32 protein-coding genes, 4 tRNA genes, 1 other RNA gene, 15 pseudogenes and 1 other annotated feature are annotated in these 48,400 nt (G+C 38.2%); of the genes and pseudogenes, 29 read left to right on the forward strand and 23 right to left on the reverse strand.

The genetic code is table 11. From position 1 onward, the window contains the following. Positions 1–146 precede the first annotated feature (146 nt). The 13 genes and pseudogenes from JCM19034_RS17930 to guaB all read right to left on the reverse strand — a co-directional run bounded on the left by JCM19034_RS17930 (position 147) and on the right by guaB (position 10,991). Positions 147–410: a pro-sigmaK processing inhibitor BofA family protein gene (locus JCM19034_RS17930; RefSeq protein WP_062051994.1), complete on the reverse strand. Its 264-nt coding sequence runs from the start codon at positions 408–410 to the stop codon at positions 147–149. A 71-nt stretch (positions 411–481) separates the two neighbouring features. Further along, positions 482–702: pseudogene (locus tag JCM19034_RS25330) on the reverse strand (DUF2508 family protein). A 12-nt stretch (positions 703–714) separates the two neighbouring features. Then, complete coding sequence (gene recR / locus JCM19034_RS17935) at positions 715–1,311, reverse strand: recombination mediator RecR (protein WP_062051944.1); 597 nt, start codon at positions 1,309–1,311, stop codon at positions 715–717. Positions 1,312–1,402: 91 nt separating this feature from the next. Then, the gene (locus tag JCM19034_RS17940) at positions 1,403–1,714 is read right to left on the reverse strand and encodes a YbaB/EbfC family nucleoid-associated protein (protein ID WP_062051946.1); all 312 of its coding nucleotides are present in this window, start codon (positions 1,712–1,714) and stop codon (positions 1,403–1,405) included. Between the two features lie 18 nt (positions 1,715–1,732). After that, positions 1,733–3,422, reverse strand: a pseudogene (dnaX, locus tag JCM19034_RS25335) (DNA polymerase III subunit gamma/tau). A 139-nt stretch (positions 3,423–3,561) separates the two neighbouring features. Beyond that, positions 3,562–3,828, reverse strand: an RNA gene (ffs, locus tag JCM19034_RS17950) — signal recognition particle sRNA large type. 179 nt (positions 3,829–4,007) lie between these two features. Beyond that, on the reverse strand, positions 4,008–4,424 hold the full coding sequence (gene tadA, locus JCM19034_RS17955) for a tRNA adenosine(34) deaminase TadA (protein WP_370622198.1): 417 nt from the start codon (positions 4,422–4,424) through the stop codon (positions 4,008–4,010). A 94-nt stretch (positions 4,425–4,518) separates the two neighbouring features. Continuing rightward, positions 4,519–4,611, reverse strand: a tRNA-Ser gene (locus tag JCM19034_RS17960). Between the two features lie 192 nt (positions 4,612–4,803). Next, positions 4,804–6,081 (reverse strand): serine--tRNA ligase, encoded by a 1,278-nt coding sequence (gene serS / locus JCM19034_RS17965; RefSeq protein WP_062051948.1) that lies wholly within the window; start codon positions 6,079–6,081, stop codon positions 4,804–4,806. Between the two features lie 80 nt (positions 6,082–6,161). After that, positions 6,162–6,364, reverse strand: a binding site (T-box leader). Continuing rightward, a complete protein-coding gene (pdxT, locus tag JCM19034_RS17970; protein ID WP_062051996.1) occupies positions 6,360–6,947 on the reverse strand; it encodes a pyridoxal 5'-phosphate synthase glutaminase subunit PdxT in 588 nt (195 codons plus the stop codon). (Overlaps the previous feature by 5 nt.) A gap of 19 nt (positions 6,948–6,966) precedes the next feature. Continuing rightward, the gene (pdxS, locus tag JCM19034_RS17975; RefSeq protein WP_062051950.1) at positions 6,967–7,851 is read right to left on the reverse strand and encodes a pyridoxal 5'-phosphate synthase lyase subunit PdxS; all 885 of its coding nucleotides are present in this window, start codon (positions 7,849–7,851) and stop codon (positions 6,967–6,969) included. 185 nt (positions 7,852–8,036) lie between these two features. Then, positions 8,037–9,383: a D-alanyl-D-alanine carboxypeptidase family protein gene (locus tag JCM19034_RS17980; protein WP_062051952.1), complete on the reverse strand. Its 1,347-nt coding sequence runs from the start codon at positions 9,381–9,383 to the stop codon at positions 8,037–8,039. A gap of 151 nt (positions 9,384–9,534) precedes the next feature. Continuing rightward, positions 9,535–10,991, reverse strand: a pseudogene (guaB, locus tag JCM19034_RS17985) (IMP dehydrogenase). 144 nt (positions 10,992–11,135) lie between these two features. Between guaB and JCM19034_RS17990 the strand changes: the two are divergent. Continuing rightward, positions 11,136–12,101 (forward strand): YaaC family protein, encoded by a 966-nt coding sequence (locus JCM19034_RS17990; RefSeq protein WP_062051954.1) that lies wholly within the window; start codon positions 11,136–11,138, stop codon positions 12,099–12,101. Between the two features lie 55 nt (positions 12,102–12,156). Here the strand turns inward: JCM19034_RS17990 and JCM19034_RS17995 are convergent, their stop codons facing one another. Beyond that, positions 12,157–13,467, reverse strand: a complete 1,311-nt coding sequence (locus JCM19034_RS17995) for an ATP-binding protein (protein WP_062051956.1) — start codon at positions 13,465–13,467, stop codon at positions 12,157–12,159. Between the two features lie 228 nt (positions 13,468–13,695). On the opposite strand from JCM19034_RS17995, the gene JCM19034_RS18000 reads away from it, so the two are divergent. Beyond that, positions 13,696–14,436: an MBL fold metallo-hydrolase gene (locus tag JCM19034_RS18000; protein ID WP_062051959.1), complete on the forward strand. Its 741-nt coding sequence runs from the start codon at positions 13,696–13,698 to the stop codon at positions 14,434–14,436. Positions 14,437–14,499: 63 nt separating this feature from the next. Here JCM19034_RS18000 and JCM19034_RS18005 read toward each other — a convergent pair whose 3' ends face one another. The 8 genes and pseudogenes from JCM19034_RS18005 to dnaA form a co-directional block, all read right to left on the reverse strand. Then, positions 14,500–15,567, reverse strand: coding sequence for an HD-GYP domain-containing protein (locus tag JCM19034_RS18005; RefSeq protein ID WP_062051961.1), 1,068 nt, complete (start codon positions 15,565–15,567; stop codon positions 14,500–14,502). A gap of 100 nt (positions 15,568–15,667) precedes the next feature. After that, a pseudogene (gyrA, locus tag JCM19034_RS18010) lies at positions 15,668–18,166 on the reverse strand (DNA gyrase subunit A). A 24-nt stretch (positions 18,167–18,190) separates the two neighbouring features. Further along, positions 18,191–20,113 (reverse strand): annotated as a pseudogene (gene gyrB / locus JCM19034_RS18015) (DNA topoisomerase (ATP-hydrolyzing) subunit B). A gap of 25 nt (positions 20,114–20,138) precedes the next feature. Further along, a complete protein-coding gene (remB, locus tag JCM19034_RS18020; RefSeq protein WP_062051963.1) occupies positions 20,139–20,411 on the reverse strand; it encodes an extracellular matrix regulator RemB in 273 nt (90 codons plus the stop codon). A gap of 4 nt (positions 20,412–20,415) precedes the next feature. Further along, positions 20,416–21,530, reverse strand: a pseudogene (recF, locus tag JCM19034_RS18025) (DNA replication/repair protein RecF). An 11-nt stretch (positions 21,531–21,541) separates the two neighbouring features. Then, positions 21,542–21,757 carry a S4 domain-containing protein YaaA gene (gene yaaA, locus JCM19034_RS18030; protein WP_062051965.1) on the reverse strand — a complete coding sequence of 72 codons (216 nt, stop codon included), beginning with the start codon at positions 21,755–21,757 and terminating at the stop codon, positions 21,542–21,544. Between the two features lie 411 nt (positions 21,758–22,168). Then, a complete protein-coding gene (gene dnaN, locus JCM19034_RS18035; protein ID WP_062051967.1) occupies positions 22,169–23,311 on the reverse strand; it encodes a DNA polymerase III subunit beta in 1,143 nt (380 codons plus the stop codon). 167 nt (positions 23,312–23,478) lie between these two features. Continuing rightward, a pseudogene (gene dnaA, locus JCM19034_RS18040) lies at positions 23,479–24,830 on the reverse strand (chromosomal replication initiator protein DnaA). Positions 24,831–25,443: 613 nt separating this feature from the next. On the opposite strand from dnaA, the gene rpmH reads away from it, so the two are divergent. From rpmH to JCM19034_RS18100, 12 genes and pseudogenes are all read left to right on the forward strand, one after another. Then, positions 25,444–25,581, forward strand: a complete 138-nt coding sequence (gene rpmH, locus JCM19034_RS18045) for a 50S ribosomal protein L34 (protein WP_003323480.1) — start codon at positions 25,444–25,446, stop codon at positions 25,579–25,581. Positions 25,582–25,641: 60 nt separating this feature from the next. After that, positions 25,642–25,992: a ribonuclease P protein component gene (rnpA, locus tag JCM19034_RS18050; protein ID WP_062051969.1), complete on the forward strand. Its 351-nt coding sequence runs from the start codon at positions 25,642–25,644 to the stop codon at positions 25,990–25,992. Between the two features lie 62 nt (positions 25,993–26,054). Next, positions 26,055–26,830: pseudogene (gene spoIIIJ / locus JCM19034_RS18055) on the forward strand (YidC family membrane integrase SpoIIIJ). Then, a complete protein-coding gene (gene jag / locus JCM19034_RS18060; protein ID WP_062051971.1) occupies positions 26,827–27,459 on the forward strand; it encodes an RNA-binding cell elongation regulator Jag/EloR in 633 nt (210 codons plus the stop codon). The pseudogene spoIIIJ and the gene jag overlap by 4 nt, the downstream one beginning before the upstream one ends. A gap of 171 nt (positions 27,460–27,630) precedes the next feature. Next, a complete protein-coding gene (gene mnmE / locus JCM19034_RS18065) occupies positions 27,631–29,001 on the forward strand; it encodes a tRNA uridine-5-carboxymethylaminomethyl(34) synthesis GTPase MnmE (RefSeq protein ID WP_370622203.1) in 1,371 nt (456 codons plus the stop codon). Between the two features lie 24 nt (positions 29,002–29,025). Beyond that, positions 29,026–30,911 (forward strand): annotated as a pseudogene (gene mnmG, locus JCM19034_RS18070) (tRNA uridine-5-carboxymethylaminomethyl(34) synthesis enzyme MnmG). 29 nt (positions 30,912–30,940) lie between these two features. Then, a complete protein-coding gene (gene rsmG, locus JCM19034_RS18075; RefSeq protein WP_062051976.1) occupies positions 30,941–31,654 on the forward strand; it encodes a 16S rRNA (guanine(527)-N(7))-methyltransferase RsmG in 714 nt (237 codons plus the stop codon). Positions 31,655–31,908: 254 nt separating this feature from the next. After that, on the forward strand, positions 31,909–32,811 hold the full coding sequence (noc, locus tag JCM19034_RS18080) for a nucleoid occlusion protein (RefSeq protein WP_062051998.1): 903 nt from the start codon (positions 31,909–31,911) through the stop codon (positions 32,809–32,811). Positions 32,812–32,952: 141 nt separating this feature from the next. Next, a complete protein-coding gene (locus tag JCM19034_RS18085) occupies positions 32,953–33,726 on the forward strand; it encodes a ParA family protein (protein WP_062051978.1) in 774 nt (257 codons plus the stop codon). Beyond that, a complete protein-coding gene (locus JCM19034_RS18090) occupies positions 33,707–34,558 on the forward strand; it encodes a ParB/RepB/Spo0J family partition protein (RefSeq protein ID WP_062051980.1) in 852 nt (283 codons plus the stop codon). The genes JCM19034_RS18085 and JCM19034_RS18090 overlap by 20 nt, the downstream gene beginning before the upstream one ends. 148 nt (positions 34,559–34,706) lie before the next feature. After that, positions 34,707–35,706: pseudogene (locus tag JCM19034_RS18095) on the forward strand (aminotransferase class V-fold PLP-dependent enzyme). Positions 35,707–35,811: 105 nt separating this feature from the next. After that, entirely contained in the window at positions 35,812–36,513 is a 702-nt protein-coding gene (locus JCM19034_RS18100; RefSeq protein ID WP_062051982.1) for a DUF554 domain-containing protein, read from the forward strand. Between the two features lie 176 nt (positions 36,514–36,689). Here JCM19034_RS18100 and yyaC read toward each other — a convergent pair. Further along, positions 36,690–37,219: pseudogene (gene yyaC, locus JCM19034_RS18105) on the reverse strand (spore protease YyaC). A 201-nt stretch (positions 37,220–37,420) separates the two neighbouring features. Between yyaC and JCM19034_RS18110 the strand changes: the two are divergent. The 15 genes and pseudogenes from JCM19034_RS18110 (at position 37,421) to JCM19034_RS18175 (ending at position 48,395) form a co-directional block, all read left to right on the forward strand. After that, positions 37,421–38,443 (forward strand): hypothetical protein, encoded by a 1,023-nt coding sequence (locus JCM19034_RS18110; protein WP_062052000.1) that lies wholly within the window; start codon positions 37,421–37,423, stop codon positions 38,441–38,443. A 69-nt stretch (positions 38,444–38,512) separates the two neighbouring features. Further along, positions 38,513–38,713: a DUF951 domain-containing protein gene (locus JCM19034_RS18115; RefSeq protein ID WP_062051984.1), complete on the forward strand. Its 201-nt coding sequence runs from the start codon at positions 38,513–38,515 to the stop codon at positions 38,711–38,713. Positions 38,714–38,877: 164 nt separating this feature from the next. Next, positions 38,878–39,977: pseudogene (gene ychF / locus JCM19034_RS18120) on the forward strand (redox-regulated ATPase YchF). 186 nt (positions 39,978–40,163) lie between these two features. Then, complete coding sequence (gene rpsF, locus JCM19034_RS18125; protein ID WP_062051986.1) at positions 40,164–40,451, forward strand: 30S ribosomal protein S6; 288 nt, start codon at positions 40,164–40,166, stop codon at positions 40,449–40,451. 25 nt (positions 40,452–40,476) lie between these two features. Further along, positions 40,477–40,959 (forward strand): single-stranded DNA-binding protein, encoded by a 483-nt coding sequence (gene ssb / locus JCM19034_RS18130; RefSeq protein ID WP_062051987.1) that lies wholly within the window; start codon positions 40,477–40,479, stop codon positions 40,957–40,959. Positions 40,960–41,027: 68 nt separating this feature from the next. Continuing rightward, positions 41,028–41,261, forward strand: a complete 234-nt coding sequence (gene rpsR / locus JCM19034_RS18135) for a 30S ribosomal protein S18 (RefSeq protein ID WP_034745548.1) — start codon at positions 41,028–41,030, stop codon at positions 41,259–41,261. Positions 41,262–41,690: 429 nt separating this feature from the next. Further along, positions 41,691–41,843 carry a hypothetical protein gene (locus tag JCM19034_RS22465; RefSeq protein ID WP_197276449.1) on the forward strand — a complete coding sequence of 51 codons (153 nt, stop codon included), beginning with the start codon at positions 41,691–41,693 and terminating at the stop codon, positions 41,841–41,843. Further along, the gene (locus tag JCM19034_RS18140; protein WP_197276450.1) at positions 41,795–42,625 is read left to right on the forward strand and encodes a YybS family protein; all 831 of its coding nucleotides are present in this window, start codon (positions 41,795–41,797) and stop codon (positions 42,623–42,625) included. The genes JCM19034_RS22465 and JCM19034_RS18140 overlap by 49 nt, the downstream gene beginning before the upstream one ends. 4 nt (positions 42,626–42,629) lie before the next feature. Beyond that, positions 42,630–44,590: pseudogene (locus JCM19034_RS18145) on the forward strand (DHH family phosphoesterase). Continuing rightward, on the forward strand, positions 44,590–45,036 hold the full coding sequence (gene rplI, locus JCM19034_RS18150; RefSeq protein WP_062051992.1) for a 50S ribosomal protein L9: 447 nt from the start codon (positions 44,590–44,592) through the stop codon (positions 45,034–45,036). Before JCM19034_RS18145 ends, rplI begins: the two are co-directional and overlap by 1 nt. A 99-nt stretch (positions 45,037–45,135) precedes the next feature. Then, positions 45,136–46,500 (forward strand): annotated as a pseudogene (gene dnaB, locus JCM19034_RS18155) (replicative DNA helicase). Positions 46,501–46,702: 202 nt separating this feature from the next. Beyond that, a pseudogene (locus tag JCM19034_RS18160) lies at positions 46,703–47,988 on the forward strand (adenylosuccinate synthase). A 159-nt stretch (positions 47,989–48,147) separates the two neighbouring features. Further along, a tRNA-Lys gene (locus tag JCM19034_RS18165) sits at positions 48,148–48,223 on the forward strand. Between the two features lie 13 nt (positions 48,224–48,236). Continuing rightward, positions 48,237–48,311: transfer RNA gene (locus JCM19034_RS18170), tRNA-Glu, on the forward strand. 7 nt (positions 48,312–48,318) lie between these two features. Then, positions 48,319–48,395, forward strand: a tRNA-Asp gene (locus JCM19034_RS18175). Positions 48,396–48,400: the final 5 nt, after the last annotated feature.

Below are 48,400 nucleotides of genomic sequence, written 5' to 3' on the forward strand. Positions count from 1 at the left end.
GTGCCGTTGTCGTTTTAGCGACTTTACTAATATATCATGTCTCAAAAATAAAGTCAACATTTTTTTATTTCGTTAAAATGTCCTTTAATTGCGACAAGAAATAATATAACATGGTAACATTATTTAATGCAAGTGTTTTTTTAAAATTATATAATGAAAATTGCAATTCCCACTAACAATGCTACTCCAGGGATACCTAATAAACCTGTTACTATCGTTGTAATGCCGTTAATCGGAACATACAATCCAATCGTTGCACCGAGTACATTTACGAAAAAAAGCATTAACACTCCGATTAAACATTGTATAGCAAATCTACCTACATATCGTAACGGTTTAACAGGTGCACCCACCAATAATAAAATGAAAACTAAAGCTACTAATAGGACAATAACTAAAGTAGGTTCCATCGGATCACCTCTTTCATCGAGCTTGTCTAACCCATTTATATGTTTCAAGAAATAAAAAAAGAACAAACCTTTTATTGTTTGCTCCTTTTTACATTATTCGCTCTTGCTTCCCTTAATAAGAGTGAATATAGTGCTTCTGTTATTTTCGCTCGATTCAAGACCTCTTCAGAAGGTCGATACTACGATCAATAATCTGCTTTTGCTCATCAACCTTTTTCTTCAGCATTTCTAATTGATTCAACAAAAGAAGGTGCTGCCCTTCACGGATTTTTCCTTTTTTCTTAAGAAACATCTATTTTGCCTCCTATAATTCTCGACGACCTTCAATTGCACGAGATAATGTCACTTCGTCTGCGTACTCTAAATCGCCTCCTACAGGTAGACCATGAGCGATCCTTGTGACCTTTATTCCTGTTGGTTTAATTAGTCTCGACATATACATGGCTGTTGCCTCACCCTCTATCGTTGGGTTCGTAGCAATAATAACCTCCTGAATCGTATCATCCTGCAATCTCTTTAGTAATTCGGGAATTTTAATATCTTCAGGTCCAATTCCATCCATCGGAGAGATTGCACCATGTAATACGTGATATAACCCACGGTATTCTTTCATTTTTTCCATTGCAATGACATCCTTTGCCTCCTGAATGACGCAAACAACCGATTGATCACGACTTCGATCCTCACAAATTCTGCATGGGTCAATATCAGTTATATGATGGCAAACTGAGCAATACGTCAAGTTTCTCTTTGCATTCACGAGAGCTTTAGCAAAGTCTAACACATCATCTTCCTTCATATCTAAAACAAAAAAAGCCAGGCGACTAGCCGTTTTAGGTCCTATACCTGGGAGCTTCATAAAACCTTCTATTAATTTCGCTATTGGTTCAGGATACTGCAAACCAACAACCTCCTTCCTCCAAAAACGATTCTTTCGATAAAATCCACCTACCGAGATAGGTAGGTGGATTCATCCTTGCAGCGATTATCGTTTAAAATAATCCTGGTACATTCATCCCTTTTGTAAACTTGCCCAAATCCTTTTCAACTAATTCATCTACTAGCTTCAACGCCTCATTTGTTGCAGCTAAAATTAAGTCCTGTAGCATTTCTGGATCATCTGGATCAATAACATCCTCGGCAATTTTCACATCTAAAATGCGCTTATCTCCACTTGCAACAACCGTTACCATTCCGCCACCAGCTGTCGCTTCTACTGTTTTCTCTTTAAGTTCTTCCTGTGCTTTCGCCATTTGTTTTTGCATTTTTTGCATTTGCTTCATCATATTACCCATATTTTTCATCTTTTGTTTCCTCCCTTATTAGTCACGATCAACCATTTCGATTAGTTCTTCACCGACAAGCTTAACAGCTTCCTCAACTAATTGGTCTCGTTCAGGTTCATCTTCTGTTTTCCCTTTTTCAGTTACAAAGTCAGCCTTTACCTGCTCCCATTGCTCACTAAGCAAAGTGACAAACGAATGCTGTGTTTGGAAGCTTGATTGTAAAATCGGCACAAGGTAATCTCGAAACTTTGTATCCATCATATCACGATGCATCTCATTTTGAAACGCCAAAACAATTGATGTAGAAGATGCAGCAACTGGCTTACTATCACTTAACCAAGCATGACCTGGGACAGTTGTCGTTCGCATCTTCTCCATTACGTCTCCCCAACGTGAAGTAACAAGCTGCAAGCTTTGCTTATTAGCATTTTTGAGTATCTCCATTACTTTTGCCGTTGAAGCTTTCGATTGGGTTGCTTGAGAACGTCTCGTCCGTTTTGGTTTCGCTGTGACTTGATTTGTATTTTCTTGAATCGTAACTGGTTTTCGGCTGTTTAGCTGTTCTACTTGCTGCTGCAATGTATGTATTTGCTTTTTCAGTTCTTGAATTTCTCCGATTGAACTAACATCTATTTCATTTGATGAGCCTTGTTGCAAGAGCTTCATCAATGCTAGCTCTAAAAAAATCTTCGGGTGAGCAGACATTCTCATTTCTTGATGGCTAACCGTTAACGACTCAATCGTCTCATGAAGCCAACGAGGTGATACACGCTCTGCTAGTGCTTGAAACGCTTCATCTGGTTTTGCCTCTCCAGTAAGTCCTCTGCATTCGGGGCATGCTTAAAGAGCAATAAATCACGATGAAAATAGATTAAATCCTCAATTAAACGCATTGGATCTTTCCCTTCAGCAATCATCCGGTCAATCTCCTGTAAGGCATTAAGCGTCTTATGTTCTAAAAGATTTTCAACAATCTTTAGTAACGCTTGTTGCGAAACGGCACCTGTAATCGCTAAAACATCCTCTAAAGTGACCTGTCCCTCCGCAAACGAAATTGCTTGGTCTAGTAGACTTAAAGCATCACGCATTCCACCGTCAGCAGCTCGTGCGACTTGTAATAATGCTTCTGGCTCAGCTTCTATTCCATCAGCTTCTAAAATTTGCTCAATCCTAGCTACAATCGAATGACTTGAAATTCTTTTAAAGTCAAAACGTTGACAACGTGAGATAATCGTTAATGGGATCTTATGAGGCTCAGTCGTTGCTAATATGAAAATGACGTGACTTGGTGGTTCTTCTAATGTCTTTAGCAAAGCATTAAAGGCCCCAGTCGATAGCATGTGTACTTCATCAATAATATACACCTTATAACGCACTTCATTCGGTGCAAATTTCACTTTATCACGAATATCACGGATTTCGTCTACTCCGTTATTAGAAGCCGCATCAATTTCCATCACATCAACAATTGCTCCCGATGTAATACCTTTGCATGCATGGCATTGATTGCAAGGTTCTGCGACTGGAGCATGCTCACAATTAATAGCCTTTGCAATAACTTTCGCAGCACTCGTCTTTCCAGTACCACGAGGTCCAGTGAAAGATAGGCGTGAGAGAGCTTCTCTTGCATTAAGGCATTTTGTAACGTTTTCGTAATATGCTCTTGACCAACAACATCTTGCAAGAGCTGCGGTCGCCATACACGATATAAAGCTTGATAACTCATCGCACTTCCTCCCCCCACTTCCTTTATTCATTATAACTTTTCACAAAGTTGAGAACAATCATCTAATCAGATGTTTTTATGAATCATTAAAAAAACAACTACGCAATGAACGTAGTTGCTTTTTTATATAAAAAGGATACCGTGCACCTTCCTTCGATTAAGATGCCACGAGCGTTACCTAAGCAGTTAGCTCGGCCCAGGCGACTCCACGGCACACGAAAGAATCCACTTACTGCTGCTTCCTTCCGGACCTGACAGGGTTCATGGGTTTCCGTTGCGTGGAACCCAAGCGTCAACACCACTTACTTAGGGCAGACCTCGCAGCACCAAAACCTCTAGAAGGGATTCAGCCCCGCTATAGCGGATTGCGAGTTACAAGGCACCGCTACCTCCCCACCTAGCACGGTAAAGCGTAATAATGTTGTTAACGTCTCAATGACGTATTATTAAGTATAGTGGTTTTTTCATTTAAATGCAAGAGCTATAAGCTGTGAATTATTGGAAGCCTTAACTATAACATTTTCTAGATAACTACTAATTACTTTTTCTTATTAGCCCTTAATTTTCTAAAGAAATTCGTTAAAATCATCCACACTCTTCAGCCAGGCAGCCCTCGACTACTTCTGTCTGGTGATTAAAACGTGAATCATTTAATAAATTCATCAATGAACCTACACAACCAGCCTTCGGATCTCTAGCACCAAAAACAACAGTTGGAATTCGAGCTTGTAATATCGCTCCTGCACACATCGGACATGGCTCTAATGTGACATAAAGAGTACAGTCTAACAAACGCCAGCTACCTAATTTCTGACACGCTTGTTCAATAACCGCTAGTTCTGCATGAGCTAACGCTTGCTGGTCACTTTCCCTACGATTGTATGCTACAGCAACAATTTGATCATGCTTTACAAGGACCGCCCCAATCGGAACTTCGCCAATCTTTTGGGCTTCCTCAGCTTGTTGTAAAGCTACCCTCATCCACTTTTCATGGTTGTCCATAAATGCCTACACCTTCATTTTAGATTGTTTCCCCATTATTATTAATTAAATGAAAAAACACTACCAATTACGGCAGTGTTGACTGTATGATCAATGGCGGAGGAAGAGGGATTCGAACCCCCGCGCGGTTTAACCCGCCTGTCGGTTTTCAAGACCGATCCCTTCAGCCGGACTTGGGTATTCCTCCGTAATTCGTACTGACAAGGAATATAATAACAAACATAATCATCAGAAGCAAGTCTTTTTATGATATTTTGAATTTATAAAAATACTTGTATAGCTTATCCCGCTTGTAACAGCTTCACACAGTGATTTCTAGAAAGACAATAGAGGTAACGCTCACCTTGAAAAATGTCCATTTCATAGTGAGCGTTACGTATTATTTAGGACGTATCACGTCAACACGCATATATGGGCGTAACACTTCAGGTACAACAATAGAACCGTCCTCTTGTTGATAATTTTCCAAAATCGCGGCCACTGTTCGTCCAATCGCTAATCCAGAACCATTTAATGTATGAACAAACTCTGGTTTTGCTTTTTGTTCACGACGAAATTTTATATTGGCACGTCTTGCTTGAAAATCTTCAAAATTACTACAAGACGAAATTTCACGGTACGTATTATAGCTTGGTATCCATACTTCAATATCGTATTTTTTCGCAGCTGTAAAACCTAGATCGCCCGTACACATACTCATGACACGATAAGGAAGCTTTAATAGTTGTAACACTTTTTCAGCATGAGAAGTTAATTGTTCTAATGTCTCATAAGAATCTTCTGGTTTGACAAAACGGACGAGCTCAACTTTATTAAATTGATGCTGTCGAATTAAACCTCGCGTATCTCTTCCAGCCGATCCTGCTTCAGAACGGAAATTAGCACTATATGCGGCATACGCAATTGGTAATTGCTCAGATGAAAGAATTTCATCGCGATGCAAATTAGTAACAGGTACTTCAGCTGTCGGAATAAGGAAATAATCATCTTCTTTAATTTGAAAAGAATCTTGCTCAAACTTTGGAAGCTGCCCTGTTCCAGTCATGCTTTGGCGATTAACCATAAAAGGTGGGATTACTTCTTCATAGCCATGCTCATCTTGATGGAGATCCATCATAAAATTAATGAGTGCACGTTCTAAACGAGCCCCTAATCCTTTATAGAAAACAAAACGACTTCCCGTTACTTTTGAGGCACGCTCAAAATCAAGAATATCCAAATCGGTTGCTGCATCCCAATGCGGCTTTACATCAAAAGAAAATGACGGTATTTCTCCCCATGTCCGAACCTCAACATTATCATCCTCAGTCTCGCCAACAGGTGTACTATCGTGAGGAATGTTCGGTATCGTTAATAAAATATCTTCAAGCTCTAGCTCAAAATTTCTTAGTTCTTCATCAAGCTCTTTAATTTTATTTGATACTTCCTTTGTTTCTGTAATTAAATGATCCGCATCCTTTTTCTCTCGTTTCAGCTGTGCAACTTCTTGAGATACTTGGTTACGGCGGTTTTTAAGCTCTTCAACTTCAACAATAACGGCTCTTCTCTTTTCATCTAATTCTTGAAAACGGTCTAAGCCGGAAATATCCTCTCCACGAGTAGTTAATTTCTCCTTGATCCCAGACAAATCTTTGCGTAATCGTTTAATGTCTAACATAAGTCACCATCCTTTTTAAATAAAATTATCCAAATTATCATTTCCCATCATAAACAAAAACCGCCCCTTCTACAATAAATAGAAGGGACGGTTTCCCGCGTTGCCACCCTTGTTGCATGGATTTAACAAATCCATACCACTTTAGCCGATAACAGTGGCCACTGAAAGAGGTTTATTCTCTTTACTCAAAGGGAGATTCTAACTAGCGTTTGACCAGTTCACACCACCCACCGGCTCTCTTAACAAACAAACTAGCTATACTAATCCTTATCAACGCTTTATTTATTTGCTTCTTTTGCTTCCTTAACCATTTCAACAAAAAACTGATGAATTCGATGGTCATCGGTTAATTCTGGATGAAAGGAACAAGCAAGAAATTGACCTTGTCTCGCCGCTACAATTTCATCCTTATACGTAGATAATACCTCAACATCATCACCGACTTCAACAATTAATGGAGCCCGAATGAATACAGCACGAACATCATCGCCTACACCCGTTACTTGTAAATCAGTTTCAAAGCTTTCGCGTTGACGTCCGAACGCATTTCGCTGTACTTTCATATCCATTACAGCTAGGTGACCTTGATCGTATCCAACAATGTCATCAGCCATTAAAATTAACCCTGCACATGTTCCAAATACCGGTTTTCCTTGCTTCGCAAATTGCTTTAATGGCTCAAAGAATCCGTAAAGGTCAATCAAACGTCTCATCGTTGTACTTTCTCCACCAGGTAAAACAATTCCGTCCAACTCATTAAGCTGTTCCACTTTTTTAACAACAATCACTTCAGTCTCAGATGATTGCAAGCACTGGACATGCTCTCTTACAGCACCTTGTAATGCTAATACTCCAATTTTAACCATGGTTGAATCCTTTCCCAACTTACCAACCACGTTCTTGCATACGTTCTGATGGTTCTAAAGTTGAAATTTCAATTCCTTTCATTGCTGTACCTAGTCCTTTAGAAAGCTCTGCAATTAATGCATAATCTTCATAATGAGTAGTCGCTTCGACAATTGCACGAGCAAACTTTTCTGGATTTTCTGACTTAAAGATTCCTGATCCAACGAACACACCATCAGCACCAAGTTGCATCATAAGTGCTGCATCAGCCGGAGTTGCTACTCCACCTGCAGCAAAATTAACAACTGGAAGCTTCCCTGTCTCTTTAATTTGTAATAACAGCTCATAAGAAGCACCTAGATTTTTAGCTTCTGTCATTAGTTCATCTCTAGACATATTTTGTACTTTATGAATTTGCTGTTGGACTAAACGCATGTGACGAACTGCTTCGACAATATTGCCTGTGCCTGGTTCACCTTTCGTACGAAGCATAGATGCTCCTTCTTCAATACGTCGTGATGCTTCACCAAGGTCACGTGCTCCACAAACGAATGGAACAGTAAAATCACGCTTATATAAGTGATACTCTTCATCAGCAGGTGTTAATACTTCACTCTCATCTATATAATCAACACCCATTGCTTCAAGTACACGTGCTTCAACAATATGCCCAATACGTGCTTTGGCCATAACTGGAATTGAAACAGCATTTAATACTTCTTCAACGATGGTAGGATCTGCCATTCTTGCTACTCCGCCTGCAGCACGGATATCAGCTGGAACACGCTCCAAGGCCATTACGGCAACAGCCCCTGCTTGTTCAGCAATTTTCGCTTGTTCGGCATTAATAACGTCCATAATGACGCCACCTTTTTGCATTTCAGCCATACCACGTTTTACTCTATCTGTACCCGTTTGACTCATTAAAATTCCTCCTATAGCTATACGTTCTATCTAGTAAATTTGACATATTCTTTATTAGTATACATCAAATAAGGGTAATTCTCCTGTTTTTTAGAGAAAAAACGTTACGCACCTTTTCTTTAAATAGACACTGAACCGTTACAACGTTTTGTTTTACGTGATGGGAACTTAGAACGTGTCCTTTCTTAAGAACCGAACCAACCACTCACTGTGTCGGCTACACTTGTCCAAATTCCAGAGAAGAATTCCCCAATCCCTCTCATTGTCATTGCAAACCAACCAGCTTTTTCTACTGCTTGATCCGTTACAATAGGTGCTTCTACAGTCCAATTTGAATAAATGAATTCTTCTTCATCTTCTCCATTGTACGTTAATACAAGCTTACCTACTTTTTGTCCTGCTTCAATTGGAGCTTCCAATTTCCCATTTTCATTGAACTTACTTTCATCTAACACTAATTCAACATTATAAAGCTCTTCCTCACCGTTCTTTATCAGTGTAGAAAGAGAATCCGCACTTGATATCGATACTTCTTTTTCTTTTCCACCTACAACTTCAACAAGCTCTTCTCCTTCTGGAATGAACCCTTCAGGAAATAATTCAACATACGAAAATCGATCAAAACCGTAATCTAGTAATTTAGCTGTTTCTGTAAAACGGGCCTCGCGATCGTTCGTTCTCATAACAACAGAGATTAATTGAACATCTCCACGCTCTGCTACTCCTGTAAAAGCAGCTCCAGCAGTACTTGTTGATCCTGTTTTCAAACCTTGAATACCCTCATAAGAAAACTGATCAAAATCCTCACGAATCCCTGGAACCATCCAGTTCCAATTATGCATAACCTCTACTTCACCCGGACCTGCATCAAATTCCATTACTGGGATTTGTGCTGTTTCAAGAATTTCTGGATAATCATTAATTAAATGATATGCTAATTGAGCTGTTGCTCTTGCTGATAAAAGATTTTCAGCGTCAGCAGCTGTACCTTCCGGATGGTTACCGTTCATTGAACTATTATTGAGACCAGTAGAATTAATAAATTCAAAATCTTCTAAGCCTAATTCCTCTGCTTTCTCATTCATTCTTTCTACAAAAGCCGTTTCAGAACCTGAGATTAAATCAGCAATCGCAATCATCGATGCATTGGCAGAGTAGATTGTTACGGATTCATATAGCTCTTTCACTGTATATGAATAATCCTGTCTCAATGATACATTCGATAGAGTCTTATTAAGAGATAGCTGCCTTACAAATTCACTGATTGGCACCTCATCATCCCAACTAATTTCCCCATTCTCAACAGCTTCAAAAATTAAGTATTGACTCATCATTTTTGTCATACTGGCAATCGGCAAAAGACTATCTATCTTTTTCTGATATAAAATCTTTCCTGTCTTTGCGTCAATTAATATTGCAGCTTCAGCTTCTAAATCAATAGATGCCTCTGCTGGATTAGGTTGAATCCAACCTACCATTAATATCGCCACTAACATCATAAAAATAAATGGCTTCTTTATAATTTTACTCACTCCAGCACCTCCATACCTACTTCGATAGACGTTATTTTAACATAATCGACTATAAAAAATAGATAGAGAAGTCTCTATCTATTTCTAAATAATTTGACACCATTTCCGATTATTTCCTAACGAACGGTTCATTTGATTGATATCATGAAAATTATAATGAGTAATTTGGGGCTTCTTTCGTAATTTGGACATCATGCGGATGACTTTCACGCAAGCCAGCTCCTGTAATACGAATAAACTTACCGTTTTCACGAAGATCCTCTAATGTTGGCGTTCCGCAATATCCCATTCCAGCCCGTATACCACCAATGAGTTGATGAATCGTATCACTCAAAGGCCCTTTATAAGGAATTCTTCCTTCAATACCTTCTGGAACAAGCTTTTGTGCATTTTCCTGGAAATAACGGTCCTTGCTACCTTTTTCCATTGCTCCTAATGACCCCATACCACGATAAACTTTAAACTGACGACCTTGGTATATCTCCCTTTCACCAGGGCTTTCTGTGACACCAGCAAGTAAGCTACCTAACATCACTGCATGTCCACCAGCTGCTAAAGCTTTCACAATATCACCAGAGTATTTAATACCACCATCAGCAATAATTGGTACTCCGTGCTTTCTAGCTTCTGTTGCACAGTCATAAACAGCCGTCATTTGTGGTACACCAATTCCTGCTACAATACGCGTTGTACAGATCGAGCCTGGTCCTATTCCAACCTTCACAACGCTAGCTCCTGCTTCAATTAAGTCACGTGTAGCCTCCGCAGTTGCGACGTTACCTGCAATGATCGTCAAATCAGGATAATTTGTTCGAACTTCACGTACTTTATCTAATACTCCCTTTGAATGGCCGTGTGCTGTATCAATAACAATCGCATCAACACCTGCTTCAACCAGGGCTTCAATTCGCTTATCAGCATCTGCAGAAACACCGATAGCACCACCAACGATTAAGCGACCTTGGGCATCTTTTGCTGAATTAGGGAATTCAATTACTTTTTCTATATCTTTAATCGTTATTAAACCTTTTAATACACCTTCATCATCAACTAGCGGGAGCTTCTCAATTTTATACTTCTGCAAAGTTTTCTCCGCTTCTTGTAAAGTTGTTCCTACAGGTGCTGTTACAAGGTTTTCCTTCGTCATGACTTCATCGATTTCAATCGAATAATCTTCGATAAAACGTAAATCACGGTTTGTAATAATACCGACTAGCTTTTGCTTATCATCAACAATCGGGACACCTGAGATCCGGTATTTACCCATCAAGTGCTCCGCATCAAATACTTGATGCTTACGTGTTAAAGAAAATGGATTTGTAATTACACCACTCTCGGAGCGTTTCACACGATCGACGTGTTCTGCTTGCTCTTCAATTGACATGTTCTTATGGATAATACCTAATCCACCTTCCCTGCAATCGCGATCGCCATCTTAGCTTCTGTGACAGTATCCATTCCGGCACTAACAATTGGGATGTTTAATTCTAGATTTTCACTTAGCTTTGTTTTTACTGAAACATCACGTGGCAAGACTTCTGAGCGTGCTGGTACGAGCAATACATCATCAAAGGTTAACCCTTCTTTTTCGAATTTATTTTCCCACATCTTCACGTATCCTCCCCAAATCCATTTTTTATGAACGTAAAAAGATTATTAGTAGCTTATCAAGTGGGTAAACTACTGTCAAGACAGTGATTAATATAAGATTTTTCTAAATAAACTGATTATTACAAAGGGGGAATCTTAGCCATGAATACTTTGGATTCATTTCTTCCTTATTATTCTGTATCATACACAAGAAATTATTTAACTAAAACGTATGAGCGATTTCATATCACACAAGCTAAAACAAAAAGCTATCATGCTTGTTACTCATTTATTTATCACCTAAAGCATGGACAGCTTTACTTTAAACAAGCTTCTCAGTCACCAACAGAGCTAAAACCGATCCTATTATTTTATGGTTTCATTCAATTACTAAAAGCATGTGTCTTAGCTGTGGACCCCTCTTATCCAGCGAACAGTCAAGTATTAGCACATGGAGTAACAACAAGAAAAAGAAAGAAAAGCGGCTATCAATTTTTAGATGATGAAGTTAAAATCCAAAAAAATGGCCTTTTTTCACACTTTTTAGACAAAATGTTTCATGTGAAACAGTTAGAAGCAGAGAAGTTTCAAATGCGAGTTCTTCTTGAGCAATTAGGTGATATGCATGATCTGTTTTTGCAAATTAATAGCACAGCCATTTCATTTCAAGCACGTAAAACGACGAATTATTTACAACTTCCATCAGAACTATTAGATTCATACCATATGACCATATCACGCTTCGAGCTTTTTTTAGAAAGCTTTAAGACGAGTGGTTACTCTACAATCAACACGATCGAGGAAGAAAACAATCAATTACAAATAACATTAACTAGAGAGCCTTCCATACAATATGCTGCCCCTTGGTTATACGATCAAAGAGGAAATATGTATTTATTGAAAAAGCACCGACGGGATGGATATCGTTATTTACCTGAGCTAGCGATACACTATTTACTTCTATATAACTTAAGTATGATCTGTCGTTATGAGGCTGAATGGTGGGGTGATGTGATTCACACGTTCGATGGGGTGGATCTTCCATTTATCCTAAAATATTTAACACTAGCCGAAAGAAAAATCCCTTTTCTCATTGCTCATTACCTTCAGAACATTCAAAATGGCTAGTTTAAACATGCGCTGACTTTGTCTATTCAAAATCAGCGCGAAAATAAAATATGTATTATAAGGAAAAGGTAACTTCCATTTTTGTCCCTTTTTTTTCTTCACTTTCAACTTGAATCTCTCCATTAAAATGGTGAACTAATTGATAAACCATAAACAAACCAACACCTTGTCCAGGTACATCTTGATTCATCTTCTGATATTTTTTAAATAGCTTCTCTACTTCCTCTTGACTCATTCCTATCCCCTGATCTATCACTTGAATAGTAAGGTGTTCATTTTTTATGAAGCTATTTAAAATGACGCGACCGCCTTCTTGACTATATTTAATTGCATTGCTTAGCAGATTGGAAATGACAAGCCTTAAACCCATTGCATTAGCTTGAACATTTACAGAGTTAGAAAGGTTGATGTTCGTATCCAATTGAATGTTTTGCGTTCTGGCTTTTACTCTCATACTTTCAATGACTTCGTTAATAACTGGTAAAATATCAATCGATGTTATTTCCCATAAAGAATCAACTGTTAGCATTTGCTCCGTTTGAATCATATGATTAATTTCATGATCAATAGCTGTTGCATAATCCTCAATTAATGCTAACTTTGCTATAGAATCTTCCTTTTCTACTTCTGTCTTTAAAATAGCTGCAAACGATTTGATAACGGTTAACGGATTTCGAACTTCATGAGCTATCACGTGAATAAAATCCAGTTTTTGACGATATAACTCCAAATCAGATTCAATTTTCTTTTGACTTGCAATGGATGGAAAAACGCTTTCCTCTGTTTCGTGATATAAAGGAGATTTCACTAATTCTGTATCTGTCATAAAATACGGATGATTTCTCATCATCTCTGTTTGAACGAATGCCGGCGTAATCTTTCCATCATAAGAACAGACAGTTAAGATATTAAAATCGTTAACAGCCTGATCACACTGACTTTCATATGTACGAAGCTTATCCATGTTATCTAAATAATTATGTAAATAAACATGCCCCCATACACGTACTGAAATCTTTTTCTCCGTATAAGAGGTAAATAAATCATGTAAATAATTTATCGCATTATTAAAGTGGAAATTCCCATTTACTAGATAAAAGTCAACACTATTAATATAATGAATTTTATTTAAGTAATCTTCACTATTTGTTCCTAGCTCTTTTTTAACTTTTTCAATTGCTTTTTTGTAAACCTCTTCTTCCTCAATAACAATAACATGTTGGTTGACTGATCTAGCTACCACTATGGCTGAAACCAAGTTTTCTAAATACAACTCATCAGACCGATAGACATATAAAATGTGTGAACCCTCTTTAATGTCTATTCGTTCCGTTAAAGGGATCGTCCGTTTATTTCTCTTTTTCATAAATAACCTCCTACTATTCTATTATTATCTTATAAATGTAAAGTTAGCAAGTATGAATACTTGGTTTGTTTCAGCTGTATACACTCTCTATTTGGCTAATACTGAGAACCATATCTTCCAATCTAATAAACCTATTTATGTTTTGATTAATTAAAATAATATTATATAAGTAGGAAATAATTAAAATTGAGGATCGTTCATATAAGAACTGGAAAAGGAGCGTTTGATATGATATTAACGATTATCGGTTTTTGGGGGGCTTACCCTAATAAAAATGAAGCAACTTCAGCATATTTATTAGAACAAAGTGGATTTCGCTTACTCATTGATTGTGGTAGCGGAGCCCTATCCCTGCTACAGAATTATATACCTCTACATCAATTAGATGCTCTCATCCTCTCCCATTATCACCATGACCATATCGCGGATGTAGGTAGTTTACAATATAGTATGTTAGTGAACCACCAGCTACAAAAAAGGTCAAAAATATTACCGATATACGCAAATGACAAGGATGATGAGAAGTTCCAATCACTCCATTTTCATGATTTTACTGAAGGTCGTAGCATTAATGAGAATGATCAACTTCAAATTGGTCCGTGGCAAGTTACCTTTTGTCAAACAAATCATCCCGCCTATTGCCTAGCTATGAAATTCAAAGACATAACCTCCGGAAAAACAATTGTCTATTCCGCTGATACGAGTTGGTGCGATAATCTCGTTCCTTTTTCTAAAAATGCAAACATCCTTATTTACGAAACGTCATTATACGATGAACAGCTCGCCAAAATAACAGGGCACTCCACCCCTTCAGACGCCGCTTTGCTTGCCGGATTAGCAAACGTGGAAACATTAGTCCTCACCCATCTCCCACATTTTGGTGACCATAGTGAACTCATTAGGATAGCAAAGGAGCAATTTGATGGTCACGTTATGCTCGCAAAAACGGGATTAACCTTTGAGCTATAAAACAAAATCCCATCTACTCATGTAGTAAATGGGATCTTTTATGATGTGAATCGGATCACGTTCTTATTCAAGTAATTCCTCGATAAAGATAGAATGGTTGTGGGCAAGATTAATCATTTCGCCTTTATCTAATTTCACAAGCGGCCGAGTAGGATGTTGTTCATCAAAAAAGACAATGTTAGCCTCTTCTCCATTAGAAAGTCGTACACGATTACCATTAGATATGTAATTGATGCTTTGCATTAACGCTTGGATGACTTGGTATTCAAACTTCCCAAATTGTCCTGTTGAGATCTCCTCTAAAACTTGAAAAGTTGAGCGTTTTTTTCGATGATGACGTTCCGTTGTCATCGCATGGTATACGTCTGCAACAGCAATGATTTGTCCATAACGATGGATTTTATCCTCTTTAATTCCTAGTGGATAGCCACTTCCATCATTCCGCTCATGATGCTGTAAGATGGCTAACGTCATTAGTTCTGTTACATCTGGGCTGCCTTTTATCATATTATAGCTGAATACAGGATGCTTCTTTATTTCCTCAAAATCATGATCCGTTAACGTCGATTTCTCATTAGTTAATAATCTCGGTGTTACTTTTGCCATTCCGACATCTGCTAGTGCACCTGCTAAGCCTATTTGAATACATTCCCCAGGAGAATAATGTAATTTATATGCCAAGTAATAGGAGAGAATTCCAACGTATATACTATGATGATATAAATAATCGTCTACAGTACTGTAATGGTGTAAGTAGATTAGTTTTTGATGTTCTTTGTTTAAATGCTTAAACAACGGTAATAATACTGCTCTTACCTCATTGACTTCTACTTTTTTTCCAGATTGCCAAACTTTAAAAAGCGATTCATATTTTTTCACCGCTTGCAAATACAATGAAACAAAATCAATCGGCTTATGTTCCATTGCTGGACGGATTACTGACGGTGTAAATGATTCTCCATTAGACTTTATTGGCTTAACATCGATTGTTTCAACCATAAAAGCCTTTAAAACGGAAAGTAATTCTTCAGTAAGTGTTGTATTTCTTTTAACTAGTGGTAATTTCGTCAAGCCTGGTACTTCTTTATTCGTTATGCAGCCTGGCTCAACTTGATATAATTTGACTTCCATTCTCTCTCCCACCCTTACTAATCATTACACATATGTAAAGAAAAAGGGTCGTCCCATTATACATTGGCACAACCCTTTTTCCCCGACAGAACTTGTCTCGTTATTCCTCGGATTCAACATCATCTGAATCTAGCTCATCTTCCAAAGGAATGTCTTGGTCTTCGCCTTCATCTTCTTCGTCATCAATATTGACACGAGCAACTGTAGCGACTTCTTCTCCCTCATTGACACGAATTAATGTTACACCTTGAGTGTTTCGACCTGTAACAGAAATTCCTTCTACATTGGTTCGAATGACAACACCACTGACTGTAATAATCATTACATCATGATGGTCAGATACTACCTTTAAAGCAACAACTGGCCCATTTTTTCAGTGATGTTACAAGTTTTAATCCCTTTTCCACCACGGTTTTGGATGCGGTACTCTTCGATAGGCGTTCGTTTACCAAAGCCTTTTTCCGTTACAATTAGAACATCATGATCTTCTTCAACAATGTCCATACCAACAACACAGTCATCATCGCCTAACGAAATTCCTCTCACACCAGCGGCTGTCCGCCCCATTAAACGAACGTCTGATTCTAGGAAGCGAATTGACATTCCTTGTTTTGTTCCTATAATCAATTCCCGTTTCCCGTTCGTTAATCTAACTCCGTGAAGCTCATCATGCTCCCGTAAAGTAATCGCAAAAAGCCCACCCTTACGAATATTAGCAAAATGAGATAGCTCTGTTCGCTTCGTTACACCATGTTTTGTAGCAAAGAACAAATACGCATCTTCGGTAAATTCAGCAATCGGAATGACCGTGCTAATTGATTCGCCTTGTTCAATTTGAAGCAAATTAATAATTGGAAGACCCTTTGCCGTTCTTCCTAACTCTGGAATTTCATAGCCTTTTAGGCGATACACTTTTCCTTTATTTGTAAAGAACAAAATCGTATGATGGGAGTTTGTCGTAAAGAGATGCTGAACAAAATCATTATCATTTGTTCCCATTCCTTGAATCCCTTTCCCACCTCGCTTTTGGTTACGATACGTTGAAACTGGCATACGCTTAATGTAACCGTGATGCGAAATCGTAATAACGACATTTTGACGTGGAATTAAATCTTCATCTTCAAGATGATCCTCACTCAATGAAATAACCGTACGTCTACTATCGTTATACTTTTCTTTAATCTCTGTTAATTCTTCACGAATAATTTCAAGAACTTTTTCCTCATCAGCTAAAATCGCTTTTAATTCAGCAATTCGAGCAATTAATTCTTTATATTCATTTTCAATCTTGTCACGTTCTAAGCCAGTCAGACGTTGTAGCCTCATATCCAAAATCGCTTGTGCTTGCTCATAGCTTAAGTTAAAGCGCTCTATAAGCCATTACGTGCAGCCTCTGCCGTTTGAGAACCACGAATTAATTCAATAACCTCATCGAGATGATCTAAAGCGATACGGAGCCCTTCTAGAATGTGTGCCCGTGCTTCCGCCTTTTTCAACTCAAACGCCGTTCTTCTTCTAATGACGACAATTTGATGATCTAAATAATGCTCTAAACATTCTTTTAAGTTAAGAACTTTCGGCTGACCTTGGACGAGTGCTAATAAATTGATACCAAAGCTTGTTTGCAACGCTGTTTGCTTAAACAAATTATTGAGCAATACGTTCGCATTAACGTCCCGACGCATTTCAATCACTATTCGCATCCCGGTACGATCGGATTCATCACGTAGATCTGTAATCCCATCAATTTTCTTGTCACGAACAAGCTCAGCAATTTTCTCAATTAAACGTGCTTTATTCACTTGGTACGGAATTTCTGTCACTATAATTCGTTGCTTTCCGTTATGCTCCTCAATCGATGTTTGTGCACGAAGCGTAATGGAGCCTTTCCCCGTTTGGTACGCTTTACGAATGCCAGAACGACCTAATATTTCTGCACCTGTTGGGAAATCTGGTCCAGGAATATACTCCATTAATTCTTGAATCGTAACTTCACGGTTATGTGAAAGTGCCAATACTCCATCAATCACCTCTCCTAATTGATGAGGTGGAATGTTTGTTGCCATCCCAACAGCAATACCAGAAGCCCCGTTTACAAGTAAATTAGGAAAACGAGAAGGCATAACAATAGGTTCACGTTCAGAACCATCATAGTTATCTTGATAATCAATTGTATCTTTATTAATATCACGAACGAGTTCCATTGAAATTTTAGCCATCTTTGCTTCAGTGTAACGCATCGCTGCTGCAGAATCTCCATCAACTGAACCGAAGTTCCATGACCATCGACTAACATATAGCGATAGCTAAAATCTTGTGCCATTCGTACCATTGTTTCATATACAGCCGAATCACCATGTGGATGGTATTTACCAATAACTTCGCCGACAATACGTGCAGATTTTTTATATGCTTTATCTGGTGTCATTCCAAGCTCATTCATTGCATATAAAATCCGGCGGTGTACAGGCTTTAAACCATCTCTCGCATCAGGTAATGCCCGGCTTACAATAACACTCATCGCATAATCCATAAACGATGATTTCATTTCCTGACTAATATTACGTTCTTTTACTCTAGATTGATCTTGCTCAGCCATTAATTATAAACCTCCATCTTAAGCCTATATATCAAGATTTTCTACATATTGAGCGTTTTCTTGAATGAAGTCACGACGAGGCTCAACTCGATCTCCCATAAGCACTTCAAAAATTTCATCGGCTTTCATCGCATCTTCTAACGTCACTTGTAAAACAGTTCGATGTTCAGGGTCCATTGTCGTTTCCCATAATTGTGTTGGATTCATTTCACCTAAACCCTTATATCGCTGGATCCCTATTTTACTACGATCAGAAACATCCTTTAACGCTGTTTCTAGTTCTTTATCACTGTACACATAAGAAACTTCACGACCCTTTGAAAGCTTGTATAAAGGAGGTTGTGCAATGTACACATATCCTTTTTCAATTAATGGCCTCATATATCGATAGAAGAATGTCAAAATTAATGTACGAATATGAGCACCGTCAACATCGGCATCTGTCATAATAATGATTTTATGATAACGAGCCTTTTCAATATCGAAATCATCACCAATCCCTGTACCGAAAGCAGTGATCATTGCTCGTATTTCATTATTCGCTAAAATTTTGTCCAATCTAGCTTTTTCAACATTTATAATTTTCCCTCTTAGAGGTAAAATCGCTTGAAAATGACGATCTCGCCTTGCTTCGCTGAGCCACCTGCCGAATCACCCTCAACGATGTAAATTTCACTTATTGACGCATCCTTTGATGAACAGTCAGCTAATTTACCCGGTAAAGAACTTACCTCAAGTGCACTCTTCCTACGAGTAAGCTCACGAGCTTTTTTCGCTGCCTCACGTGCCCTTGATGCCATAACTCCCTTTTCAATGATTCGTTTGGCAACTTGAGGATTCTCAACTAAAAAGCGTGAAAATCGTTCACTAAACAATGAATCTGTAATCGTTCTAGCTTCACTATTTCCTAGCTTCGTTTTCGTTTGTCCTTCAAATTGCGGATCAGGAATTTTCACGGAAATAATCGCTGTTAAGCCTTCACGAACATCTTCACCAGTTAAATTTGCATCGGATTCTTTAAATAAGCCATTCTTTCTACCATAATCGTTAATAACACGTGTTAGACCTGTTTTAAAGCCTGATTCGTGCGTGCCACCTTCATGTGTATTTATGTTATTGGCAAACGAATAAATGTTACTAGCAAAACTATCATTGTATTGAACAGCAACCTCAACTGTAATCCCATCACGTTCGCCTTCAATATGAATCGGCTCATCATGCAACACTTCACGCTTACGGTTTAAATGTTCGACAAATGATGCAATTCCACCTCGTAGTGATAAGTTGATTTTTATTCTCTTCTCGTAAATCTTCTATATGAATCGTTAATCCTTTATTAAGAAAAGCTAACTCTCTTAAACGAGATGATAATACTTCATATTCGTAAACGATTGTTTCTTGGAAAATCTCTTGATCAGGTTTAAAATGAATAATCGTACCAGTTTTATCTGTTTCACCGATCACCTGCAAATCAGCAGACGGAACACCACGCTCAAATTTTTGATAATAGATTTGACCGTCACGATGGACGTACACTTCTAGTGACGTGGATAAAGCATTAACGACAGACGCCCCTACACCATGTAATCCACCAGAGACTTTATAGCCCCCACCGCCAAATTTACCGCCGGCATGAAGCACAGTCATTATTACTTCTACAGCGGGACGACCCATCTTCTCATGAATTCCAACAGGGATTCCACGTCCATTATCTTCGACACGTATACTATTATCTTCTTCAATCGTTACGTTAATCGTATCGCAATAGCCCGCCATCGCTTCATCAATACTATTATCAACTATTTCCCATACTAAATGGTGCAAGCCTCGTGAGCTTGTTGAACCGATATACATACCTGGTCGTTTCCTTACTGCTTCAAGACCCTCTAGTACTTGAATTTGACTTTCATCATATGATTGTTGTCCTGTCAATTCATTCACCCTCATTCTCAATAATCACATTGACTATTTGTTACGAATCTATTTCATCTTTATCCATTTGAATGTCCATTTGGCCTTGAGCTCTTCGATTAAGAGTTAGCGAAGAAACAGGCGAATAATAGATTTCTTTATTTGTTAAGACAATAGATTTTATATAATCAGCCGAAATGACCGTCATCGGTTTGTTTTTTTCTTCTTCCTTTAGAAATTCAGCTGTTATCGCTTGATCTTTTGCATCATGATTCAAAATCGCAATAATTTCCTTTGATCGAATCATGATGTCCCCTCCTAAATGGATAAACATTCTATCACCGCCTTTGATCGATCGTTCCCTCTTCTACGTCATAAATAATGGAATTAGTTAAAATCGCTTCATCAATTCCATCAATATTTGTTGTTGTTACAAACGTTTGTACCTTTTTTTGAATCGTCTTTAATAAATGCGATTGTCTAAAATCGTCCAGCTCTGATAAGACATCATCCAGTAGAAGAATTGGATATTCTCCAATTTCCTCATAAATCAATTCAATTTCAGCTAATTTAACTGCTAGTGCCGTCGTTCGTTGTTGACCTTGTGAACCGAATGTTTGAATATTACGTTCATTGACAAAGAAACCAAGGTCGTCTCGATGCGGGCCAAACAACGTAACCCCTCTACGTATTTCATTTTCTTTTTTTCGTGCGTACGTCTCATAGAATCCTTCTTTTAGTTTCGACAAATCTATTTCATCTAATACACTAGATGATGGAAGGTATTGTATATTTAAACGTTCCTTTCCACGACTAATATCGTAATGAATCGATTCAGCCCACTTTTGCAATTTGCTCACAAATTCTACTCGTCGCTTCGTCACCTCTACAGCTAACATAATCAATTGATCTGTTAATACATCAAGCATATCCTTAGAACCGTTCTGACCTTGCATTGATTTTAACAAATGATTTCGCTGATTTAATACTTTATGGTATAAAGCTAAATGATGAAGATAAACGGGGCTTATTTGCCCTAATTCCATATCTAGAAATTTTCTTCTAATTTGCGGACTGCCTTTCACTAAATTTAAATCCTCAGGGCAAACATCACAACATTAGCAGCGCCAATATATTCGCTCAATTTCTTCTGTTCTAGCCCGTTCACTTTTCCTTTTTTGCCTTTATGAGAAAGGATTAATTCAAGCGTTAACGTACCAGTTCTTCTCGTAAATTGGCCTTCAATCTTAGCAAACTCTTCATCCCAAGCAATTAGCTCTTTATCTTTAGAAGTACGATGGGACTTTGCTAAAGCTAACACATAAATAGCTTCTAAAATATTTGTTTTCCCTTGGGCGTTTTCACCGATGAAAATTGTTATGGATGGTTCAAAGGAAAGGGCTACTTGTTGATAATTTCGGTATTGTTTCACTTTAAGGTTTGTGATCTTCACCAGGCTTCCCCCTAATCAGTAGCAATTTCAATTTGTGTTCCATCCTCTAACAGAATTTGATCACCTCGAACGAGCTTTTTCCCACGGCGTTGTTCTTTTTCACCGTTCACATATACGGAATGCTCCGCTAAATACCATTTAGCCATACCACCTGTATCAATAGCTCCTATTTCTTTTAATACTTGTCCTAATGTTATGTGAGCTGTTGAAATGACGATTTTTTCCATTTTGATCACAACTTTCTTTTCGTTAGATGTAAAAGGAACTCTTTTGAATTTGAGCAAAGGAAGACAGCAAATCATGTTGAGTGAAATGCTGTCTAAAATAAACGTCACATTGTCTTTCTTATATTGTACTAAACCAAACAGATATAGCCAAGTCCTTTTATTTGTCAGTTAATTAAATTCTACCTGAAATCAAGTAAGTTGGTAACGAGGAGCGATTTAGTAATAAAAAAGGGGATTGTTCGCATATAAGGAGATAAGGAATGCTAATCGTTTCACCTTTGTCTAATTTAGATGAAACCATAACTTAACTCCTTACATTCATTAATCGTCAGGAGGGAGTGATCTCTTTCATGTGATGCGTTCCATATGCGATATCCTTCCATATGGAACGCCAACCTCTATTACTCCGTGTTAATACGTGCGAACTGGAGAGAACAAATGTAAGTAATGATCTTCATCAACTGGACGTATAACGAACGGACTCATTGCACCAGTAAACGTAATAAGAATGTCTTCCCCGTCTATTACTTTTAATGCATCAATAATATTCTTCCCATTGAAGGAAATTCTCATTTCTTCCCCTTCAAGTTCGTTAGCAGCAAAACGTTCAACAACTTTACCGATTTCTGGTGAAATTGAGGTTATTTCAATTTGACTCGTTTCAATTGTTTTTAATGTAACAACATTATTTTTTCCCTCTCTTGAAAGTAATAGGGCACGTTCAAGTGCTTGAAGGAAAGGTTTTGTTTTCAGTTTAATTGCTGTTTTTGATTGGGTTGGGATCATCCCTTTCGTTACAGGATATTTCCCTTCTAGCAATCGTGAAAAGAAGAGCATATGCTTCATTTTAAATAATATTTGACTCTCTGTTACGACAAATTCAATTGTTTCATTTGTATCTTCAATGATTTTATTTAACTCATTTAAGCTTCTTCCAGGTATAACAACGTTCGTCAATTCTAATGATTCATCATTTAATTCAATCGTGGCCTTTCTTTGAGCTAAACGATGACTATCTGTTGCAGTACAGAGCAACGTCCCTTTTTCCAGCTCTAAGTTTACACCTGTCAACACTGGACGTGTTTCCTGAGTGGACACCGCGAACACTGTTTGTCGAATAATATTTTTAAACATATTTTGTGGTAGCTTAAAAACATGATCCTCTTGAATTTGTGGAAGACGAGGATATTCCTCAGGATCTAAACCATTCAAGTGAAAGACTGAAGAAGCTGAACGAATCGTAGCTGTAAGGTGATCTTGGATATGGATTTCAATTTCTTCACCAGGTAGCTTTTTTACTATTTCAACAAAATATTTTGCTTGGAGGACAATACTACCTTGTTCTTCAATACGAACATATTCAGTTCCATCTTCTTCTAATGGGATGAATGTTTCAATAGTAATGTCTGAGTCACTTCCAGTTAATGTAATACCATCATGTTTTGCGACAATTTTAATCCCTGTTAGGATCGGCATCGTTGTTCGTGAGGAAATCGCTTTTGCTACATGTTGTACATCGTGAACAAATCGATCATGATCAATAAAAAAACGCATAATAAATAGACTCCTTATATTATATTATTTATAAAAAAAGATAGCAGTAATAGTAATAGGCACTGTTAGTATGTGGATAATCGACAAAATCGTACGGAAAACGAGCCTATCCACATGTGGGTAAAATGTTGATAGGCCGATTTGATTATGCACACTGTTAACAATCATTATTTCCGCAATAACTCTATCAGTTCTTCAACCTTTTGTTGCAGTTCTTGATCTGTTTGCAGCATTTTTGATATTTTTTCATGAGCGTGAATAACAGTTGTGTGGTCACGACCACCAAATTCGTTTCCGATTTTCGGTAATGACGAATCCGTTAATTCTCGAGATAAATACATAGCGATTTGACGAGGGAAGGCAACTGATTTTGTCCTCTTTTTCGCTTTGAAATCTTCTAATTTCACATGGTAATGCTCCCCAACTAATTGTTGAATATCCGTTATAGTAAGGATCTTTGGCTTTGAATTCGGAATAATGTCTTTTAATGCTTCAGCCGCTAAATCTGCATTCATATCTTGATTAATTAAGGATGAATAAGCGACAACTCGAATGAGTGCACCTTCTAGCTCGCGAATATTCGTATCGATTTGGTTAGCGATATAGAGCATAACCTCATTTGGGATATCAAGGTTTTCAGCTTTTGCTTTTTTTCGTAAAATGGCAATTCTCGTTTCAAGATCAGGTGGTGTAATATCTGTAATAAGTCCCCATTCAAATCGTGAACGTAGGCGATCCTCTAATGTGGGGATTTCCTTAGGTGGACGGTCACTTGAGATAACGATTTGTTTTGATTCCTCATGCAAAGCGTTAAACGTGTGAAAAAATTCTTCCTGTGTTTGTTCTTTTCCTGCGAGAAACTGAATATCATCAATTAATAAAACATCGACATTGCGATATTTGTTACGGAAATTTACTGCTTTGTTGTCTCGGATTGAATTGATAAATTCATTTGTAAATTTTTCAGACGAAAGATAAACGACTTTTGCATTAGGATTATGATCGATAACATAATGACCGATCGCATGCATTAAATGAGTTTTGCCTAAACCAACCCCACCATATATAAATAAAGGATTATAGGCCTTTGCTGGTGCTTCTGCTACAGCTAGTGATGCTGCGTGAGCAAACCGATTTCCAGAACCAATAACAAATGTGTTAAATGAGTATTTGTCATTTAGCATTGTTTTCGTAACAGCAGGAGATTGCCCCTTTTCTTCCTTTTTTACCTTTTTCGGAAACGGATCAGTGATAAACTCTTCATCGGAATGATCCTGTGGAATAACAAATTTTGGTTTTAACCGGGTTCCTGTAATATCTTCAATTGTATCTGATGTAAGCTCAGCATAATGATCTTCCAACCAATCACGAGCAAATTCATTGGGTGCAGTTATGATGATCTGATCATCGTGAATATCATTTGCTTTTGTTTGCTTTAACCATGTTTCGAAGCTTGGTTTACTAACTTTTTTTCAATTTCAGCAAGAGCCTTATCCCATAAATCATGAATATTCTCCAAAAACTTACCCTCCTAACTAAAAAAATAGACAAATCAACAGACAAAAAAAGGTCGTGCAAAGCATAGATCAGACGAATGAATAATTATGCATACACAACGATATTCACGGGTTATTATAATATAGTAGAAAAACGTTTAAAGAAGGGTTCTGAACAATATGTGGACAAGTATTATTAACAATTATTAAAAGATGTCCACAAACTTACCCACAGCATGTGGATAGTTTTTCTAACATAATGACTTTTCCACGAGTGAAAACATATTAATCATAGCAAAAAAAAGCTTGTGTATCAATGTTTTGTTGATTATATCCACAAAAACACTGTATATGGTGTCACTAGTTTATCCACAACACTACATATGTGGATTTTTTGTTTACAAGGGTGAAGATAAAAATTAATTAAGGAAATAAATTATCCACAATGGGGATATAATGAGAAAAGTAATGATTTAATGGGAAGAATGGATTTTTCATAGAAAAAGAGTGAGTTAGATGAATTTCTAGGAATTATAAAAGAGGATATAAATAATAATCTTGACAACACTATGTTCTTTTCCTTATAATTTACAAGAATGTCTAAGGAATAGCTTAATCCTCAGGGAGGTGTAATAAATGGGAAAACCAACATTTCAACCTAATAATAGAAAGCGTAAAAAGGTACACGGATTTCGTGCACGTATGAGCACAAAGAATGGCCGTAAGGTATTAGCTCGTCGTCGTCGTAAGGGAAGAAAAGTATTATCTGCATAGGCCACTGTTGACAGTGGTCTTTTTCTAAATGGTTACGGTTTTGAAAAAGGAGGGCGTACAATGAAAAGTGAGCAGCGGATTAAAAAGAGTCAAGAATTCTCTATTGTATTTAAAAGAGGCCAATCTGTTGCGAACCGTCAATTCGTCCTCTATACATTATGGAAAAAAGAGCAATCTGAATTTAGATTAGGACTTTCAGTTAGCAAAAAAGTAGGAAATGCAGTTACAAGAAACCGAGTGAAACGTTATATTCGTGAGTGTTTTCGAATAAAACAGGATCTCATTAAAAATCAATACGATTATATTGTGATCGCGAGAAATCCGACAGCAAAAATGAGTTATCATGAGGTAGAAAAGAGCTTAATGCATGTATTGAAGAAAGCGAAAGTGTTACATATGAATAGCTTATAAAGTAGATATGGCTCGTTTTGCGATTATTTATTTAATGTATAGAGAGACAAGGAGGAACTTACGTGATTAAGAAGTTAGGATTGGTTGCGGTGGTAATAGGGCTGCTTCTTGTCATGACAGGCTGTTTTAACATTGAGGAACCAATTAATAGTGATAGTACAGGCTTTTGGGATTCATATTTAGTTTACCCATTATCACAGCTTATACTTTTTGTTGCAGGTGTTTTCGGTGAAGAATCAGGTCATGGTTGGGCGATTATTATTGTAACCGTTCTTTTGCGTCTATTAATTTTACCATTGATGATTAAACAGACGAAGAGTGCGAAAGCCATGCAGGCTGTTCAGCCTGAGATGGCCAAGCTACGTGAAAAATACAGTGCAAAGGATCAAAAGACACAGCAGCAATTGCAACAAGAAATGATGAAGCTTTTCCAGGAGAAGGGTGTTAATCCTCTTGCTGGTTGTTTACCATTATTTATTCAAATGCCAATTTTATTAGCGTTTTATCATGCAATCATGCGTACGGAAGAAATTGGTGGACATCAATTTTTATGGTTTGCTTTAGATGCACCAGATCCTTTTTTCATCTTACCTGTTGTAGCTGGTGCAACAACGTTTATTCAGCAGAAGATGATGATGGTTACTGATAACCCACAAATGAAAATGCTCCTATATATTATGCCGATTATGATTTTTGTTTTTGCGATCTTCTTCCAACAGCATTAACATTATATTGGGTAGTAGGGAATATTTTCATGATTGCTCAAACATATTTCATTACAGGTCCGAATGCTGGTAAAAACAAAACCGCTGAAGTGACAGGAGGCAAAAAGAAGTGAAACGTGTGACGGTTTCAGGGAAGACGATAGAGAAAGCGATCGCAAAGGCTATCGATGAATTACAGACGACAAAAGAGAAAGTTGATTATCGAGTTGTGGAAGAACCACAAAAAGGACTTTTTGGTTTGTTTCGCTCAAAGCCGGCTGTTGTCGATGTATTTATTCTACCTGATCCGGTTGAAAAAGCTTATTCCTTTTTACAAGGCACGTTAGATCATCTAGAAGTGGAAGCAACGATTGAGAAGGAAGAAACGGATCAGTCGTTACGCTTTAATATTTCAGCCAATGAAGATACTGGGCGGATTATTGGGAAGCGGGGACAAACACTCGAGGCACTTGAATTTATGATGAACCTTGTTGCCAATCGCCAAGGAAAAGCATATACACGGATTGAGCTTGATGCTGAAAATTATCGGCAAAAACGTAGAGAAACTCTTGAGCATTTAGCTGTTAAGCTAGCAAAAAAAGTAACAGCGACCAATCAAAAAGTAGCATTGGAGCCAATGAATGCAGCTGAGAGGAAGATGATTCATACGAAGCTACAATCGTATGACGGTGTTGAAACGATCTCAGAAGGAACAGGAATCAATCGTCATATAGTGATTATTCCAGCAACGAATAAGTCATAAGGAATTGTTGAATGCTTCATGGGTGTGTCGAAAGGTGAATCTGTACCTTTTGACACACCTTCTTCATTTAAGAGAAAGACGCTTTTTGCGTTTTTTCTTTCGTTTTGTTTGGGGAAAATAGTACAATAAAGATAGAAGGTTGGATCGTTCTGGAGGTGAATACGTATGGAAATGGATACAATTGCAGCGATATCAACGGCTCTTGGAGAAGGAGCTATTGGAATCGTTAGATTAAGTGGTGATCAGGCCATTCAAGTGGCTGATAAAATGTATAAAGGGAAGCAAGCGTTAACCGATGTCGCTTCTCATACTATTGTTTACGGATATATTGTCGATCCGAAAACAGGAGAACGGATAGAGGAATCAATGGTGACTGTGATGAGGGCTCCAAAGACATTTACATGTGAGGATGTTGTAGAAATCAATTGTCACGGAGGTATCATGTCAGTAAATCGCGTGTTGCAACTGGCACTACGACTCGGGGCACGATTAGCTGAACCCGGTGAATTTACGAAACGGGCATTCTTAAACGGTCGGATCGATCTATCTCAAGCTGAGGCGGTAATGGATCTGATTCGAGCTAAAACGGACCGAGCGATGGATGTCGCTCTTCATCAAGTAGAAGGACGATTATCAAAGCACATTAATGAATTGCGTCAAGCTCTATTAGAAACGGTCGCACATGTAGAAGTGAATATCGATTATCCTGAATACGATGCTGAATTGATGACACATGGGTTGTTACGTGAAAAAGCGGAGTACGTAAAAAAGGAAATAAATAAATTGTTAGTAACTGCTTCTCAAGGTAAAGTATTAAGAGAAGGAATTTCTACTGCTATTATCGGCAGACCAAATGTTGGGAAATCATCGCTTATGAACAGTCTTGTCCATGATACGAAAGCAATAGTGACCGATATTCCCGGGACAACGAGAGATGTTATTGAGGAGTACGTTAATGTCCGTGGTGTGCCATTAAGGTTAATTGATACAGCAGGCATTCGTGAAACAGAAGATATTGTTGAACGAATTGGAGTTGAGAGATCACGTCAAGTGCTGCAGGAGGCAGATTTAATATTACTTGTTTTGAACTATGGAGAAGAGCTTTCTGATGAAGACCGAGCTTTGTTTGCAGCAGTAAAAGCAATGAATGTGATTATTATTGTCAATAAAACAGATATTGAACAAAAAATTGATTTAGATGAAATCAAACGATTAGCTGAAAATAGACCGGTTATTACCACTTCGCTTTTACATGATAAAGGGATTGATGAGTTAGAAGAGGCGATTGCTTCATTATTCTTTGCAGGAAGTATCGAACATGACGACATGACATATATTTCCAATTCACGCCATATTGCACTATTAGAACAAGCTAAATCGACAATAGAAGATGCAATTGAGGCGATTGAGATGGATGTACCAATTGATCTTGTTCAAATTGATATTACAAGAGCGTGGGAATTGTTAGGTGAAATTATTGGTGACAGTGTACAAGAAAGCTTAATTGATCAATTATTTTCACAGTTTTGTTTAGGCAAATAATCAAAAGTTAAGGAGGTTTTGTGGATGAATTACGAAGCAGGGGAATTTGATGTTATTATCATCGGTGCAGGACATGCTGGTGTAGAAGCAGGCTTAGCGGCTGCCAGAATGGGAGCGAAAACGCTTATGCTAACATTAAACCTCGATGCGGTTGCTTATATGCCATGTAATCCGTCTGTTGGTGGACCTGCTAAAGGGATTGTTGTACGTGAAATAGATGCCTAGGTGGGGAAATGGCACGCAATATTGATAAAACGCATATTCAAATGAGGATGCTAAATACTGGAAAAGGCCCCGCTGTGCGTGCGTTGCGAGCACAAGCGGATAAATTGATGTATCAAAGTGAAATGAAGAAAACGATCGAAGAGACTGAAAATTTAACTTTAAGACAAGGTATGGTTGATCGATTGATCGTAGAAGATGGTGTCTGTAAAGGGGTCATCACAAATACTAGTGCCGAGTATCGATCAAAAGCTGTAGTTGTAACGACAGGGACATATTTAAGAGGAAGAATCATTTTAGGTGAGCTTTCTTATGAAAGTGGACCAAATAATATGCAGGCTTCTGTTAAATTAGCTGACCATTTAAAAGAACTAGGATTTGACATCGTCCGATTTAAAACAGGTACGCCACCTCGTGTAAATGCAAGCACGATTGATTATTCGCAAACAGAAATTCAACCGGGTGATGAGAAGCCACGTGCTTTTTCGTATGAAACGGTCAATTATATTACCGATCAGCTTCCTTGCTGGTTAACTTATACAAGCATGGAAACGCATGAACTGATCACGAATAATTTGGATCGTTCACCGATGTATTCTGGAATGATTGAAGGTACTGGACCACGATATTGCCCTTCTATAGAAGATAAAATCGTTCGTTTTAATGACAAACCTCGCCATCAAATTTTCCTAGAACCTGAGGGTCGAAATACATCTGAAGTATACGTTCAAGGACTATCAACGAGCTTACCAGAGGAAGTCCAGCTTAAAATGTTAAAGTCGATCCCAGGTTTACAAAATGTTAGAATGATGCGTCCTGGTTATGCAATTGAATATGATGCGATTGTACCGACACAGCTATGGCCGACGTTAGAGACGAAGCGTATGGATGGGTTATTTACTGCAGGACAAATAAATGGTACGTCTGGATATGAAGAAGCTGCAGGACAAGGTTTAATGGCTGGAATTAATGCGGCTAGAAAAGCGTTGGGGAAAGAGGGAATCGTACTTGACCGCTCTGATGCTTATATAGGTGTCTTAATTGATGACTTAGTTACAAAAGGGACAAATGAGCCATACCGTCTACTAACATCACGTGCAGAGTATCGTTTATTGCTTCGTCATGATAATGCCGATCTTCGTTTAACGGAAATTGGATATGATATCGGGCTCATTAAGGAAGAGCGCTATCATAACTTTTTAGAGAAAAAAGAGCAAATTAAACGAGAAAAGAAACGGTTAGAAAAAATTATCGTAAAACCAAATGAACAAGTTGCGAAGATGCTAGAGGATGTTGGTTCGGCACCGTTGCAAGAAGCTGTAAAGGCAACGATGCTATTAAAACGACCTGAGATCACTTATGAAGACGTCGCAAAAGTGATTGAAGCCCCTGATATGAAGGTTTCTGAAGAAGTTGCAGAGCAAGTGGAAATACAAGTGAAATATGAAGGGTATATTGAGAAGCAGCTTCAGCAAGTTGAGCGTTCCAAAAAAATGGAGGACAAAAAAATCCCAGAAGACTTAGATTATAACGCCATTAATGGATTAGCGACAGAAGCGAGACAGAAGCTTAGTCAGGTTCGGCCATTATCGGTAGGGCAAGCTTCACGTGTATCAGGTGTTAATCCAGCTGATATTTCCATTTTACTTGTTTATTTGGAGCAGGGTAGATTAGCTAAAGTTAAATAACGATAATTTGAAAAGTGTGGAGATATGCTATGTTTAAGGAAGCTTTTTCATCAAAATTGCAGGAAAAGGGAATATCGGTCACCGATCAGCAGCTACATCAATTTGATCTCTATTTCAATCTATTAGTGGAATGGAATGAAAAGATGAATTTAACTGCTATTACTGAAGAAAATGACGTCTATTTAAAGCATTTCTATGATTCAGTTAGTGCCTGCTTTTATTATGACTTCAAACAAGGTCAACGGTTAATTGATGTTGGTGCGGGTGCTGGGTTTCCAAGTATTCCGATAAAAATTCTATTCCCTGAATTGCATGTCAGTATTGTTGATTCATTAAAAAAACGAATTACATTTTTAGAAAATCTCGTTTCTACGTTAGGTTTACAAAATGTTTCACTTCATCATGACCGAGCTGAAACATTTGGACAACATAAAAAATATCGGGAATCGTATGATATCGTAACCGCTAGAGCGGTTGCTCGCTTATCGGTATTAGCTGAATTGTGTATTCCTCTAATAAAAGAAAATGGTGATTTTTTAGCGATGAAAGCATCAGGAGGATCTGCTGAGTTAGAAGATGCGAAAAAGGCGATTTCAATATTAGGTGCAGAGCTACAGGGCGATTACTCGTTTACTCTTCCTATAGAAGAAAGCGAACGACATATTATTCATATGACGAAAATAAAGAAAACTCCAAAAAAATACCCACGTAAGCCTGGAACGCCGAATAAAATACCATTATAGGAATGTTTCACGTGAAACATTCCTATTAAAAACGAATTGAATATGTACATAGATGCTAATTGGCGATAGAATATATATATAGAAGATTTATAGACTCATGTGTTGTTTTTCTTACATACAATTATATTGTTCTTTAACTTTCACTTGACGCTTTTCCTATTGAAAGATATAAATGAGGTAGGATGATAGAAGGAAATATATCGTGAGTGTCGAATTGAGTAAGGTGGTTACAATCAAAAGGTGGTGTCATGGCGATGAAGCAACCGTTTTCGCGCCTTTTTGGCTTAGGAGATAAGCAAGCTGAATTAGAGCAAATGGGAAACGAAGAAATAGAAGAGAGTAACGAAGGTAAAGGGGCAGCAGAATCGGAACAACAGAATTATGAGGAAGTAAGGGAAATTCGCATTGTTGATATTGTGCCTAATCGATTCCAACCTCGTACTATTTTTGATGAAAAACGAATAGCTGAATTAGCACAAACGATACGAACACACGGCATTATCCAACCGATCGTCGTGAGAGCATACGATGAGAAGTATGAAATAATTGCTGGTGAACGACGTTGGCGTGCTGTTACCTCATTAGGGTGGGAAACGATTCCAGCTATTATTAAAGAGTTTAATGATTCTCAGACAGCTTCAGTTGCCCTAATCGAAAATTTACAAAGAGAAGGGTTAACCGCTATCGAAGAGGCAATTGCTTATGCAAAATTAATCGAACTACACGGATTAACTCAAGAAAGTCTTGCCCAGCGATTAGGAAAAGGTCAGTCAACGATTGCTAACAAAATTCGCTTATTACATCTTCCTGAGAAAGTGCAGACAGCTATAATGGAACGACAAATTACAGAAAGGCATGCACGAGCGTTGTTGATGCTAAAAGATGTAGAACTGCAAGAGAAAGTATTAGTAGAAATTATAGAGAAACATCTTAATGTGAAGCAAACAGAAGAACGTGTGAAGCAAATTCTAGAAAAGCTACATGGGAATAAGAAAAAAACGCCTAAACGAAAATCTTATTCAAAGGACATGCGAATAGCGATGAATACGATACGTCAATCCGTAGATATGGTTGTGAAAAGTGGATTGACTGTAGATACTGATGAAGAAGAACATGAGGATTTTTATCAATTTACGATAAGAATTCCGAAAAAATAATCTATCACATTAGATAGATTATTATTTTTTTGTCACATTGTTCGAAAATAATGAAAATGTAAAAAAACTTTATAAAAACGTGAAACAAAAAGTGTGTTAAAATATAGAGACGAATTGTAGGATGGAAAGAAGGTGACAGTGTTGGGGAAAATCATCTCAATAGCAAATCAAAAGGGCGGTGTCGGAAAAACGACAACGGCTGTAAACGTAAGTGCAAGTTTAGCGCTATTAGGGAAAAAGGTTTTAGTAGTTGATATAGATCCACAAGGAAATGCAACGAGTGGACTAGGAGTTGAAAAAGGCGAAATTGACCAATGCATCTATGATGTATTAGTTGATGATATAAATCCACAAGAAGTGATTAGGAAAACATCAGTTGAACGATTAGATATACTACCTTCTACTATTCAACTGTCAGGTGCTGAAATTGAATTAGTTCCGACAATATCAAGAGAAGTTCGTCTAAAAAGGGCGTTAGTAACAATATCAGAAGAATATGATTTTATCTTCATCGATTGTCCTCCTTCACTTGGGTTATTAACGATTAATTCATTAACAGCTTCCGATTCAGTCTTGATTCCTGTCCAGTGTGAATATTATGCATTAGAAGGTTTAAGTCAGTTACTAAACACCGTTCGACTTGTGCAGAAACATTTAAACCACGAGCTAGCCATTGAAGGGGTTTTATTAACAATGCTAGATGCACGGACGAATTTAGGGATTCAAGTGATAGAAGAAGTGAAAAAGTATTTTAGAGAAAAAGTATATGAAACGATTATTCCGAGAAATGTGCGATTAGGTGAAGCACCAAGTCATGGAATGCCTATATCTACATATGATTCTAAATCACGAGGTGCAGAAGTGTATTTAGATTTAGCGAAGGAAGTGATTACGAGTGGCGAAAGGGTTAGGTAAAGGGCTCCAAGCATTTTTTCCAGACCATTCAGAAGAGGCTGATGAAAAAGTTGAACAAGTATTAATTGCTGATTTACGAGCGAATCCATATCAACCACGTAAATCATTTTCCGATGAAGCGATTAAAGAATTAGCTGACTCGATTCGTGAACATGGTGTTTTACAACCGATTATCGCAAGAAAATCGATTAAAGGGTACGAAATTGTTGTTGGAGAAAGGCGATTCCGTGCAGCGAAGGAAGCGGGTTTAAAAGAAGTACCTGTCGTCATTAAAGAGCTTGATGAACAGCAAATGATGGAACTTGCTTTAATTGAAAATTTACAACGTGAGGATTTAAACCCAATTGAAGAAGCGTTAGCCTATGATAAATTAATGAACCATCTAAATATAACGCAAGATCAGCTCTCTAAAAGAGTTGGGAAAAGTAGACCACATATCGCCAATCATTTAAGATTGTTACAATTACCGAATGTTGTACAGCAATTCATTTCGGATGGTAAACTTTCAATGGGGCATGGACGAGCTTTATTAGGGTTGAAGGATAAGAAAAAGCTCTCACCTTTACTTGAAAAGGTATTGCAAGAAAAGCTAAGTGTTCGTGAAGTGGAGTCATTAGTGAATGAAATTAATTCATATGTTCCACGTGAAACAAAAAGAAAGAAGGTTACCCTTCCACCTGTGTTGTTAGAAAAACAAGAAGTGTTACAAGCTCGCCTTGGGACATCGGTTATGATTAAACCAGGAAAGAAAAAAGGGAAAATTGAAATTGATTACTTTTCTGATGAAGATTTAGAACGTATTATTCAAATTTTAGAATCAAATCATGCATAATATCTAGTAGGCAGGATTTTATGTCGTTTGGTGGAATCTCATCGAACGGCTTTTTTTCTTAATTTAGTAGTTTGAGAGGGTGAATGATATGATTTATTTTGACCATGCCGCTTCGTCATATCCAAAGCCAAAGTCAGTTGCTGAAGCGATGTCTGAAGCCATTCTTTCATATAGTGCAAATCCAGGTAGAGGTGGGCACAAATTAGCGGAACAAGCTCGTTTAGCTGTTGAAGAGGCAAGGAAAAAAGTGGCTCAGTTATTTTCTGCACCTAGCAGTAAGCATGTCTGGTTCTATCAAAATGCAACGATGGCAATTAATCAAGCACTACTTGGTTTTCCGTTCAAAAAAGGTGATCATGTGATTACAACGATGTTTGAACATAATTCAGTTATTCGTCCACTTAAGCAATTGATTGAGGAGAAGGGGATTGAAGTATCCTTTATTGAACCGGATGAGAACGGGCTTATTAATGCGAAAAACGTGATAGAAGCTATAAACGATCAAACCGTTTTATTAGCTATTACACATGCATCAAATGTAACTGGAGCTATTTTCCCGATAAGGACGTTACAGCATTGGCAAAAGAGAAAGGGATTGTCGTGTTTGTAGATGCCTCACAAACAGCTGGAACACTATCTATTTCGTTAGAAAACGATGGAATTGACTTACTAGCCTTTGCTGGTCATAAATCACTCCTAGGGCCTCAAGGGACGGGGGTATTAATTAGTAGAGAAGATTATCAATTGAAGCCACTAATTGTAGGTGGGACGGGCAGTTATTCAGAATTACCACATCAGCCAGCATCATGGCCCGATCGTTACGAAGCAGGTACATTAAATACGCCAGGGATTGTTGGATTAGCAGCTGGAATAGATGAACTAAATAGGCGAGGCTTAGAGGCGATTTATAGCATGAACAATTATTGCTTACTCATTTTATTGAAGCTTGTTCAAAGATAGACGGATTAACGTTATTTGGTCCAACTGACTTAACAAAAAGAGTTGCAGTCGTCTCATTTCTAATAGAAGATATCGATAGTCATGAGGTTGCAGTTATTCTTGATGAGCATTATCAAATTGCCGTGCGGGCAGGTTTACATTGTGCCCTATCATACATCAAGCAATGGGGACCGTTGATACGGGATTAATCCGTGTTAGCTTTGGCCCTTATAACAAAATAGAAGAAATAGATGCACTTATTCAAGCACTAATAGACATAAAAGAAGCATTTTAATAGTGAGGAGAAGAACGAAATGGTATTGTTAGGTACGTTAGTCAATGGACTTGCAATTGTATTAGCTTCGCTAATTGGTTTACTTGTGAAACGTATCCCCGATAAAATGAGAGAAACGATTATGATAGGGATTGCGTTAGCTGTCGTTGTGTTAGGGGTAAATATGGCTTTACAAAGTGAACAGTTTTTAATTGTAATTGGTAGTTTAGTAGTCGGTGCGGTAATAGGTGAAAAACTAGATTTAGATGGGGGATTAAACAGAATCGGTTCTTGGATCGAAACTCGTGTTGGAGCTTCTGAAGAAGGGTCAATTGCAAAAGCATTTGTAACGACTACTCTCATTTATGTAGTTGGTGCAATGGCGATCTTAGGTGCGATAGATAGTGGGTTGAGGGGAGATCATTCGGTACTTTATACGAAATCAATGCTCGATGGTTTTACGGCTATGCTCTTTACATCAACATTAGGGATTGGCGTTATCTTTTCAGCGATTCCTGTTGTGCTTTATCAAGGTACAATTGCTTTACTAGCAACGCAAATTAATGAGTACGTACCTCAAGCATTAATGGATCAATTCATTGTTGAAATGACAGCAACTGGTGGAGTGATGATTATGGCCATCGGTTTAAATATTGCAGGTATCCTTAAAGTACGTGTGGCCAATTTATTGCCTGGAATCGCCGTTGTCGCAGTGATTGTAACGGTCTTATATAACATATAAGAGAAACTAGTAACATATGTAGTTTAACAAAAATAGAAATCCGAACGATGATTTAAATCGAATTCGAATCAGTTCGGATTTTTTTATATTGCTTTTTAAAACATGAAAGTATTTCGTCTTTACGGCTTCTCCATTTAGTTATGTCTAGCCTCTTTTTGAACTCAACGTCTTGATGTTCATAATAATGCAGTCCGATTTTTCCTTTTTAATGCCTCAAAGAATGATGGAATTCGCTCTTGCTTCGGTAACATTTGATCCGCTTTTATTATTCCTTTTGCCATCGCATCTGCCATATTCATGACAGTATGTAAACGTGTATTTTGTAAGACAAAAAACTCCATCATTCCGCCAACATTGACAATCCCAGTCATGTGTATATCACCGATTGCTGGCAGCTTTTTTTGCACGGCTGCCCCCGGTTGGACAGGGCCTTTTGCAATCGTCATATAACCAACACTAGAGAGGAGGCCTAAGCATGCATCTATTGCTATGATAAAGGGCCGCCAATGGTCTCTTTTTATTTTCTCGAGACGCTCTACCATATTAACTGCATGGAACGGTTGCTCTAACGTCCCGTATACATGAAAGCGACGTAAGGTTATAGATTGAAGTTTTGTTCCAATAAGTGGTCCTAGGCTATCACCTGTTGAGCGGTCTGTACCAATACAAATAATTACTAAATCACGCTTCGGAAAAAAGCGGTCATGTCATGTAAAGTAGCAGCTAATTGATTACTAGCATTAGGATCATCATAGTGAAAGCGGGCTTGTTCCTCTTTTTTCCGATTAGACGATGGTTTGTACTCATAACATCGCCTCCTTTGCCATAGTAGTAACAGTATACGGTGCTTTTTTCTTTTCTATACATAGAGAGTGAAGAAAAAGGAAAAAAGAGAGGAATGACGATTATGTGGGGGAATGGCTTTAAATGGATGTTTTTAATCATTGGAACGATGATTGGTGCTGGATACGCTTCAGGTAGGGAGCTTTGGGAATTTTTTGGTGCGGAAAGTGGACTAGCGATCATACTATTTTCTGTTCTTTTTATGTGCTCGTGCTTCGTAATTTTATCGATAAGTGCTAGACAACAATCCACTCATTATCTACCGGTATTACAAGAAATCATGGGGAAAAAATTGGCTCGTATTTATGATTGTATGATACTCATTTATTTGTTTTCAGTGACGGTGATTATGCTTGCTGGTGGGGGGGCAACGTTAGAAGTGGTTCATGTCCCATACTGGTTAGGAACGGTTTTAATTGGGGGAATGGTTGTCATTCTATTTATATGGGATACGCAAGGCATGACGTCAATGAATGCCTTTATTATTCCGATATTAATTTTGTTTTTACTAGGGGTTTTAATTGCTTTTCAATCATTATTAGGGTTTCCGATACAATTTCACCTTGAACAGCAGCATAACTGGCCATCAGCGTTAACGTTTACCGCATTGAATATTTTACCGTTATTAGCTGTATTAAGTGCAGTTGGAAACGAAATTAAACATAAAGGTGAGATCTGGATTGCAAGCATTGGGAGTGGTGTCATTTTAGGGGGGATTTCATATCTTTATAATGAATCACTATTGCAAGTATCAGGTGATATTATGCTTTATGAAATTCCATTATTCGCTATTTTAAAGAATTATCCGTATTTTATGGTACTCGTTATGTCGGGACTTCTGTGGCTAGCAATATATACGACGGCAGCTGCAGGGGTGTTCGGCTTATTATCAAGAGCACGTGATTGGTTAAAGGGTCCTGCTTGGTTAATTGCTCTATTCATTGTTAGTATAATGGCACCGTTAACGACAATTGGCTTTTCAACGTTAATATCAATTTTATACCCATTATATGGTGTTTTAAATTTATATGTGTTAGCTGCGATTCTTCTTTATCCGATTTTACACAATCGCTCACTCATAAAATGATTCGTTCATTTTCCTTTACAGTTCATGTATAATGAAGGTAATACGTAAGAATAGTAGGAGGGTCATGGCGTGCCTGATAAAGACTTTAACTTACATGATGTTGTTGAAATGAAGAAGCAGCATCCTTGTGGTGAAAATCGTTGGCAAATTATCCGAATGGGAATGGATATCCGTATCAAGTGTCTTGGATGTCAGCACAGTGTCATGCTTCCACGGAAAGAATTTGTCAAGAAAATGAAGCGTGTGTTAGAACGAACAGAAAGTAAATAAAGAAATGCCTCTCTAGTAAGAGGGATTTTTTTTAGCTTAGATTCGTTTTTAAAGTCCTTCCTATTGATAATAGGTTGTTTTTTTCTGTTAAACTCACTATAATTGGAATGATTGTCATAGAGAAGTGAACAGTTGATGTTGAACTATAGAAAGGAACGTGACCGATGGCTTTAACGACTGGAATTGTAGGGCTACCGAATGTCGGAAATCGACATTATTTAATGCAATTACCCAAGCGGGAGCAGAATCAGCCAATTATCCATTTTGTACAATTGACCCTAATGTTGGGATAGTGGAGGTCCCAGATGTCCGATTACAAAAGCTAACAGAGTTAGTTGAACCGAAAAAAACGGTACCGACAGCGTTTGAATTTACTGATATTGCTGGTATTGTTGAGGGAGCAAGTAAAGGTGAAGGGTTAGGAAATAAGTTTCTTTCACACATTCGTCAAGTAGATGCTATTTCACACGTTGTTCGTTGCTTTGCTGACGATAATATAACTCATGTTTCAGGAGGCGTAAATCCGCTCCGTGATATTGAGGTTATTAATTTAGAGCTTATTCTGGCTGACTTTGAAACGATTGATAAACGTTTTACAAGAGTGGCCAAGCTAGCGAAAACAAAAGATAAAGAGGCAGTAGCTGAGCTTGAAGTATTAGAAATGCTCAAGGCCGCTTTTGAGGAAGAAAAACCAGCACGAAGCATTGAATTTACCGAAGAGCAGCTAGCAGTTGTAAAGCAATATCATTTATTAACGATTAAGCCTGTTTTATATGTTGCAAATGTAAGTGAGGACGATTTATTAGCACCTGATGATAATGAATATGTTCAGCAAGTAAAGGAGTTTGCACAAGCAGAAAATAGTGAAGTGATTGTTGTATGTGCAAAAATCGAATCGGAAATTGCTGAGCTTGAAGGCGATGAAAAGGAAATGTTCTTAGAGGAACTTGGCATTGCCGAATCAGGTTTAGATCAATTAATTCGTGCTGCTTACCAATTGTTAGGCTTACAAACGTATTTTACAGCTGGTGTACAAGAAGTACGGGCATGGACATTTCGTAAAGGGACAAAAGCACCACAAGCCGCTGGGATTATTCATAGTGACTTTGAAAAAGGATTTATTCGTGCTGAAACGGTTTCGTATGATGATTTAATGGACGCAGGATCGATGAGTGCTGCTAAAGAAAAAGGAAAAGTACGATTAGAAGGAAAGGATTATGTTGTCCAAGATGGCGATGTCATCCATTTCAGATTTAATGTATAGAAGGTAGAAGCTCAAGTATATGGACTTGGGCTTCTTTTTTAGAAAAAACGCTCCATACGTTTATCTTATATTGCAGGTTGTTGTACGATCTGTTATAATATTGGAATGTGAGTAAAATGACTCTTTGATGAGTTTTGCTCCTTGCTCCGTTTGTGGAGCCGTTAGACCAAAAGGAGGTGGATCGGAATGCGTAAGTACGAAATTATGTACATCATCGCTCCAAACCTAGACGAAGCAGCAACTAAGGAAGTAATTGAACGTTTTAACAATGTTCTTACAACAAATGGTGCTGAAATCGATAAGGTGAATGAAATGGGTAAGCGTCGTTTAGCATATGAAATCAATGATTTCCGTGAAGGATTTTATGTATTGCTAAATGTACAATCTAATTCAGAAGCGATTGCAGAATTTAACCGTCTTATTAAGATCAATGATCATGTAATCCGTGTTCTTATTACAAAAGACGAAGATTAATGAATGGAAAATGGGAGGGGTTTGAATGCTTAACCGTGTCGTGCTTGTTGGACGTTTAACACGTGACCCAGAGTTGCGTTACACACCTAATGGAGTAGCTGTTGCGAACTTTACACTTGCAGTGAATCGTGCTTTTTCGAATCGCCAAGGTGAGCGTGAAGCTGATTTTATTAATTGTGTCGTCTGGCAAAAGCAAGCTGAAAATGTCGCAAACTATTTGAAAAAGGGTAGTTTAGCGGGTGTAGATGGCCGTTTACAAACACGGAGCTATGACAATAATGAAGGCCGTAGAGTCTTTGTCACAGAAGTCGTTGCAGAAAGTGTACAGTTTCTTGAACCACGTAACAGTGGAGGAGCAGGAAATGAATCATTTGGTGGGCCACCTAGTTCAGCGGGGAATAACGACTTTGGTAAGCAGCAACAGCCAAATCGTCCATCTAGTTTTGAGGACCCATTTGCAAATGATGGCAAGCCAATTGATATTTCAGATGACGATTTGCCGTTTTAATAACCCCTCATATATTAAAAGTAATGATTAGAATAGAAAACGATTGATAAGGAAAGGAGTGCTGTCCAATGGCTCGTCGTGGTCGTCCAAAGCGTCGTAAAGTTTGTTTCTTTACAGTAAACAAAATTACGAAAATCGATTACAAAGACACTGATCTTCTTAAACGTTTCATTTCTGAGCGTGGTAAAATCTTACCTCGCCGTGTAACTGGAACATCTGCGAAGTATCAACGTCAACTTACAATTGCAATTAAGCGTTCTCGTCAAATCGCTTTATTGCCATATGTAAATGATGTGAATTAATACGTATAAGAAGGTATGCTAGAGACCATTTCTCTAGCGTGCCTTTTTTTGTTACTAAAATTAAGGGGAAGATACTTTTCTACAATGAATGTGTATGTTTTGTATCGTAAATAGTTTAAAAGCCTCAAGTAATTAGTTTTATGGTCTCCCCTTGTCCTGCATGGTCATATTAAAATTAATTGAAGTTGTTTGGTACTCCTTAAAAGGATAAATAGTCAGTTATATTTAAAGTAGCTATCAAATGAATGGAATGGTCCCATACATTTTCCTATACCTTCTCAGGTTATATTAATACTGTACAAATACTAAAGCGGATTCATTTGTAATATGATGTTCACCTTTGAATGCTTTAACTTTCCTTATAATTACGGTAAAATATAGAGGAATATCTCGAAAAGATATAAAAGATCGGAAAAATGAGGTGTATTTGTGAGAAATACAAAAACGATGACAGAAGGAGCCATAATGGCTGCTATCGTTACGATCCTATTACTTCTCACTCTTTATGTCCCACTTGTGAATTCGATTGTAATGTGGCATTGCCATTACCGTTTGTTGTATTTACGTATCGTAGAGGATTGAAAGCTGGAACAATTTTGTTATTTGTTTCTTCCATTTTAGGCTTTATACTTGGAGGTGGCTTATTAGCATTAATTCCAGCTTTTATGTTTGGAACAGCTGGTATGGTACTTGGTGAGATTCACCGAAGAGGATTAAGTGGGTTTGCTGGATTGCTTGGTACATCTTTAGCATATATCGTACATATTTTGCTAATTTTCGTTGGAATGACAATGTTAGTTGGGCAAAATCCAATGCAATTAGCTGCAGATCTAACTAGAGAACAGATGGATTTTGTTGAACGGACGTTAGGTGGAATGGGAGAAGGAAATACGGAGCTAATAAATGAATCTTTGGATGCATTATTATATTTAGCCCCTGTAGTAATTGTTGGCTCTGCTTTGATGCTTGCTATTGTTACAGTACTCCTTAGCTACGTTGTATTAAAAAGGTTAGGACACGATGTGAATAAACTGCCGCCATTTCGTAAATGGGCGTTTCCTAAAAGCTTTTTATGGTATTACTTAGTCGTGTTAATAGTAGCATTAATCGGGGTGGAAGAAGGGACAACACTATTTACGATCGTACAAAATCTAATCATGCTATTAGGCTTTGTTTTGACGATTCAAGGTTTTGCCTTTATATTTTATTATTGTCACTACAAAAAAGTACCTATTGCTCTTCCAATTATTATCGTTGTAGCATCATTTATTCTTTTACCGTTCATGGAGATCATTCGAATTATTGGAATTATCGATTTAGGCTTTGAATTGCGTAAACGCATAGGCCAAGATAATAGGAGCTGACGATATGCCAAACTATTTATTAAATCGCTGGCACGGTTATCATGTCATTGCTCTCTTTATCATTGCGACGGCTTTTGTTGCTGCTTTGACATGGTATAATTGGAAGATAGGAGTAATAGGCCTTCTTATACTAGCTGTTTTGCTTGTGTTCACCATTCAAGCACAGCTTGCCTTTAAACGAGAGTTCGGAGAGTATATAGCGACTATATCTTCTCGTGTTTCAAAGGCTAGCGAAGCTGCTGTTCAAAAGCTGCCTATCGATGGTGCTTTATAATGACGAGCATATCATACAATGGTTAATCCGTTTATGACTACGACATTTAATGAAAAATGGATTGAGCGTCCTATAGGTGAAATTAGTGAAGAGCTTGAGAGCTGGTTAGAAGAGGAGACAACTGAAGGTCTTCTCCGTATAGGTGAGGCGATTTATCAAGTAACGATCGAAGCGAATGAACGAATGATCTATTTTATGGATGTGACAGATCAGGAAGAGGCATTTGATAAATTTCACCAGTCAAAAACAGTTTTGGCGATGCTCTATTTAGATAATTATGATGAAGTCATGCAAGGAATTGATGATCAAGTACGTGGACGTATGATGAGCATTGTGACAAAGACGTTAAACGAATGGGCCGATTATTATGGTGTATATTTACGAAGAACATCAGTGGATCGGTTTATTGCGGTCATGCATGCTTATGCATTAAAGGAAATGGAAGAGAGCCGTTTTGAAATAATAGATCACATTCGTGAGGAGACGGCTAAAGAGAAAATCGCGATTACACTTAGTATCGGGGTAGGAACAGATGAAGATGATTTACGTGAGCTAGGGAAAATTGCTCAATCAAGCTTAGATCTAGCTCTCGGACGTGGTGGTGACCAGGTAGCGATAAAACGCAAAAATGGGCGTGTCCGTTTTATGGTGGGAAGTCGAATGCGATGGAAAAACGAACACGAGTTAGAGCGAGGGTCATTTCCCATGCATTACGTGACTTTGTAAAAGAAAGTGATAAAGTACTAATAATGGGTCATAAAAACCCTGACATGGATGCGATCGGTGCAGCAATTGGTGTTCAGAAGCTAGCTGAGGTTAATGAAAAAGAAGGCTTTATTGTGTTAGATCCCGACGACATTAACTACACAGTACAGAAGCTGATGGAGGAAATAGAGGAGCATGATTATTTGTGGTCTCATTTTATTACTCCAGAGGAAGCGAAGGATCGAATTACGCAAGAAACGTTATTAATTATAGTCGATACGCATCGGCCGTCTTTAGTAATCGAGCCTGAATTATTACAGAAAGTTGAACGAATTATTGTGTTAGATCATCATCGCCGTGGTGAAGAGTTTATTGAAGATCCAGTACTAGTTTATATGGAGCCATATGCTTCATCAACAGCTGAGCTTGTAACGGAGTTGCTAGAATATCAACCGAATCGCTTGCAGATGGATCGCCTTGAGGCTACTGCTTTACTTGCAGGCATTATAGTCGATACAAAGAGCTTCGCAGTAAGAACAGGGGCAAGAACGTTTGATGCAGCATCCTTCCTTCGTTCAAACGGTGCCGATACAACGCTCGTTCAAAAGCTTTTGAAGGAAGATTTAGATCAATTCGTGGAGCGTTCTAAACTGATAAAGAATGCAGAAACGTATCGTGAAGGCTTTGCGATTGCAACAGCGAGCGAAACGAAATCATATAGTCAAATTATTATCGCTCAAGCTGCAGATACGTTATTATCAATGAAAGGTGTAACAGCATCTTTTGTCATATCAAAACGTGAAGATGACTGTATTAGTATAAGTGCACGATCGCTAGGAGATGTCAATGTCCAAATTATAATGGAATCATTAAATGGGGGAGGACATTTGACAAATGCTGCTACACAGCTTAGAGATATTACGGTCTTTGAAGCAAAGGAGAAGCTTCAAGAAGCGATTGATCACTATTTAGAAGGAGGTCAATAATCGATGAAAGTGATTTTTTAGAGGATGTTAAGGGGAAAGGGAGAAAAGGCGAGACGAAAAATGTTTCTGAAGGGTATGCTAGAAATTACCTTATTCCCAATAACCTTGCTGTTGAAGCAACGACAGGAAATATGAAGAATTTAGAAGCACAACAGAAGAGCAAGCAAAAGAAGGCTGACGAGGAACTAGAAGCTGCTCAAGCTTATAAGGAAGAATTAGAAGCATTAACGGTTGAAATTAAGGCAAAGGCGGGAGAAGGTGGCCGACTGTTCGGTGCAGTTTCCACGAAGCAAATTGCTGAAACGTTGAAAAAGATGAAGAAGAAAGTCGATAAACGGAAGATCTTGCTAGATGATCCGATTCGTTCATTAGGCTATACGAATGTTCCAATTAAAATACATCAAGAGGTTGTTGCAACGGTTAAAGTTCACGTTGTTGCAGAATAATTGAAAGCAGTAAAATGATGAGAGGGTGTCTCAAAAGGCAAAAGAAGACCTTTTGAGATGCCCTCTTTCAAAGAAATAGATAAGGAAGGCGGCTTTGGTATGAGTGATTTATTTGCAGATCGAACACCACCACAAAATATTGAAGCGGAACAAGCGGTCTTAGGAGCCATTTTTTATCTGCTGATGCTCTCGTTACCGCTTCTGAACAACTCATTCCTGAAGATTTCTACCGGGCCTCTCATCAACGAATCTATCAAGTGATGCTAGAGTTATCTGAAAAGGATGAACCGGTTGATTTAGTAACAGTTACGTCAGAATTGCAAGATCGGAAATGGCTTGATGAAATAGGCGGGATTGCCTATTTAAGCGATCTAGCAAATGCTGTACCGACAGCTGCTAATATTGACTACTATACGAGAATTGTAGAAGAAAAATCAGTTTTACGAAGACTTATTAAAGTATCGACCTCGATCGCCGCTGATGGGTATGCGAGTGAAGAAGAAGTCGATACGATATTAGCAGAGGCAGAAAAAACGATATTAGAGGTTTCGCAGCGGAAAAATACGAGTTCCTTTATTTCCATCAAAGACGTTCTGATTGAAACATATGATAAAATCGAAAAGCTACAAAATTTAAAAAGGTGATATCACTGGGATTCCAACTGGATTTCAGGAGTTGGACCGCATGACAGCAGGATTCCAGCGCAATGATTTGATCATTGTAGCGGCACGTCCGTCTGTCGGTAAGACGGCTTTTGCTTTGAACATTTCGCAAAATGTGGCGACGTCAACAGGAGAAAATGTGGCGATCTTTAGTTTAGAGATGGGAGCTAGCCAGCTTGTTCAACGGATGCTCTGTGCAGAAGGAAACATTGATGCACAGCGAATGAGAACAGGGGCGTTAAATGCTGAAGATTGGAACAAGCTCGCCATGGCGATGGGAAGCTTAGCGAAAGCGGGCATTTATATTGATGATACGCCAGGTGTGAAGGTGAATGATATTCGTGCGAAATGCCGACGATTGAAGCAGGAGCAAGGACTCGGGATGATTATGATCGATTATTTGCAGCTCATTCAAGGTAGTGGAAAAAGCGGGGAAAATCGTCAGCAGGAAGTATCGGAAATTTCTCGTACGTTAAAGCAAATTGCTCGTGAACTCGAAGTTCCTGTTATTGCCCTATCACAGCTTTCACGTGGGGTAGAATCAAGACAGGATAAGCGTCCGATGATGTCTGATATTCGTGAATCGGGAAGTATTGAGCAGGATGCCGATATCGTCGCTTTCTTATATCGCGACGATTATTATGATAAAGAATCAGAAAATCAGAATATCATCGAAATTATTATCGCAAAGCAGCGGAATGGTCCTGTTGGAACAGTGGAGCTCGCTTTTGTGAAGGAGTTTAATAAATTCGTTAATTTAGATCGTAGACATGATGAAAGTAGTATGCCACCTGGTGCGTAGAGGGGCGACCTTAGAGAAAATTCCATTTCTAAGGTCGCCTTTTTTCCATTTTCCCGAGGAAACATCCAGTACAGTCGAACGAAAATATGAATAAATTATACAAATGTTCGTGTTTACATTGACGCTATTGTAAGTAGTTGGTATACTAATCAGTGGCTTTGGAAAACTATACTTACTATAGGCTAATGCGGAGGTGCATGTCATGTCATCAGTTGTTGTTGTAGGAACACAATGGGTGATGAAGGGAAAGGGAAGATTACCGATTACCTTTCAGAACGAGCGGAGGTTGTAGCCCGATATCAAGGGGGAAACAACGCAGGACATACGATTGTATTTAGTGGTGTGAAATATAAGCTGCACTTAATTCCTTCTGGTATTTTTTATAAAGATAAGATTTGTGTCATTGGGAATGGAATGGTAATTGATCCAAAAGCAATCGTTGAGGAGCTTGCTTACTTACATGAACGTAATGTTGATACGAGCAATTTGCGTATTAGTAACCGTGCCCATGTGATTCTTCCTTACCATTTAAAGCTTGATATTGTTGAAGAAGAACGAAAAGGAGCCAATAAAATCGGGACAACGAAAAAAGGAATTGGCCCAGCCTACATGGACAAGGCTGCACGTATTGGAATCCGTATTGCTGATTTATTAGATAAAGAAGTGTTTGAAGAAAAATTAGAACGTATTTTAGAAGAAAAGAATCGTCTTTTCGAAAAATATTATGAGGTTGAAGGCTTTACGAAGGAAGAAATTTTAGAAGAGTATTATGATTACGGCCAACAAATTGCCAAGTATGTGTGTGATACGTCAGTTGTTTTAAACGATGCTTTAGATGAAGGTCGCAGGGTGCTGTTTGAAGGTGCACAAGGAGTAATGCTTGATATTGACCAAGGAACGTACCCATTCGTAACGTCCTCTAACCCGATTGCTGGTGGTGTAACGATTGGGTCAGGCGTAGGTCCGGCGAAAATTACGAAGGCGGTTGGTGTATCAAAGGCGTATACAACACGTGTTGGTGATGGTCCGTTCCCAACCGAGCTTCATGATGAAATTGGTGATCAAATTCGTGAGGTTGGAAATGAGTATGGTACGACAACAGGTCGTCCACGTCGTGTTGGCTGGTTTGATAGCGTAGTAGTACGTCATGCTCGTCGTGTAAGTGGCTTAACGGATCTGTCGTTAAATTCTATTGATGTCTTAACAGGGATTAAAACGTTAAAGATTTGTACAGCTTATAAATATCGCGGTGAAATCATTGAGGAATTCCCAGCAAGCTTGAAGGTTCTAGCTGAGTGTGAACCTGTTTATGAAGAATTACCTGGTTGGGATGAGGATATTACTGCTGTGAAATCATTAGATGAGTTACCAGTGAATGCTCGTCATTATATTGAACGTGTGTCACAATTAACTGGTATTCCTTTAACGATTTTCTCTGTCGGACCAGACCGTGATCAAACGAATTTAGTGCGTGGTGTGTTTGCCTAATTTGTAGTGAGCAAGTGTACAGTGTTTTGTGTGCACTTGCTTAATTCAGTTCAATATTTAATGATTAATTATTTTTGAAAAAGTAGTTGCATGTCACATTCATGTGTGATATTATAAATCTTGTCGTCAAGAGTACAGGCTCTTGAAAAGCAATAACAAGAGCCATTAGCTCAGTTGGTAGAGCATCTGACTTTTAATCAGAGGGTCGAAGGTTCGAGTCCTTCATGGCTCACCATTTTTAATAAAGTGGCCCGTTGGTCAAGCGGTTAAGACACCGCCCTTTCACGGCGGTAACACGGGTTCGAATCCCGTACGGGTCACCACTTTATTGGTCCGGTAGTTCAGTTGGTTAGAATGCCTGCCTGTCACGCAGGAGGTCGCGGGTTCGAGTCCCGTCCGGACCGCCAGTTTT

Source organism: Bacillus sp. JCM 19034 (genome assembly GCF_001310635.1).
Classification (GTDB): Bacteria; Bacillota; Bacilli; order Bacillales; family Bacillaceae_D; genus Halalkalibacter.

Bases quoted from the DNA above. Each gene is read 5' to 3' on its own strand.
- remB (WP_062051963.1), bottom strand. From the start codon at position 20,411: ATGTTTATCCATTTAGGAGGGGACATCATGATTCGATCAAAGGAAATT.
- JCM19034_RS18110 (WP_062052000.1), top strand. From the start codon at position 37,421: ATGTGGGGGAATGGCTTTAAATGGATGTTTTTAATCATTGGAACGATG.
- tadA (WP_370622198.1), bottom strand. From the start codon at position 4,424: ATGGACAACCATGAAAAGTGGATGAGGGTAGCTTTACAACAAGCTGAG.
- rpmH (WP_003323480.1), top strand. From the start codon at position 25,444: ATGGGAAAACCAACATTTCAACCTAATAATAGAAAGCGTAAAAAGGTA.
- JCM19034_RS18005 (WP_062051961.1), bottom strand. From the start codon at position 15,567: ATGGAAGTCAAATTATATCAAGTTGAGCCAGGCTGCATAACGAATAAA.
- serS (WP_062051948.1), bottom strand. From the start codon at position 6,081: ATGTTAGACATTAAACGATTACGCAAAGATTTGTCTGGGATCAAGGAG.
- ssb (WP_062051987.1), top strand. From the start codon at position 40,477: ATGCTTAACCGTGTCGTGCTTGTTGGACGTTTAACACGTGACCCAGAG.
- yaaA (WP_062051965.1), bottom strand. From the start codon at position 21,757: ATGGAAAAAATCGTCATTTCAACAGCTCACATAACATTAGGACAAGTA.
- pdxS (WP_062051950.1), bottom strand. From the start codon at position 7,851: ATGAGTCAAACGGGTACAGATAGAGTAAAACGTGGTATGGCTGAAATG.
- pdxT (WP_062051996.1), bottom strand. From the start codon at position 6,947: ATGGTTAAAATTGGAGTATTAGCATTACAAGGTGCTGTAAGAGAGCAT.
- JCM19034_RS18000 (WP_062051959.1), top strand. From the start codon at position 13,696: ATGATATTAACGATTATCGGTTTTTGGGGGGCTTACCCTAATAAAAAT.
- dnaN (WP_062051967.1), bottom strand. From the start codon at position 23,311: ATGCGTTTTTTTATTGATCATGATCGATTTGTTCACGATGTACAACAT.
- rsmG (WP_062051976.1), top strand. From the start codon at position 30,941: ATGTTTAAGGAAGCTTTTTCATCAAAATTGCAGGAAAAGGGAATATCG.
- noc (WP_062051998.1), top strand. From the start codon at position 31,909: ATGAAGCAACCGTTTTCGCGCCTTTTTGGCTTAGGAGATAAGCAAGCT.
- mnmE (WP_370622203.1), top strand. From the start codon at position 27,631: ATGGATACAATTGCAGCGATATCAACGGCTCTTGGAGAAGGAGCTATT.
- rpsR (WP_034745548.1), top strand. From the start codon at position 41,028: ATGGCTCGTCGTGGTCGTCCAAAGCGTCGTAAAGTTTGTTTCTTTACA.
- JCM19034_RS18100 (WP_062051982.1), top strand. From the start codon at position 35,812: ATGGTATTGTTAGGTACGTTAGTCAATGGACTTGCAATTGTATTAGCT.
- rnpA (WP_062051969.1), top strand. From the start codon at position 25,642: ATGAAAAGTGAGCAGCGGATTAAAAAGAGTCAAGAATTCTCTATTGTA.
- JCM19034_RS17940 (WP_062051946.1), bottom strand. From the start codon at position 1,714: ATGAAAAATATGGGTAATATGATGAAGCAAATGCAAAAAATGCAAAAA.
- JCM19034_RS17995 (WP_062051956.1), bottom strand. From the start codon at position 13,467: ATGAAAAAGAGAAATAAACGGACGATCCCTTTAACGGAACGAATAGAC.
- JCM19034_RS17990 (WP_062051954.1), top strand. From the start codon at position 11,136: ATGAATACTTTGGATTCATTTCTTCCTTATTATTCTGTATCATACACA.
- JCM19034_RS17930 (WP_062051994.1), bottom strand. From the start codon at position 410: ATGGAACCTACTTTAGTTATTGTCCTATTAGTAGCTTTAGTTTTCATT.
- rpsF (WP_062051986.1), top strand. From the start codon at position 40,164: ATGCGTAAGTACGAAATTATGTACATCATCGCTCCAAACCTAGACGAA.